Genomic DNA, 56,737 nt, shown 5'->3' with positions numbered 1-56,737 from the left:
GTTCACCAGGGTGATGGCCATGCTGTCTCCTCATCGTGGGAGTCCCGTGGATCCGGGACCCCGTAAACATAGCAGTGCAATGCTATGTAATCTCAGCACATGGTCAGGCCCAAGGATCCGGCGGTCCGCACCCGACTGCTCGAACGGGCCGCGCACATGCTCCGCACCCGCGAACCGATCACCCTGCGGTCGCTGGTCGCCGGGACGGGCGTGTCGACGATGGCCGTCTACACCCACTTCGACGGCATGGACGGCATGTGGAGGGCGCTGCGGCAGGAGGGCTTCACCCGGCTGGCGGCCAGGTTCGCGCTGGTGGAGCCGTCCTCGGACGCCGTGCTGGACCTGACCGCGCTGGTGGCCGCCTACCTCGCGAACGCGCTGGACCACCCCGACCTGTACCGGGTCATGTTCGACGCGGACTTCGACCTCGAAGACCTCGGCGCGGCGGACGCGACCCTGGAGCACATGGTCCAGGCCGTCGTCCGGGGCAGGGCGGCCGAGCGCTTCCGCGCCGACGTCGTCCCGCTCGACCTGGCCACCCAGAGCTGGGTCGTCGGCCACGGGCTGGTGTCGCTGGTCGCGACCGGTCCGCTGCCCAGGGAGGCGCTCGACCACGGTCCCGTCCTGCTGACCGCGCTGTTCACCGGCGCGGGCGACCGGCCGGACCGGTGCCGCGCCTCGGTGGAGCGGGGCTGGCGGGTCGGGTAGGGCGCGTCAGGCCCAGGAGCGCATCGTGCCGACCCGCACCGGCTGGTGGTCCAGCTCCCGGGTGGCGAACCACGCCGTGCCCAGCGCCGGGGGGCGAGCACACGACCACGTCCGGCCGCTGGGCGACGGGCACCGCGGCGAGCCACCGACCGACGGCGCGGGCCTGCTCCTCGCCGCGCGGCGGCAGCCGCACGTCCGCGTCCCGCTCGGGGACGTCGACGACGTCGAGCCCGGTGGCCTCGGCGCGGGCCCTCGCGTGGTCAGGCCCGGTGCTCTCACCGGGCCTGACCACGCGATCCGGCCCGGATCCGTCACACGGCAGTACCCACCCGGATCCGGTGCGCTAGAACCCACACCATGAACGACTACGTCGACACCTACTGCGAACGGCTGGCCCCCGGACTGTGGGGCGAGCCGCTCAACGCGTTCAGCAACCTCGCGTTCCTGCTCGCCGCGGCGGTCCTGTGGTTCCGCTACCGGCCCGTGGAGCGGAGCATGCGGGCGCTGGTGGTGCTGCTCGCGCTGATCGGGGTGGGCAGCCTGTCGTTCCACACGGCGGCCACCGAGCTGACGCGCGTGTTCGACGTGCTGTTCATCGCGCTGTTCGTGTTCTTCTACGTCGTCTGCTTCGGCCGCTGGTTCTGGGGCCTGTCGTGGCCGAAGGCGTGGCTGTTCGCGCCCGGCCTCGCCCTGCTGGGCGCGGTGCTGCTCCCGGTGTCGCTGCTCGTGCCCGCCGGGTCCGGCTCCTACCTGGCCGCCGGGGTCGCGCTGGCCGGGTTGGCCGTGGCGCTGCGCTTCTCCGGACCGGAGGGCGCGCGGCACCACTGGCGGGCGTTCGCGCTCGCCGCCGTGGTGTTCGCGGTGTCGCTGACGCTGCGGACCGTCGACCTCAGCGCGTGCCCCGGTCTGCCCTCGGGAACGCACTACCTGTGGCACCTGCTGAACGCCGTCGTCCTCTACCTGGTCGCGCGCGAGGCGCTGGTGCGGGTCAGTCCTCCTCGATGAGGGCGGGCAGGCGGCCCGCCCTCACCTCGGCCACCAGTTCGGCGTGGTCGGCCTCGGTCTGGTCGGCGTAGCCGAACGCGTACTTCGCGAACGCCTCGTCCAGTTCCTCGCCGTCGCGCTCGCAGTAGCCCGCGAGCAGCCGCGGGTCGACGGACCGGGTGTGCGCGCGGGCCAGCAGCGCGCCCGCGAAGCGCCCGTAGTCGTCCAGGTCGTCGCGCTTGAGCGTGGTCGCGTCGATCTCGCCCTTGCGGTTGCGGAACTGGCGGACGATGTAGTCGCGGCCGTCGATGGTGGTCCAGCCGAGCAGGATGTCCGTCTCCGCCTGCACCATCCTGGCGCCGTGGACGATCCGCTTGCCCTGGTGCTTGCTCGGCGGCACGTCCAGGAACGGCTCCAGCGCCGACGGCCTCGCCTCCTTCACCTGGAGGACGAGCGCCTCGTCGCCGTTGCCGTGCAGCAGGACCAGGTAGTTGCGCAGGCCGACGCTGCCCGTGCCGACGACGCGGAAGGCCACGTCCGACACGCCGTAGCGCATGATCAGGTTGCGGCGGGACTCGCGCAGCGTGTCCACGTAGGACGGCAGCGCGGCGACCACCTCGTCCGCGGTCTTCTCGGTGACCCTGGTCAGCACCGGCGGGTCGGCGATGAACCGCCAGTGCTCGCCCTCCTTGCGGGTCCACTTCGCGGCGACCCTCGCGCTGGTGTTCTTGCGCGCCTTGGACGCGGCCCTGCTGAACTCGTCGACCAGGTCCTTCGCCTTGGCCTTGGTCAGCACCGACTCGTCGCCGAGCGCGCTCCACGAGTCCAGGAACGGCAGCTCCGCCATGTGCCTCATCGCGCCCCGGTAGGCCCGCACGGCGTCCTCGACGGCGTCGCGGCAGCCCTTCTCCGACACCCCGCCCTCGCGGCCCGCCAGCACGAGGCTGGTCGTGAGCCTCTTCAGGTCCCACTCCCACGGCCCCGGCAGGGTCTCGTCGAAGTCGTTGACGTCCATGACGATCTGGCCCTCGGGCGTCCCGTACAGGCCGAAGTTCGCCGCGTGCGCGTCGCCGCACAGCTGGACGTCCACCCCGCTGCGCGGGCTCACCGCCAGGTCGCCCGCCATCAGGCCCGCGCTGCCGCGGAAGAACGAGAACGGCGACGCGATCATCCGCCCGATGCGCAGCGGGACCAGCGTCTCCAGCCTGCCCTCGTTGCTCGCGCGCACGTAGTCCGGGATGGACGGCCGGTCGACCGCGAGCAGCACCTCGCGGTGCGCCCGGTGCCCGACGGCCGCCCGCAGCGCGCGACCGGCCGCGTAGACCTCCTCCGGTTCGGTCCACCGGCCCAGCGCCGCCGCCGCCTCCGCACGAACCCGTTCACCCATGAACGGCATCATGCAACGCGAACGGGCACCTCACGAGGTGTATGACGCATCGTGAGGTGCCCGCGTGCCGATCGTGACTACCGCCCGACGACCTCGGCGATGGCGTCCACGCCCCGGTCGATCTCCTCCGCGGTGATCACCAGGGGAGGGGCGACGCGCAGCGTCGAGTCGTGCGTCTCCTTGCACAGCACGCCCCGCGCGGCCAGCGCCTCGGACGCCTCCCGGCCCTTCGGACCGCCCGGCGCGATCTCCACGCCCGCCCACAGGCCGCGACCGCGGACCTCGGCCACGCCGCGGCCGACGAGGTCGCCCAGCCGGGAGTGCAGGTAGCCGCCCAGCTCGCGGGAGCGCTCCTGGTACTCGCCGGTGGCCAGCAGCTTCACGACCGCGCGCCCGACGGCGCAGGCCAGCGGGTTGCCGCCGAAGGTCGAGCCGTGCTCGCCCGGCTTGAGCACGCCCAGCACCGACCGGTCGCCGACCACGGCCGACACCGGCACGATCCCGCCGCCGAGCGCCTTGCCCAGCGTGTACAGGTCGGCGCGCACGCCCGCGTGGTCCAGCGCCAGCAGCTCGCCGGTCCGGCCGAGACCGGACTGGATCTCGTCGGCGATCATCAGCACGGAGTTCTCGTCGCAGATCCGCCGCACGGCCGCCAGGTAGCCCTCGGGCGGCACGACGATCCCCGCCTCGCCCTGGACGGGTTCGATCAGCACGGCGGCGGTCCGCTCGGTGACGGCGTCGCGCAGCGCCCGCTCGTCGCCGTAGGGGACGACCGAGAAGCCGGGGGTGAACGGGCCGAAGTCGGCGCGCGCCACCTCGTCGGTCGAGAACGAGACGATGGTCGTCGTGCGGCCGTGGAAGTTCGCCCCCGCGACGACGATCTCCGCCGTGCCCGCCGGGACGCCCTTGACCTGGTAGGCCCACTTGCGGGCCACCTTGATCGCGGACTCGACGGCCTCGGCGCCGGAGTTCATCGCCAGCACCATCTCGGTGCCCGTCAGCTCGGCCAGCTCGCGGCAGAACAGGCCGAACTGGTCGTGGTGGAACGCGCGGCTGGTGAGCGTGACGCGGCCGAGCTGCTCCACGGCCGCGGCGATCAGCGCGGGGTGGCGGTGGCCGAAGTTGAGGGACGAGTAGCCGGAGAGGAAGTCCAGGTAGCGACGACCGTCCACGTCCGTCACCCACGCGCCCTCGCCGTGGGAGATCACGACCGGCAGCGGGTGGTAGTTGTGCGTGCTCCAGTGCTCGTCCAGCGCGATGAGGTCGGCCCCGCTGGTCGGGGCCTCTGTGGTGGGAGCGGCGATGGCGGTCATAGGACAAGGCTAAGGGTGCGATGGCGGCGATTTCATCCGTCAGGCGTTGCGCAGATGTCAGGTTTCTTGCGCAAATGGAATGATCGGCGGAGATCCGTTGCGTACCGAGCGAAGTGATCACGTCCTGGCTACCCTGCGACGATGGCGAAGAAGTCGGCGCACGTCCGCTCGATTCGCGACGTGCTCAGGATTCACCCGGAAGGGGTCGACCTCGCGAAGGTCGACCCGGCCGCCGCACCGGTCGGCCCCACCACCAAGGCCGAGGCCGCGAAGGACCTGGAGGCGATCGGGGTCGAGCTGGACCGGCTCCAGGAGAACCTCTACGCCGAGGGCGTCGGCGGCGGGCGTCGGCGGGTGCTGGTCGTGCTCCAGGGCATGGACACCTCCGGCAAGGGCGGCACGATCAGCCACGTCGCGGGGCTGATGAACCCGCAGGGCCTGCGCGTCGTGTCGTTCAAGAAGCCGACCCGCGCCGAGCTGTCGCACGACTTCCTGTGGCGGATCCGCCGCCAGGTCCCCGGTCCTGGGCTGATCGGCTTCTTCGACCGGTCGCACTACGAGGACGTGCTGGTGCCCAGGGTCGACAAGCTCGTGCCGCCGTCGACGTGGCGGGCCAGGTACAGGCAGATCAACGACTTCGAGGCCGAGCTGGCCGAGTCGGGCGTGACGATCCTGAAGTGCTTCCTGCACATCTCGCCGGAGCGGCAGAAGGAGCGGCTCGTCGCCCGGCTCCGGACGCCGGAGAAGCTCTGGAAGTACAACCCGTCCGACCTCGCGGTGCGGGCCAAGTGGTCGCTCTACCAGCAGGCGTACGCGGACCTCCTGGTCACGTGCTCCACCGACGTCGCCCCCTGGTTCGCCGTGCCGTCCGACCGCAAGTGGTACCGCAACTGGGCCGTGGCCCAACTGCTCCTGCGGACGATGCGCGACCTGGCGCCCACGTATCCTGAGCCGGCGTACGACCCGGCGGTCGAGCTGGCCCGTCTGACCGAGGCGGATCCGTTGCGGTAGGCGCAATCTTCGTTGCATCCCTTGTCGGGGCGCAGTGGTCTAGGCCACTGTGGTCCTGCCGCCAGGATCAACGGAGGTGTGCCAGTGGTGATCGACAGGCGACGGTTCCTCGGAGCCATGGGTGTGGGGGCAGGGATGCTGGTGACCGGCGAAGCCGCTGCGGCGCAACCACGTGCGGAGTCCCGCGTGTACCTCGGGACCTACACGACGTGGCCGGGCGGGGGCACCGGGATCGGGCTGGCCGCCTACGACCAGACCACCGGGCAGCTCCGCTCGACCGGCGTCTTCCCCGGCGTGGCCAACCCCTCGTTCGTCATCGAGTCCGGCCGCACCCTCTACGCGGTGAACGAGCAGGGCAACGGGTCCGTCACGGCCGTCGCCGTCGGCGCGGGCGGCGGGCTGCGGATCATCAACGCGCAGAGCACCGGCGGAGCCGACCCGTGCCACCTGGCGCTCGACCCCTCCGGCAGGTACCTGCTCTCCGCGAACTACTCGTCCGGCAGCGTCTCGGTGCACCCGGTGAAGGCCGACGGCGGGCTGGGCGCGCGCACGGACCTGGTGACCCACCAGGGGTCCGGACCGGACCGCGAGCGCCAGGAAGGCCCGCACGCCCACCAGGTGCTGCCCGACCCCGCGGGCGAGCACCTGCTCGCCGTGGACCTCGGCACCGACTCCGTCTACAGCTACCGCCTCGACACCGGCACCGGGAAGCTCCAGCTGGTCAGCACCGCGACGGTGCGGCCGGGCGCCGGGCCCCGGCACCTCGCGTTCCACCCGACCGGGACGTTCGCCTACATCGCGAACGAGCTGGACTCGACCGTCGTGGCCGCGGCCTACGACCCGGAGAGCGGCGTGCTGACGCCCGGCGAGGCGGTGCGGACCGTGCCCGAGGGGACGCCCGCGACGCCGCGCAACTACCCGGCCGAGGTCGTCGTGTCGCAGGACGGTCGGTTCGCGTACCTGTCCAACCGCGGCCACGACAGCGTGGCGCTGTTCGCCGTCGAGGACGGCGGCGCGCGGCTGCGGCTCGTCGAGACCGTGCCCACCGGCGGCGAGTACCCGCGGCACATCACGTTCGACCCGACCGGGCGATTCCTGTTCGCCGCCAACCAGAACTCCAGCACCGTGACCTCGTTCGCCGTCGACCAGGCCACCGGCCGGTTGACGGCGGCGGGCACACCGCTGTCGTCGCCGATCCCGGTGTGCGTGGTGCCCACCCGGCTGGGTTAACGGGCTTCCGGAGCGACTGTCCACAGTGGTACCGCTAGGGCATGGGTATCGCCGCGGCGTTGGTGTTGAGCTTGGTCATGGTCCCCGCTCCGGTGGCGCAGGAGTACGTCGCGCTGGGCGACTCCTACGCCGCCGGTGTCGGGACCGGGGGAACGGGGGAGTGCGGGCGCAGCGACGCCGCGTACCCCAGGCTGTGGGAGAAGGCGCACGCGCCCGCTGACTTCGTGTTCGCCGCGTGCTCCGGGGCCGTCGTGCAGGACGTGCTGGACGGTCAGATGGCGTCCCTGTCGTCGGAGACGACGCTGGTGACGGTGACCGTCGGGGGGAACGACGTCGGGTTCGTGGACGTGATGACCACGTGCACGCTGAGTTCGGACCGGGCGTGCGAGCAGGCCGCCGGACGGGCGGGCGAGGTGATCCGCGGCGAGATGCCGGGGCGGTTGGGGCGGTTGCTGGGGGCGGTCGTGGACCGGGCTCCCGCTGCCGATGTCGTGGTGCTGGGGTACCCGCGGTTGTTCGAGACCGGGGTGTGCGTGGGCGGGTTGTCCGAGGCGAAGCGGGCCGCGGTGAACTCCGGGGCGGATCTGCTGGCCGAGGTGACCGCCGAGGCCGCCGCCGCGGCAGGGGTGGAGTTCGTGGACGTGCGGGGGGTGTTCGCCGGGCACGGGGTGTGCGGGGTGGAGCCCTGGGTGCACGCGGTCACGTTGCCCGTCGGGGATTCCTACCACCCGAACCGGTTGGGGCAGGGTGGGTACTTCCGGGCCTTGGAGGGGGCGGTCTAGGGGCGCTGGTCCCCCTGGTGTTCTCGGTCCCGTCGGACCAGGTGGTCGACCGGTCTTGGTCCGCGGAAGCCCGTGGCCCGCCTTGAGCGTTTGGCCTGTGCGGTGCTTTGTTGTGATGATGGCGATGTGGAATCTGCGGGTGGGTTGCGGAAGGTGTCGGCCACTCGGTACGTGACGCCCTTCCGTGAAGGTGGGTCGCTGCCAGGGCTGGTCGAGGCTGATGACCTCGGGATGTACGTGCTCAAGTTTCGCGGGGCGGGCCAGGGGATCAAGGCGCTCGTTGCCGAGGTCGTCGTCGGCGAGTTGGCTCGGCGGCTCGGGTTTCGGGTTCCTGAGATCGTCCTGGTCGACCTCGACCCCGAGTTGGCGCGGTCCGAGCCCGATGAGGAGGTCCAGGACCTCCTCCGGGCCAGTGGTGGGGTGAACCTCGGGCTGGACTACCTGCCCGGTTCCTTCGACTACAACCCCGTTGTGCGGGAGCCCGACGTCGAGCTGGCCACGCGGCTGCTGTGGCTCGACGCGCTGGTGTTGAACGTCGACCGCAGTTGGCGGAATCCGAACACGTTGTTGTGGCACCGGCAGTTGTGGTTGATCGACCACGGTGCCGCGTTGTACTTCCACCACGGGTGGCGTGCGGATCGGTTCCCCGCCGAGGCGTACCGGTTCGACGCCGGCGACCACCTGATGCTGCCGTTCGCCGGGCCGTTGGCCGGCGTCGACGGTGAGTTGGCCGCCCTGGTGACGCCGGGGCTGCTGCGGGAGGTCCTGGCGCTGGTTCCCGACGAGTGGTTGGCGCGGGACCAGGTGTTCTCCGGTGCCGCCGCCGTTCGCGAGGCCTACCTGGCGTACTTCGCCGCTCGTCTCGCCGGGCCCCGTGCGTGGGTCGAGGCGTTGGAGGTGGCGCGTGCCGCACGTGTTTGAGTACGCCGTGCTGCGGGCCGTGCCCCGTGTCGAGCGCGGTGAGTTCGTGAACGTCGGGGTGCTGCTCTACTGCCCCGACTTGGACTTCCTGCGCGCGGAGACCTTTGTGGACGTCGACCGGGTGCGGGCGCTCGACCCGACCGCTGACGTCGAGGTGCTGGAGGCGGCCCTGCGGCACCTCGGGGAGTCGTGCGACGGGGCCGAGGTGGCCGGACCGGTGTCCGGGACTTCCCGCGGGCAGCGGTTCCGGTGGTTGACGGCCCCGCGGAGCACGGTGATCCAGACGTCGCCGACGCACACCGGGTTCACCACCGATCCCCTGGGCGAGGTGAACCGGTTGCTCACGGCGCTCGTACTGCCCCTGAGTGGCTAAGGTGGCAACCTCTCCGCCCGCCCCGCGTCTCTTAGGGGCAAGAGCGGTTGACCGGAGCATCCATCCAGATCGGGGTTGGCGAACATGAGCGCTGGATACCAGCAGGGGTACCAGCAACCGCCCGCGCGCAGGCCGATGCCGCAGCGGCGCAAGGTGAAGAAGGGCCGGGTGTTCCTGGCCGTGGTCTTCGTGTTGTTGCTGGTACTGGTCGGTCTGTACTTCTACGTCGACTCGTCGCTGCGGCGGTCGAACGCGCTGCCGGACTACGAGGGGCGCCCCGCCGACACACCCGGCACCAACTGGTTGCTGGTGGGGTCGGACGCGCGCGACGACCTGACCCAGGAGCAGAAGGACGAGCTGTCGACCGGTGACGCGGGCGGCAAGCGGACCGACACCATCATGCTCCTGCACATCCCTTCCGGTTCCGGGAAGTCGACGCTGGTGAGCCTGCCGCGCGACTCCTATGTGGACATTCCGGGCAACGGGAAGAACAAGATCAACGCCGCGTTCTCGCTCGGTGGCGCGCCGCTGCTGGCGCAGACCGTCGAGGGCGTGACCGGGATCCACCTCGACCACTACATGGAGATCGGCTTCGGCGGGTTCGCGGGCATCGTGGACGCCGTCGGCGGCGTCGACATGTGCATCGACGAGCCGATGCAGGACCCGCTGGCGGGTCTGGACCTCCAGCCCGGCTGCCAGGAGCTGAACGGCACGCAGGCGCTCGGGTTCGTGCGCACGCGGGCGTTCGCCACCGCCGACCTCCAGCGGGTGCAGAACCAGCGCGAGTTCCTGTCCGCGCTGTCGGACCGGGCGACGAGCCCCGGCACGCTGCTGAACCCGTTCCGCGCGTTCCCGCTGCTGTTCGCGAGCACCGACTCCATCTCGGTGGACGACGACGACAGCCTGTTCAACCTGGGCGGGCTCGCGTTCGGCATGGGCGGCGGCGTCGACACGGCGACCGTGCCCATCGGCGGCACGCCGACGCTCGACGGCGTCGGGTCGGTCGTGCAGTGGGACCGGGAGAACGCACTGCGCCTGTTCGGCGCGTTGGAGAAGGACGAGCCGGTCCCCGCGGACCTGCTCCAGCAGCCCGGCTAGTCGCTGATCAGCTGGCGATCGGGCCGTCGAGCTCCTGCTCGGCGGCCTTGTCGTCTTCCTCGGCCGCCCTCTTCGCCTTGCTGGCCGCCATGATGCCGTCCAGTTCGCGCATGAGGTCGTCGTAGATCGGTGTCAATGACATTGAGTTACCCCCAAGTACGTGGTCGTCCCCCGAACGGATCAATGAACTGTACTCATGGAAGCGGGCTGACATCACCACGTATTGACTAAGCCGATCGTCACACCGCTAACTGTTGGCTAAACACATGAAGCAATACGCCGTTATGTGCTGGTCACACATGTGCTGACCCGGCGGCCCCTCACTAGCGTCATTCGCATGAACAGTGGGCTCCGTCACACCAGCGACGACCTCGCGGGCCGCACGGCACTCGTCACGGGCGCGGGCGGCGGCATCGGCCGCGCCTGCGCCCTCGTGCTGAGCGAGGCGGGCGCGAAGGTCCACCTCGTCGACCGGGACGCCGACGCGGTGCGCGCGGTGGCCGTCGAGACGGGCGGCACGGAGCACGTGGTCGACCTGTCCGACGCCGACCCGGCCCGTGACCTGCCCCGCGAGGTCGACATCCTGGTCAACAACGCCGGGCTCCAGCACGTCGCGCCGATCCACGAGTTCCCGCCCGAGCGGTTCGAGCTGATCCAGCGGGTCATGCTCACCGCCCCGTTCCTGCTGATGCGGCACTGCCTGCCGCACATGCGGGCACGGGGCTGGGGCCGGATCGTCAACCTCACCAGCGTCCACGGCCTGCGCGCCAGCCCGTTCAAAGCCGCCTACGTGGCCGCGAAGCACGGCCTGGAGGGCCTGAGCAAGGTCGCCGCGCTGGAGGGCGCCGAGCACGGCGTGACCAGCAACTGCGTGAGCCCCGGCTACGTGCGCACCCCGCTGGTGGAGGGGCAGGTCGCCGACCAGGCCCGCGCGCACGGCATCGGGGAGGACCGGGTGCTCGCCGAGGTCATGCTCCAGCGCACGGCCGTCAAGCGGCTCATCGAACCCGAGGACGTCGCCGCGACCGTGCTGTGGTTGTGCGGCAGGCACTCCGGGCACGTCACCGGCTCCACGTTCACGATCGACGGCGGCTGGACCGCCCAGTAGACGCCCCGCAAGTCCGCCCCGACGAAGTGGTGACCCCATGACTACCGCAGCTCCCAGAAAACCCATCATCAAGGTGGTGGCGGCCAGCCTGATCGGAACCACGATCGAGTGGTACGACTTCTTCCTCTACGGCTCCGCCGCCGCGCTGGTGTTCAACAAGCTGTTCTTCCCCAGCGTGGACCCGCTGACCGGCACCCTGCTGGCGTTCACCACCTACGCCATCGGCTTCCTCGCGAGGCCGCTGGGCGGGGTGGTGTTCGGGCACTTCGGCGACAAGGTCGGTCGCAAGAAGCTGCTCGTGGTGGCCCTGGTCCTCATGGGCGGGGCCACGTTCGCGATGGGCCTGCTGCCGACCTACGCCACCATCGGCGTCGCCGCACCGCTGCTGCTGACGCTGCTCCGCCTGGTGCAGGGCTTCGCGCTCGGCGGCGAGTGGGGCGGCGCGGTGCTGATCGTGTCCGAGCACGGCGACGCCGGGCGGCGCGGCTTCTGGGCGTCCTGGCCGCAGGCCGGGGTGCCGCTGGGCAACCTGCTCGCCACGGCGGTGCTCGCCGTGCTGGCCGCCGTGCAGAGCGATGAGACGTTCCTGGCGTGGGGCTGGCGCGTGCCGTTCCTGCTGTCCGGTCTGCTGGTCGTGATCGGGCTGTGGATCCGGCTGACCGTCAGCGAGTCGCCGATCTTCCTGGAGGCGCAGCGCAAGGCGGAGCTGCGGAAGTCCCCGGTCGTGGAGAAGGCGCCGATCGTCACGCTGCTGCGGCTGCACTGGCGCGAGGTGCTGATCGCGATGGGCGCCCGGATGGGCGAGAACGTGTCGTACTACGTGATCACGGCGTTCATCCTCGTCTACCTCACCGGTCCGCTCGGCCTGTCGAAGTCCTACGGCCTCAACGCGGTGCTGATCGCCTCGGTTGTCCACTTCGTCTCGATCCCGCTGTGGGGAGCGCTGTCCGACCGCGTCGGCCGCCGCTCGGTGTACCTGTTCGGCGCGGTCGGCGTCGGCGTGTGGATCTTCCTGTTCTTCGCGCTGCTGGACACGAGGTCGTTCGGCGCGATCGTGCTGGCCACGTCCGTCGGCCTGCTGCTGCACGGCGCGATGTACGGCCCGCAGGCCGCGTTCTTCTCCGAGCTGTTCGGCACGAGGGTCCGCTACTCCGGCGCGTCGGTCGGCTACCAGCTCGCGTCCATCGTGGCGGGCGCGCTCGCGCCGCTCATCGCCACGGCGCTGCTCAAGTCGTACGGCAGCACCGTGCCGGTCGCGCTGTACGTCGGGTTCGCGTGCCTGCTCAGCGTCATCGCCGTCGTGGTCGCGAAGGAGACCAGGGGCGTGTCGCTGGAGAAGTCCGCCGACGAGGCCGCCGAAGTGTCAGCATGACGCCATGACCGACCCGGTGGAGCACCTGCTCGAACTGCTCGCCCAGGACGCGGGCAGCGAGCGGCTCGCGCAGGTGCTCCCCGCGGCGCGGGCCGCGGGGGCGAGCGACGAGGAACTGGACCGGGTCGAGCGCGCCGCGGAGTGGGCGTTGGAGATCCGCCGCACGCTCACCGAGCACCGGCGCCGCGAGGCCGAGCTGGAGGCGCTGTTCGACACCGCCAGCGACCTCGCGGGCGCGCGCGACCCGGACGCGGTGCTGCGGTCGATCGTCCGCCGGGCCCGGCTGCTGCTCGGCACGGACGTCGCGTACCTGAGCATGAACGAACCCGCCGCGCACGGCACGTACATGCGGGTCACCGACGGGTCGGTGTCCGCGCTGTTCCAGGAGGTCCGGCTGGGCATGGGCGAGGGGCTCGGCGGGCTCGTCGCGCAGACCGCCCGGCCCTACGCCACCGCCGACTACTTCGCCGACCTGCGCTTCAACCACACCTCGCCGATCGACACCGCCGTGCGGGACGAGGGGCTGGTCGCGATCCTCGGCGTGCCGCTGACGCTGGGCAGCCGGGTGATCGGCGTCCTGTACGCGGCCAACCGCACGCCGCGGCGGTTCCCGCCCGACGAGGTGGCGCTGCTGTCGTCGCTCGCCGACCACGCGGCCATCGCGCTCGACACCGCCCACCTGCTGGAGGAGACGCGGGTCGCGCTGCGGGAGCGCAACGAGGCCAACGAGGTGATCCGCGCGCAGAGCGAGGACATGCGCCGCGCCGAGGAGGCCCACGACCGGCTCGCGGACCTGGTGCTGCGCGGCGCCGACCTGCCCGAGGTGGCGGCGGCCGTGGCGAAGGTGCTCGGCGGCTCGATCGCGGTGCACGACGGCGAGATGGGCGAGCTGGCCAGGATCGGCGTCACGAAGAGGACCCCGCCCCGGTCGGCGGTGAACGCCTCCCGAGCGACCGGACGGGCGGTCGCCCAGGACGGCACGTGGGTGTGCGCGGTGCTGGCCGGGCGCGAGCTGCTGGGGAGCATCACGCTGACCGGCAGACCCGACCTGGAAGACGCCGACCGGAGGCTGTTCGAACGCGCCAGCGTCGTGACGGCGCTGCTGCTGCTGTTGCGCCGCAGCGTGGCCGAGGCGGAGAACAAGGTCCGCGGCGAGCTGATCACCGACCTGCTGACCGTGCCTGCCCGCGACCCGGCGGGGCTCGTCGCGCGGGCTCGGCGGGTCGGCGTCGAGCTGGGCGTGCCGCACGTGGTCCTGGTCGCCGACGGTGCTCCCCGCGACCGGCTCCTCGCCGCCGCCGCGCACCTCGCGTCGACCGGCCGCGGGCTCGCGGGCGTGCACGGCGACCACGTCGTGCTGCTGCTGCCCGGAACGACCGCGGGCGCCGCCGCCACCGAGACCGCACGGGTGCTCGGCAAGGCGACGGGCGTCCCCGTGACGGTCGGCGCGGGCGGCCCTGCCGCAGGCCCCGAGCAGGTCGTCGCCGCGCACGCGGAAGCCGCCCGCTGCCTGTCCGCGCTGCTGGTGCTCGACCGGCGCGGCCAGGGCGGCACACCCGCCGACCTCGGGTTCGTCGGCGTGCTGCTGGGCGAACGCGCGGACGTGGCCGGGTACGTGCGCACGACACTGGGTCCGCTGCTGGACTACGACGCCGTGCGCGGCACCGAACTCGTGCGGACCCTCGCCGCCTACTTCTCCTGCGGCGCGAACCTCAGCCGCGCCAAGGAGGAGCTGCACGTGCACGTCAACACGGTGGTGCAGCGGCTCGACCGCGTCGCGACGCTGCTCGGCGACGACTGGCAGTCACCCGAACGCGTGCTGGAGATCCAGCTCGCGCTGCGCCTGCTGCTGCTCACCCGGTCGCGGCACTAGCCCAACGCGCAGTCGACGGGGGAGACGGTCGCCGGGCGGGCGATCGTGGCCGACGCGGGTGGGCGGCCACCGCCGAGCCAGCGCTCCAGCGCGGTGAAAGCCGTGCGGTGGCACGGGGTCAGGGGGCGGAGCCGGTCGGGGAAGGCGTCGTAGAGCGAGTCGACGTGCGTGCCGCCCTCGATCCGGTAGTAGCGGAACAGCCTGCCGCGTCCCGCGTCCTCGACCATCCCGGCGTACACGTCGGAGTCCTGGTCGATCGGCAGCAGCCCGTCCAGCGTGCCGTGCAGCGTCAGCAGGGGCTTGCCGATCCGGCCGGTCAGCGCGATCTTCCGCACGGCGCGCTGCGCCCGCGGCCGGTCCGCGTAGGCGTAGTCCGCCTCCGCGCCCCCGTAGTCGGGGTCGAGCGCCTCGCGGTAGATCCGCTGCGTCAGCTCCCAGTAGTGCTGGCGGTAGAACGGCCACAGGAACTCCGACGCGGCCGGGAACACCGGTTCACCGCGCAGCGCGGGCGGCAGGAACGTCAGCAGGTTCGGCCCCTCCTCCCGCCACAGCACGCCCTCCCAGTCGACACCGCCGTCGTACAGCTCGGGGTGGTTCTCCAGCTGCCACCGCACCAGGTACCCGCCGTTGGACAGCCCGGTCGCGATCGTGCGGTTCGCCGCGCGGCAGTAGTGCTGCCGCACCAGCGCCTTCGTCGCGCGCGTCAGCTGCGCGACCCGGTGGTTCCACTCCACGATCGCGTCCCCGCCGCGGTAGAACTCCACGCCGGTGTTGCCCTTGTCGGTCGCCGCGAACGCGTACCCGCGCTCCAGCACCCAGTCGCTGATCGCCCGGTCGTTCGCGTACTGCTCCCGCACCCCCGGCGACCCGGAGACCACCAGTCCGCCGTTCCACCGCTTCGGCAGCCGGATCACGAACTGCGAGTCGTGGTTCCAGCCGTTGTTGGTGTTGGACGTGGAGCCGTCGGGGAAGTACCCGTCGACCTGCGTCCCCGGCACCGGTGCGGGCGCGGGCAGCCCGGCGGGCGTCAACCCGGCCCAGTCGGCCGGGTCCGTCAGCCCACCGGCCGTGGTCAGGTCGTCGGTCTTCCGGGTTTGCTGGTGCTCCGCGCCGGGCACGCGGAGCGGTCCGCACCGGCTCGCCTGGTCGGCGGTGGCGGGAGCGGCGGTGGTGAGGAGCAGGGCTGCGGCGAGCGGAACGACGATGTTCACGTCGCCGACCGTAGAGCCGGGACCGTTGGCGGGTAATGGTTCCGGCCACCACATCGACGGCGCGGGATGTGGCGGCCAGTTCCATCGCGCCCGTCGACGGCGCTTCCCTACCGTGAGGTGCGGACAAGGAGGTCCGCATGCGCATCATCGCTCTGGTCCTGATCCTGCTCACGACCACGACGCCGTCCGCACACGCCGCGACCGTCACCGAGGTGACCGGGTTCGGCACCAACCCCGGCAACCTCAGGATGTTCCGCTACGTCCCCGACGGCCTGCCCGCGGGCCGTCCGCTGGTGGTCGCCCTGCACGGCTGCACCCAGGACGCCGCGGGCTACGGCACCGCGTCCGGCTGGGTGTCGCTGGCCGACCGCTACCGGTTCTCCGTGCTGCTGCCGCAGCAGCAGACCGCCAACAACCTCAACAGGTGCTTCACCTGGTTCCAGGCGGCGGACACCACCCGCGGTCAGGGTGAGGTGGCGTCCATCGCCCAGATGGTCACGAAGATGGCCGCCGGTCCCGCCTACGTCAGCGGCCTGTCGGCGGGCGGCGCCATGACGTCGGTCCTGCTCGCCGCCTACCCGGAGACCTTCCGCGGCGGCGGTGTCGTCGCCGGTGTCCCGTTCGGCTGCGCCACGTCCGTCCTCGACGCCTACACCTGCATGAACCCCGGCAAGAACCTCACCCCGGCGCAGTGGGGCGACAGGGTCCGCGCCGCGACCCCGTTCTCCGGCACCCGCCCGCCCGTGACCATCTGGCACGGCACGGCCGACTACACCGTCGCCGTCGCCAACCAGCGGGAACTCGTCGAGCAGTGGACCAACGCCCTCGGCACCGACGCCGTCGCCGACACGACCGACACCGTCGCAGGCCACCCCCACGCCGTGTACCGCGACGCCTCCGGGGCCGCCGTCGTGGAGACGCACACCGTCACCGGGATGGGCCACGGCCAGCCGGTCGACCCCGGCACCGGCACCCAGCAGTGCGGAACCGCGGGCGCCTACGTGCTGGACGTCAACGCCTGCGCCGCCTGGCACCTGGCGCACGGGTGGGGTCTGGCCGGCTAGCCCGGTCGGTGCGGGGCCCCTGTGCCGGGGCTCCGCACCGCTGAGGGCGGGTGCTCACCGCGTCCGCGGACTGCCGAGCCGCGTTCGGCGGCGGCAGAGATCACGCTGCACGAGGTTGTGCGTGGCGTCGGGTGGTGCGAGGACGGCTCAGACCGGTTTGGCGGCCGACCAGAGCGCGGTGAAGGCGGACCGCGCCGGCACGACCGCGTCCTCGACTGACGGCCGCGTGGAGCTCCCCCGGCGCGGGGAGGCTCCACCGGTGGATCAGTCGCCGCGGATCAGGTCCGCCGCTCGTTCGCCGATCATCAGCACCGTCACCATCGGGTTCACGGTCGGCATCGTCGGGAACACCGAAGCGTCCACCACCCTCAACCCCTCCAACCCGATCACCTTCAACGACGGGTCCACCACGGAACCGATCGCGCACGTCCCCGCCGGGTGGTACACGGTGTGCGCGGCACGACGGCCGTACTCCGACAGGTCCTCGTCGGACGTCACCGACGGACCGGGTGCGACCTCGCGCTTGAGCCACGACCTCAACGGCTCCTGGGCGGCGATCTCGCGGGCGATGCGGAACCCGTCGACCAGCGTCTGCTCGTCGTACCCGTCCGGGTGGGTGAAGTAGCCGAAGTCCAGCGCCGGCTTCACGGTGGGGTCCGCGCTGGTGAGCCACATCCGGCCTGCGCTGTGCGGTCGGGGGATGTTCGGGGTCATGCACACGCCGTGCTCGACGACCGGGTAGCCGAGGCGTTCGGTGTTGGCGGTGAACGGGATTTGGTAGAAGTGGAACATGAGGTCCGGGCGGGGGTCGGACTCGTCGCGGCGGACGAACAGGCCCGCGTCGGAGTCCATCACCGAGTTGAGCGGGATCGGGCCGTCGGTCTCCCAGACGATCACCGACTCCGGGTGGTCCAGCAGGTTCTCGCCGACACCCGGCAGGTCGTGCACGACGTCGATGCCCAGGGCGGACAGGTCCGCGGCGGGGCCGACGCCGGACAGCATCAGCAGCCGGGGCGTGTCGATCGCGCCCGCGCACAGCAGCACCTCGCGGCGGGCGGAGACGGCACCCGCCGACGTGTCGACGCCGACGGCCCGTCCGTCCACGAAGGACACCCGCGAGACCCACGTCTCCAGCATCAGGGTCAGGTTGGGCCGGGTGAGGATCGGGTGCAGGTACGCCGTGGACGCGGAGGAGCGGTGGCCGGTATCCGGGTGGTAGGCGACCGAGAAGAACCCGGTGCCGTCGGCGAACGGCTTGGCGTTGAAGTCCTCGACCTCCGGAACGCCCAGCGCCGCCTTGGCCGCCGCGATGAAGTCCAGCGCGATCGGGTTCCGGTCGGCCTCGGCCACCGGGATGATGTTGTTGAGCAGCCTGTCGTAGTACGGGCCGAACGTGTCCCAGTCCCAGCCGGGCCCCCAGGAGGCCACGTCCTGCGGGAACGGCACGAAGCTGATCAGCGTGTTGTGCGAGGAGCAGCCGCCGAGCACGCGGGCGCGCGAGTGGCGGATGTGGGAGTTGCCGCGCGGCTGCTCGACGGTGGGGTAGTCGTAGTCCAGTTCCGAGCCGAGCAGGTTGATCCAGTTGCGCAGTTCGAGCACCCGCGGGTCGTCCACGTCGCTCGGGCCGCCCTCGACGACGCACACCGTCACCGACGGGTCCTCCGACAGCCTGGCCGCGAGGACCGAGCCCGCCGTGCCACCGCCGACGATGACGTAGTCGTACTCAGGCATCGGAGCTCCTCGCGAACCAGTTCTGGGCCGTGGGCTTGAGGTTCTGGTAGACGTGCTTCGGTTCGCAGTACTCGTGCAGGCCGCTGGGCCCGAGTTCGCGGCCGATGCCGGACCGCTTGAAGCCGCCCCACTCCGCCTGCGGCAGGTACGGGCCGAAGTCGTTGATCCACACGGTGCCGTGGCGCAGCTTGCGCGCGACCCACTGGGCCTTCTCCAGGTCCTGCGTCCAGACACCGCCAGCGAGGCCGTACTCGGTGTCGTTGCCCAGGAACACCGCCTCCTCCCGCGTGCTGAAGCGCTCGGCGGTGATGATGGGGCCGAAGGTCTCCTCCCGCACCACCCTCATCTCACGGGTGCAGTCCGCGAACACGGTGGGGCGGAAGAAGAAGCCGTCCCGCAACTCCGGTTCGGAGGGCCGCTCGCCACCCGCGAGGAGCCGCGCGCCCTCGGCGAGGCCGACCGCCACGTACCCCTCGACCTTGGCCCGGTGCTCGGCCGACACCAGCGGGCCGCTCTCCGAGGCCTCGTCGAACCCGTTGCCCAGCCGGACCAGGTCGGCGCGGCGCGCGACCTCGGCGACGAAGTCGTCGTACACCGGGTCCTGCACGATGAGCCTCGTGCCCGACGAGCACACCTGGCCCGCGTGGAAGAACGCGGCCGTGAGGGCGTGGTCGACGGCGGTGTCCAGGTCGGCGTCGGCGAACACGATGTTCGGGTTCTTGCCGCCCAGCTCCAGCGCGACCTTCTTCAACGACGTCGCCGCCGCCCGCGCGATGTACTGCCCGACGGCGAGGCTGCCGGTGAACGAGACCAGGTCGACGTCGTCGCTCTCCACGAGCACCGAGCCGACCTCGGGACCGGTGCCCAGCACGAGGTTCGCGACGCCCGCGGGCACCCCGGCCTCGGCCAGGAGCTCGAACAGCTTGATGGTCGACAGCGGCGTGATCTCACTCGGCTTGGCGACGAACGTGTTGCCCGCCAACAACGCGGGCGCGATCTTCCACGACACCTGGAGCAGCGGGTAGTTCCACGGCGCGATCATCGCGCACACGCCGACGGGGTCGTGGTCGACGCGGCTGATCACGTCCGGGCCCGCGCCGGTCACGACGCGCGGGTGGATCGCGCCCGCCAGGTTGCCGTAGTAGCGGAACACCGCCGCCACGTCGTCGACGTCGATCCTGCTCTCCACCAGCGTCTTGCCGGTGTCGAGGGTCTCGGTGCGGGCGATGTCCTCCTTAGCCCGGTCGAGCAGGTCCGCCACGTGGTTCAGCACGGCGGCGCGGTGCTCGGGACTGGTCGACGACCAGCCGCCGTCGTCGAACGCGCGCCGGGCCGCGGCGACGGCGGCCCTGGCGTCCGCCGCCGTGCCCTCCGCCACGGTGGCGACCACGCTCCGGTCGAAGGGGTTGATCACCTCGCGTTCGGCGCCGCTGCTCGACCCGACCCACCGGCCGTCGATGTACAGCTTCGACACGAGCGTCGCCTCCTCGGGAGATGGACTGATCGTTTCACCGTTCCCGCAGGCGGAGGGTCCTGTCAAGCCGGCCTCAGGGGGCCGGTGTGGACAGTGGGGCCGTCCCGAGCCGCCTGCGCAGCCGCGTGAAGTGCCGGGCGTCGTTCATCGCCACCACCCCGACGACCACGTCGTCGCGCACGTACACGGCGGCGAACTTGCGGTCAGCCGGAGTGCCGTCGACGTAGCGGACCTCGTCGTAGAGGTGCGTCTCGCCGATGAACTGGATGCGCACGCCGTACTGGTCGGACCAGAAGTAGCCCGGCCGGTCGTGCAGTTCCACGGTCGTGCCCGCGAGCAGGTTCCGCACGGCCACCGACGCCTGCTCGGCGGCGCTGGTCCAGTGCTCGTGCCGCTGGCCGCTCCACCGGGCCACGTCGCCGACCGCGACCACGCCGGGCACGCTCGTGACACCGCCCTGGTCGCACAGGACGCCGTTGCCGATCGCCACGCCCGAGCCCGCGAGCCACCCGGTCGCGGGGTGCGCGCCGACGCCCGCGACGACCAGGTCGGCGGGCAGCACCTCCCCGTCGGTCAGCACGACACCGGACGGGGACACGTGGTCCACGCCGACGCCGCAGCGCAGCCGCACGCCGTGGTCGAGGTGCAGTTCGCCGCACACCGCGCCGATCTCCGGCCCGAGCACCCGCCCCAGCGGGATCGGCAGCACCTCCACCACGGTCACGTCGAGGCCGAGCCTGCGGGCCGTGGACGCCACCTCGGCGCCGATGAAGCCCGCGCCGATCACCACGAGCCGGCGCGCGCCGCCGGTCAGCGCGGCCCGCAGCCGCTCGGCGTCGTCGAGCGTCCGCAGCGCGAGGGTGCCGGGCAGCGTCCTGGGCTCGCCGCCGGTCGCGACCACCACGCCGTCGGCGGTGAGGGTCGAGCCGTCGGACAGGTGGACCTCGCGGGTGGCGGCGTCGAGCCGGTCCGCGCGCACGCCCAGCCGCCAGTCGGCGTCGAGGGCGGCCAGCGCGTCGGGGGCGGCGAGCGCCAGCGACGCGCGGTCAGCCGTGCCGAGCAGGAAGTCCTTCGACAGCGGAGGCCGGTCGTACGGCTCGTGCGGCTCGTCGCCGATGACGACCAGTCGGCCGTCGAAACCCTGTGCGCGCAACGCTTCCGCGGACCGGAGTCCGGCGAGCGAGGCACCGATGACCGCGATGGTCCTCACGCCACGTCCTGCTGGGCCTCGGTGTTGACGTACACGACGCCGTCGAGCACGACGACCGGGTAGGTGCGGACCGGCCTCTTCGCGGGCGGCCCGCTGGGCAGACCGGTGCGCAGGTCGAACGAGGAGGCGTGCAGCGGGCACTCCACCCGGCAGTCCTCCAGCCAGCCGTCCGCGAGGGAGGCGTCCTGGTGGGTGCAGGTGTCGTCGACGGCGTACAGCTCGCCCTCGGCGTTGAACACCGCGATGGGCACGTGCGCCACGACGCGGACCGCCTCGCCGGGAGGGAGGTCGATGACGGTGCAGACGCGGATCATGGGGCGCCTCCGTTGCGCGATGCAGAACACGACCTGGATAACGCAACAAATGTGAGGCTGGCGGGGTCCGCCGTCAAGAGGTTCGCCTGGTTGGCCCAGGCCCGGTTTACCCAGTGGTTACTGTTGCGCCATGAGCAACTCGGACGCAGATCGGGGAACGGTGGCTCAGGTCCAGTCCGTGGACCGTGCCATCAGCGTGCTGGAGATGCTGGCGCACGGCGAAGCGGGCATCACCGAAATCGCTGGTGAGCTGGGTGTGCACAAGTCCACGGCGTCCAGACTCGTGAGCGTGCTGGAGTCCCGCGGTCTCGTCGAGCAGCTCGGCGAACGGGGCAAGTACGCGATCGGCTTCGGGATCGTCCGGCTCGCGGGCGCGGCGACCGGACGCATGGACCTCACCAAGTTGGGGCAGCCGACGTGCCAAACGCTCGCGGACGAGTTCGGCGAGACGGTGAACATCGCCGTGGCGGACCAGGGCGTCGCCATCAACATCACCCAGGCGCGGGGGTCGGCCGCGATCAGCGCGCAGAACTGGATCGGCCAGCGCACGCCGCTGCACGCCACGTCCAGCGGCAAGGTGCTGCTCGCGTTCATGCCGCCCGAGGAGCGCAACCGCCTCCTCGGCCTGCCGCTGGACCGGTACACGCCGCGCACGGTCGTGGAGCCGGAGGAGCTGGCCGGGGAGCTGGACCGGATCGCGGTCGACGGCTTCGCGGCCTGCTACGAGGAGCTGGAACTCGGCCTGCACGCGGTGGCCGTGCCGATCAGGGGGCAGCGTGGCGAGGTGATCGCCGCGATGAGCGCCTCCGGCCCGTCCTACCGGCTGTCGCGGCAGCGGGTGAGGCAGATCGTGGCCCCCATGGCGGACTGCGCCTCGGAGCTGTCCGCGCAGCTCGGGTACTTCGCCGACTAGTCCCGCGACGATCTTGAACCCCGTTTCACGTGGTGAGACGGGGTTCTTGTCGTTTTGTCCCATTACTTGCGAGTAGCGGCCGAACGCCACGGTCCGGGCCTGGAACTACTCGGATGGAGGGATTGACATCGGGGAGCGCTGGGCGCAGCTTGTTGCAGAAGGCGGAACACCCAGCGCCTTACGCAACTCCGGTGGGAGGGCACAGATGGCGGGTCGTCCACGGGTGGTCATCGTCGGCGCGGGCATCGTGGGGTGCGCGCTGGCCGACGAGCTGACCGAGCGGGGCTGGACCGACGTCACGGTCCTGGAGCAGGGGCCGCTGTTCGCCACGGGCGGGTCCAGCTCGCACGCGCCGGGGCTGGTCTTCCAGACCACGGGCAACAAGACCATGACCGAGTTCGCGAGCTACACCGCGCGCAAGTACGGCGAACTCGGCTGCTTCGACGCCGTGGGCGGTCTGGAGGTCGCGACCACGCCGGAGCGGCTGACCGAGCTGAAGCGGCGGCACGGCTGGGCCACCTCGTGGGGCGTTCGGACGTCGCTGGTCTCGCCGGAGGAGTGCGTCGCGCTGCACCCGCTGCTCGACGCGACCAAGGTGCTCGGCGGGTTCCACATCCCCACCGACGGGCTCGCGAAACCCGTTGCGGCGGCCCGGGCCCAGGCGGAACGGGCCATCGCGCGCGGAGCGCGGTTCGTGCCGCACCAGAGGGTCACCGCCGTCGAGCGCGCCGCGGGGCGGGTCACCGGCGTGACCACCGAGACCGGCACGGTCAAGGCCGACGTCGTGGTGTCGTGCGCCGGGATGTGGGGGCCGCTGCTCGGGGACATGGTCGACCTGGTCGTCCCGCTCGTGCCGATGGCGCACCAGTACGCGAGGACCACGGCGCTGCCGACCGGCGAGGTCGGCGGCCCGATCCTGCGCCACCAGGACGCCGACCTGTACTTCCGCGGCCACGGCGACCGGCTCGGCATCGGCGCCTACGGGCACCGGCCGATGCCGATCGACCCGCGCGAGATCGGCGACCCGCGGTTCACCAGGTCGATGGCGTCCGAGCGGCTGTTCACGCCGGAGGACTTCGAGGACTCGTGGGCCGCCGCGGTCGACCTGCTGCCCGTGCTGGCGGAGTCCAAGGTGGACGACGGCATCAACGGCCTGTTCTCGTTCACCACCGACGGGATGCCGCTGCTCGGCGAACACCCCGACCTGGACGGGTTCTGGGTCGCCGAAGCCGTGTGGATCACGCACTCCGCGGGCGTCGCGCGGGCCGTCGCGGAGTGGCTGGTCGACGGCCAGCCGAAGCAGGACCTGCACTCCGCCGACCTCAACCGGTTCGAGGACGTGCAGCTCGCGCCCGACTACGTGCGCAAGCGCAGCTGCCAGAACTTCGTGGAGGTCTACGACGTCCTGCACCCGTTGCAGCCCCTGGAGGACCCGCGTCCGCTGCGCACCACCCCGTTCCACGAACGGCAGCAGGCGCTCGGCGCGGTGTTCCTCGAGGGCGCGGGCTGGGAGCGGGCGCACTGGTACGAGGCCAACGCAGACCTGCCCGAGGTCGCGGACGTCCCCGCGCGCAACGAGTGGGCGTCCCGCTTCTGGTCGCCGATCGCGGGCGCCGAGGCGCTGGTCACCCGCAGCCGCGTGGCGATGTTCGACATGACCCCGTTGAAGCGCCTGGAGGTCACGGGACCGGGTGCGCTCGACTTCCTCCAGACCATGACCACCAACAACCTCGCCCGCAAACCCGGTGCGGTCACCTACACGCTGCTGCTCGGCGAGGACGGCGGTGTCCGCAGCGACCTCACCGTGGCGCGGTTGGGGGAGAACCGGTTCCAGGTCGGCGCGAACGGCAACCTCGACCTGGACTGGCTGACCCGGCACCTGCCGGGCAGCGGCAGCGTCCAGGTCCGCGACACCACCGCGGGCACCTGCTGCGTCGGCCTCTGGGGCCCGCTGGCCCGCGACCTGGTCGAGCCGGTCTCCACACTGGACACCCGGCTCGGCTACTTCAAGGCGCAGCGGGCGTTCGTCGGCAACGTGCCGGTGACCGCGCTGCGGCTGTCCTACGTGGGCGAGCTGGGCTGGGAGCTGTACACGACGGCCGACCTGGGCCGGGAGCTGTGGGACACGCTGTGGGAGGCGGGGCGGGCCCACGGCGTGATCGCGGCGGGGCGCGGCGCGTTCGCCAGCCTGCGGCTGGAGAAGGGCTACCGGGCCTGGGGCACGGACATGACCACAGAGCACGACCCCTACGAGGCGGGCGTCGGGTTCGCGGTGCGGATGGACAAGGGCTACTTCGTCGGCCGCGACGCCCTCGCCGCCAGGACCCAGACCCGCAAGCTGACCTGCCTGACCATCGCCGACCCGCACGCCGTGGTGCTCGGCAACGAGCCGGTGCACGTCGACGGCGCTCCCGCCGGGTACGTGACCAGCGCAGCCTACGGCTACACGACCGGCGTGAACATCGCCTACGCGTGGCTGCCCGCCGAGCACGCGGAGCCCGGCCGGGCGGTGGAGGTCGAGTACTTCGGCGAGCGCGTGCCCGCCGTCGTCGCCGAGGAACCCCTGTTCGACCCGAAGATGACCCGGTTGAGGAGCTGACGCCGTGCCGGACACCCATGACGTCATCGTGATCGGCCTCGGCGGGATGGGCAGCGCCGCGGCGTACCGCCTCGCCGAACGCGGCCTGCGCGTGCTCGGCCTGGAGAGGTTCGCGCCCGTGCACACGCGGGGCTCCAGCCACGGCGGGTCGCGCATCACCCGCCAGGCCTACTTCGAGGACCCCGCGTACGTGCCGCTGCTGCTGCGCGCGCACGAGATGTGGGACCAGGTCGAGGCCGACTCCGGGCGGGAGGTCTTCCACCGGGTCGGCGGGATCATGGTCGGACGGCCGGAGTCGCGCACGGTCTCCGGCAGCCTGCGGTCCGCGCGCGAGTGGGACCTGCCGCACGAGCTGCTCGACGCGGCCGAGATCCGCCGCCGCTTCCCGACCATGCGACCCACCGACGAGGACGTCGCCCTCTACGAGGCGGGCGCCGGGCTCGTGGTCCCGGAGACCAGCGTCGGCGCGCACCTCGACCTCGCGACCAGGGCGGGTGCCGACCTGCGCTTCGAGGAGGAGGTGCTGTCCTGGACCGCTGACGGCGGGGTCGAGGTGGTGACGTCGAAGGGCACCCACCGCGCCGGGCAGCTGGTGATCTGCCCCGGCGCGTGGGCACCCGTCCTGCTCGCCGACCTCGGCGTCCCGTTCGTGATCGAGCGCCAGGTCCAGTACTGGTTCGAACCGGCGGGCGGTGCCGAGCCGTTCCTGCCCGACCGGCACCCCGTCTACATCTGGGAGAACCACGGGGGCCGCCAGTTCTACGGCTTCCCCGCGCACAACGGGGTCGACGGCGGCGTGAAGGTCGCGTTCTTCCGCGGCGGCGACCCGTGCGGCCCGGACACCGTCGACCGCGTCGTGCACGACCACGAGGTCGCCGCGATGGCCGACTTCGTGGGCCGGGCGATGCCCACCCTGCCCGGCACCTTCCTGCGCGCCGCGACCTGCATGTACACCAACACCGCCGACGAGCACTTCGTCATCGCCCGCCACCCGGCCCACGAGGCGGTCGTCGTCGCGTGCGGCTTCTCGGGCCACGGCTTCAAGTTCGTGCCCGTCGTCGGCGAGATCGTCGCCGACCTCGTCGTGGACGGCACGACCGACCACCCCATCGCCCTGTTCGACCCCGCCCGGCTGACCGGCCCGGCCGAGAAGGTGGCCACGAGATGACCGCGACCGAGCAGCCGAGCAGCCTGATCTCCACCCTGGCCGGCCACTACTACACCGACCCGGCCGTCTTCGCCGCCGAGCAGGCCCGCATCTTCGAGCGGATGTGGTTCTGCGCCGTCCGCGGCTCGGACGTGCCGAACCCCGGCGACTTCCGCACGGTCGTGGTCGGCCGCGAGAGCGTCATCGTGTCCCGCGCGCGCGACGGCTCGCTCAAGGCGTTCCTCAACGTCTGCCGCCACCGCGGCGCCCGGCTGTGCACCACCGAGTCCGGCTCCGTGAAGCGCGCCTTCCAGTGCTCGTACCACGCCTGGACCTACGGGCTGGACGGCAAGCTGATCGCCGCGCCCAACCTCACGTCCATGCCGGACGTCGACCGCGTCGAGTACGGTCTCACCGCGGTGCACCTGCGAGAATGGCTCGGCTACGCCTGGATCACCCTCGCGGAGGACCCGCCCTCCTTCGCCGACACCGTGCAGCACGCCGTCACCGAGCGCCTTGGCGAGCTCAGCGCCATCGACGGCTACGAGATCGACGAACTAGAGGTCGGCCGCCGCATCAGATACGAGGTGAAGGCGAATTGGAAGCTCATCATCGAGAACTTCATGGAGTGCTACCACTGCGCCACGATCCATCCCGAACTGACCGAGGTGCTGCCCGAATTCGCGGATGGGTACGCCGCTCAGTACTACGTGGGACATGGCGCCGAGTTCGGGTCGGAGATCAGCGGCTTCACCGTGGACGGCAGTGAGGGGTTCGACAAGCTGGCGGGCGTCAGCGACGACCAGGACCGGCGCTACTACGCCATCACCATCCGCCCGCAGGTCTTCATCAACCTCGTGCCCGATCACGTGATCATCCACCGGATGTACCCGATGGCGCCGGATCTCACGATCGTGGAGTGCGATTGGCTGTATGCCACACAGGTGGTGGCGGAAGGCCGCGACGTCTCCCGCTCGGTCGAGTTGTTCCACCGGGTGAACGAACAGGACTTCGACGCCTGTGAGCGATGCCAGCCCGCCATGTCGTCACGCGCCTATGCCAACGGCGGTGTACTTGTGCCCTCGGAACACCACATCGGGCAGTTTCACGATTGGGTCGAACGGGTACTCGGGTGACGGTCCGAGGTTCGCTCGGCTAGGGGATGGACCGTCCCCCTGGTGGGGGTGAACGCTGCTCTGGTGATGGAGCAACGGCGCTCGCAGGTCTCGGACGAAGACCTGGTACTCATTCGACGGATTCAGCACCTCGTGCGACGTGCTGAGCGAACAGCCCACGACCACTCGAACTTCGTCGGGCCCCCACCCTCCCAGGAACACCTGGACCTGCTGGCGGAGATCCGCGCGCTCACCGAGTCCCACCTGTCGGTGACGTCGAGGTCGATGATGCCCGTGCAGGCCGAGCCTGCCGGGGAGAAGCGGATCGGCTCGTCGGTGGTTCGGTTCCCCTGAGATCCGGTCGCCCCGGCGGTGATACCGCCGGGGGATCGGAACGGGTGACGTGGGGTGGCGTTCGGGTGAGGGGGGTTGTGGGGGTCGTGTTCGGGTGCCGCTCGGGGTCGGTGTCGTTCGGGTGCCGGTCCCAGCGTGGTGTGGACGGTGTCAGGGCGGTGCCTGCCGGTGTCGTGGAAACGAGAAGCCTGCCGTCCCCGGTGGTGGGAGGCAGGCTTCTCGTCGGGCTTCTCAGCGGCGTTTGACCATCTTGACCAGGCCCTTGAAGGTTTCTTCCAGGCCTGAGGAGAACGGGTTGTCGTGGACCAGGTAGGTCCAGGTCGTGTTCGGGCGCTTGACCCCCGCTGCGGCTAGTTCGGCTCCTTCTGGGCCGATCTTGGCTTCCGTGAACGTTTCCGCGGCCGCTTCCCAGGAGTCCGGGACGATGCGGTTGAACGTCGGGATGGCCTCGCGGTGGAACTCGTCCAGCGGGTTCTGGCGGGCCAGTGCTCGGAGGTGGATGCCTTCGCGCAGGTCGGTCAGGAACGTCAGGTGCTCGCTCCAGCGCTGGTCCAGGTGGTACAGCGTGATGAGCCTCGCCGCCGAGACGAGGACGTCCTCCTCGACGGTGTCCTTCAGCTCCGCCGCGCGCTCCGGTGCGCGCTTCGCGAGTTCCTCCCAGGCCGCGTCGGTCGTGAGGACCTTGTTCCGGTGGGCCATCAGGAGTTCGCGCTGGTGCTCCACGAGCTTGTTGTAGCGCCAGGTGTTGCGGTGGATCTCCAGGTGCACGCCCTCGGCCACGCGCTGGGCGTGCTCGACCGTGTGCAGCGTCCCCGAGTCGGTGATCCGGCCGTCGTCGTCGACCTCGGACGGTTCGTCGTGGTCCGGGGTGAACTGGGTGATCAGCTCGTCCTGCAACGAGCTGAAGAAGACCGAGCCGCCGGGGTCGCCCTGGCGGCCCGCGCGACCGCGCAGCTGGTCGTCCAGCCTGCTGGAGGTGTGGCGGCCGGAACCCACCACGTACAGCCCGCCGAGGCCCACGATGCGCTCGTGGTCCTCGCCGTCGTGGCCGCCCAACCGGATGTCCGTGCCCCGGCCGGCCATCTGGGTGGACACCGTGATGCGGTCGAACGAGCCCGCGTCCGCGATGATCGTCGCCTCCTCGGCGTCGTTCTTCGCGTTCAGCACCACCGGCTCCAGGCCCGCCGCGCGCAGCTTGGTCGACAGGCGCTCGGACTCGGCCACGTCGAGCGTGCCGACCAGGATCGGGCGGCCGGTCTCGTGGACCGACGCGATCTCCTTGACCAGCGCCGCTTCCTTCAGCTCCAGCGTCGTGTAGAGGCGGGGGGCCTCGTCCTCGCGGACGCACTCCTGGTTCGACGGGATGACCAGGACCTCGAGGTCGTAGAACGTGCGGAGCTGCTCGGCGACGGCCACGGCCGTGCCGGTCATGCCGCACACCGTCGGGTAGCGGTTCAGCAGCGCCTGGACGGTGATCGAGTCCAGCACCTCGCCCGAGTCGGTCGCCGCGACGGACTCCTTGGCCTCGACGGCGGCCTGGAGGCCGTCCGGCCAGCGCTGGAGCCGCGCGATGCGACCGCGGGTGTCGTTGATCAGGTGGACCTTGCCGTCGCGCACGATGTAGTCGATGTCGCGGTGCAGCAGGACGTGCGCGTGCAGGGCCACGTTGACCTTGCTCAGCGTCGTCTGGACGTGCTCGTCGGAGTACAGGTCGATGCCGCCGAGCGTCCGCTCGACCGCCTCGGAGCCCGCACCGGTCAGGTAGACGTTGCGCTCCTCGTCGTCGACCTCGAAGTGCAGGTCCTTGCGGAGCCTGCGGACCAGGTCGGCGATGACGGGGTCGGCGGCCTCGTTCGCGGTCGACCCGGCCAGCACCAGCGGCACGCGGGCCTCGTCCACGAGCACGGAGTCGGCCTCGTCGACCAGCACGACCCTCGGCTGCGGCACGATCCGGTCGGCCTCGTCGACGGCGAGCCGGTCGCGCAGCACGTCGAAGCCGATCTCGCTGACCGCGGCGTAGGTGACCTCGGCCTCGTACGCGGCCCGGCGCTCCTCCGGCTTCGAGCTCTGGCTCAGCCAGCCGACGGACACGCCGAGCAGCCGGTAGAGCGGACCCATCCACTCGGCGTCGCGCTGGGCGAGGTAGTCGTTGACCGACGCCACGTGCACCTGGTCGCCGCGAAGGGCGAACCCGGCCGCCGCGATGGCGCCCGACAGCGTCTTGCCCTCACCGGTGGCCATCTCGACGACGTGACCCTCCAGGAGCCCGAGGGCGCCGAGGATCTGCACGTCGAACGGGCGCAGGCCGAGTGCGCGGTCGGCGGCCTCCCTGGCCAGCGCGCACACCTCCACCAGTTCGTCCTTGCCGAACTCCTCGCGTTCGCGCAGCTCCTGGGCCGCTGCGGTGAGCTCCTCGTCGGAGAGCGCGCCGACGCGCTCCTCGTGGGTGTTCACGGCGGTCAGCAGGGTCCGGTAGGGCGTGAGGTCGGCCGAGCCGGGGCGTTGTGCGAACCGACGCATCCGCTGCTTCAGCCGTGCCATGAGTGTGGTCACGGTGCCGAAACGTACGGCACGGCGGTTGCGTTCCCGGTGTGGTGGGTGCGTCCTCCACGGTTGACGCAGGTCGCTGGGCTGTTCGGCGCAGCCGTCACCCGTTCGGGCCGCGGCCGACGGGAACTGCCCGACCCCGGCCGCGGCGTCGGGAGGTCCTCACCACCGGGGGACGCCCGGTTCCGGCCGCTACCAGGTGTCGACGTACGGGCGCTTCTTGCCCGCCGCGCGCCGTCCGTCCCAGCCCGCGAAGCCCGTGGCGATCCAGCGGCGGGTGTCCGCCGGGTCGATGACGTCGTCGACCTCGAACGCGGCGGCCAGGTTGAGGGCCTTGCCGTGCTCGTAGGAGGCGGCGACCATCCCGTCGAACGCGGCCTGCCGCTCCACCGGGTCGGCGATGGCCTCCAGTTCCCGGCGGAAGCCCAGCCGCACGGCGCCCTCCAGGCCCATCGGGCCGAACTCGCCGCTCGGCCACGACACGGTGAACCCCGGCACCGCGAGGCTGCCGCCCGCCATGGCCTGCGCGCCCAGCCCGTAGGCCTTGCGCAGCACCACCAGCCCGAAGGGCACGTCGAGGTTCGCCGCCACGACCAGCATCCGGCTCAGGTGCCGCACGGTCGCCGTGCGCTCCGCGTCCGGGCCGACCATGAAGCCCGGCGTGTCGCACAGCGACAGGACCGGCAGGTCGAACGCGTCGCACAGCTGGAGGAACCGGGCCGCCTTGTCGGCCGTGTCGGAGTCGATCGCGCCGCCGAGGTGGGCGGGGTCGTTGGCGATCAGCCCGATCGGCCTGCCCTCGACCCGGACCAGCGCGGTGACGATCCCCCGGCCGAACGCCCGGCGCAGCTCCAGCACCGAGCCGGTGTCGGCGAGGGTGTCGACGACCGCGCGCACGTCGTAGGCGCGCAGCCGGTTCTCCGGGACGGCGTGCCGCAGCGCGCGCTGGTCCGGGGCCGTCCAGTCCGCCACCGGCCCGGTGAAGTACGAGAGGTACCTCTTCGCCACCGCCACGGCTTCCGCCTCGTCGGCCACGGCGACGTCGACGACCCCGTTGGGGACCTGGACGTCCACCGGGCCGATCTCCTCGGGGCGGAACACGCCGAGGCCGCCGCCCTCGACCATGGCCGGACCACCCATGCCGATGGTCGCGTCGGCGGTCGCGATGATCACGTCGCACGTGCCCAGCAGCACGGCGTTGCCCGCGAAGCAGCGGCCCGAGACGACGCCCACCAGCGGCACGGCGCCGCTGAGCTTCGCCATCGCGTGGAACGAGCCGGTGTCCAGACCGCTGACCAGACCGTGGTCGGTGTCGCCCGGCCGTCCGCCGCCGCCCTCGGCGAACAGGACGACGGGCAGGCGGCGCTGGTCGGCGAGCGCCAGCATCCGGTCGAGCTTGGCGTGGTTGCGGACGCCCTGCGTGCCCGCCATGACCGTGTAGTCGTAGGCCAGGACGACGGACCGGCTGCCGCCGACGGTGCCGATCCCGGCCACCAGGCCGTCCGCCGGGGTGCGGTCGACCAGGTCGTCCAGCGACCGGCGCTGCCGCTGCGCGGCGATGGCCAGGCCGCCGTACTCCACGAAGCTGCCGTCGTCGCAGAGGTCCGCGACGTTCTCCCTGGCCGTGCGGTGGCCGCTCCGGTGCCGTCGCGCTTCGGCGTCGGGACGGCGGAAGTCGTGTCGTGCCAGTACTTCCGCGAGGTCCGGGCGGATGGCGCCCAGGTCGACCGCCGCGGCTTCCTCGGCCTCGGCGAGGTCGCCGGACTCGGCCACCGGCGCGCCCTCGGCGACCGCGTCGCCGACCGCCACCAGCACGCGGCCGGAACCGGTGGGGATGACGTGCTGCATCTTCATCGCCTCCACGACGACGGTGCCGGGCTCGACCGCGACCACCGTGCCCGCCACGGGGGAGCGGGGGCCGTCCTGGGCCGCGGGCGCGGGGAGGTCGTCGAGGAAACCGGTGTGCGCGTCGGACAGGTCGCGCTCCAGCAGGTCGCGCAGGAACGCGAGGTTCGTCGGCACACCGTCCACCCGGAACTCGGCCAGCGCGCGGCGGGCCTTGCGCAGCGCGGTGTCCAGGTCGTCGGCGTGCACGACCAGCTTGGCGAGCAGGGCGTCGAACCGGTCGCTCGCCCGGTGGCCGGGGTGGGCGTGGGTGTCCACGCGGACGCCGGGCCCGGTCGCGGGCTGGAACGCGGTGACCGTGCCCGCGGAGGCCAGCGTGATCCGGAGCTGGACGGCGCAGCCGCGTTCCCGGTGCGCGAGGTCCGGCTCGTCGCCCGCGGCGATCAGGAGCTGGGCGCGCACGAGGTCGACGCCGGTGACCTCCTCGGTCACGGTGTGCTCGACCTGGAGCCGCGGATTCGCCTCCAGGAACACGAAACCGCCGTCGGGCGCCACCAGGAACTCGACCGTGCCGACCCCCCGGTGCGCCACGGCCTCCGCGATCCGGGTCGCGGCGTCGTGCAGCGCCTTGCGCAGGGCCGGGTCCAGGCGCGGTGCGGGCGCGATCTCGACGACCTTCTGGTGGTCCCGCTGGAGGCTGCAGTCGCGGTCGCCGAGCACGGTCGTGCCGACGAGCTGCACCTCGACGTGCCGGGCCCGCGGCAGGAGGCGTTCGAGGTAGACGGCTCCGTCGCCGAACGCGGCCAGCGCCTCGGCGCGGCAGCGGTCGAGCGCGGCGGGCAGGTCCGCGAGGTCGTGGACCTGCCGCATCCCCTTCCCGCCGCCGCCCGCGACGGCCTTGACCATCACCGGGCCGTGCTCGGCGAAGAACTCGCGCGCGGCCTCGACGTCGACCGGACCCGTGCCCGCGAGCACCGGGACGCCGAGGTCGACGGCCAGCGCGCGGGCCCGGCTCTTGTCGCCCAGCAGCGCGAGGACGTCCGGGCTCGGCCCGACGAACACCAGGCCGGCGTCGGCGCACGCCCGCGCGAACCCGGCGTTCTCCGACAGGAAGCCGTAGCCGGGGTGGACGGTGTCGCAGCCGTGCTCCAGCGCCGCGCGCACGAGCCGGTCGACGTCGAGGTAGGGCGCCGGTCCGACGCCGTCCAGCGCGACCGCCGTGTCGGCGAGCCGGACGTGCAGCGCGTCCGCGTCGTCGGCGGAGTGCACCGCCACGGTGCGACGCCCCAGGTCAGCGGCGGTGCGGAGGACGCGGACCGCGATCTCACCCCGGTTGGCGACGAGCAGTCCTGACACGGGGGACCTCCTGAGCGACCGCTTAGTATGTTGTCGGGCTCTCATCGTGGCAGCGCGACACGTCCCCGTCCAGGTGGAACCGGACGCCCTCGCCGGGCGTCCATGGGACACACTTCACCGCAACTGTGAAGCCGCCAGCCGCCCCAGGAGGTCCCCCGTGGTGTTCAAGAGGATGTTGCGCGCGTTCGGAGTGGGCGGTCCCACGGTCGACACCGTGCTCACCAACCCCAACACGCGTCCCGGCGAACTGCTGACGGGGGAGGTGCGCATCGCCGGGGGCGACCACCCCGCCGACATCGACCACGTGGCGCTCTCCCTGGTCACCAGGGTCGAGTTCGAGGGCAGCGACAGCGAGACGGTCCGCAACGTCGACTACGGCAAGGTGTTCGTCGCCCAGCGCATCACCGTCGCACCCGGCCAGAACATGGTCATCCCGTTCCAGTACCAGGTGCCGCTGGAGTCGCCGATCAACGTCGTGGGCGGCCAGCAGCTCCACGGCATGACCCTCGGCCTGCGCACGGAACTCGCCGTCCGCGGCGCCGTCGACCCCGGCGACCTCGACCCGGTCGCGGTCCACCCGCTCCAGTCGCAGGAGCGCGTGCTCAACGCCTTCGTGCAGCTCGGCTTCCGCTTCACCCGCGCGGACAACGAGGCGGGGCGCCTGCACGGCGTGCCGCAGCAGCTCCAGTTCTACCAGGAGATCGAGTTCGTGCCGCCGCAGCAGTTCCTGGCCAAGATCAGCCAGGTCGAGCTGACGTTCGTGGCCGACCCCCACAGCCTGTGGGTGATCCTCGAAGCCGACCGCCGCGGTGGCGTGTTCCGCTCGGGCGGCGACAGCTTCGGCCACTTCCACCTCAGCCACCAGGAGGCCGTGGGCGCCGACTGGGCGGGCATCATCCACAACTGGATGGACCAGATCGCCGGTCGCCGTGGTTCGTTCGGGGGCTTCGGTCACTGAGGTGGGCGAACGAACCTGATGTTCACCCTGCGAGACCCGCGTTCGGTGGGATGCTGATCGCGAAGACCCCGGACTCGGGCCGGGTGCTTCATCGAGGGTTGTCCAACCCGCAGGAGGCATCGTGAGCATCGGCAGTTTCATCGGCGCTCTGGTCATCGGATTGATCATCGGCCTGCTCGGCAAGCTGGTGGCGCCGGGCAAGCAGGGCATCCCGCTCTGGCTGACCCTCGTGGTCGGCGTGGTGGCGGCGTTCCTCGGCACGTTCGTGGCGCGGATCTTCGGTGTGGTGGACACGCCGGGGATCGACTGGATCGAGTTGATCGTGCAGATCGCCATCGCGGCGGTCGGGGTTACGCTGGCCGCCGGTCTGTACGGGAAGCGCAGCGTCCACTAGTCGTGGTGTGGCGGAACGCCTGCCGGTCCTCTGTGGGGCGGTGGGCGTTTCTGCTGTTCGGGGGGCCTGTGGATCGGGGAGGTTGCCGGCCCCTGGGGATTGCGTGGCTGTCGGTCGCGTCGGATCGGGTGGCTGTCGGTTCCGGCCGGGGTGGCCGATGTGACTCGGGGACCCCTCGATTTGCCCCTTTGATCGGGCCAAGGGGCAGGTGGTGTCAACCTGCCCGATCTGCCATTGCAAGGGGCAAATTCCCCGGGTAAAATCGGCCACTGGTCCAGGGAAGGTGGTGGCTTGCGTTTGTTGTTGTGTTGCTATGGTTTTGTCAGCATTCTTAGTACTAGGTCTGCGTAGAGGTTGCCGATTTCTTCTGGGGTTCTCTTGCCGTCTGGGCGGTACCACCTGGCCACGTCTATGCAGAGTGAGAGTACGGCCAGGGCTGCGCCCTTGTGGTCCGGGGCTTCGAAGACTTCTGTTCTTACGCCTTCTTCTACTATGTGGCGCATGTGGGTTTCTATTTTGCGCCTGAGTTCCACTACTACCGCGTGGTGTTCTGGTGAGAGTGATCCCAGTTCGTACTGGACCACTCTTGCCGTGGTGCGGAATTCCGCGTGCCAGCGGGCGAAGGCCGCCACTGTTCTTGCCATGCGGTCTTTGGGATTTGGGTCTTGTACCGCTGTCAGGACTTTGAGCGATCGTTCGTGGCCGACCTTGCTGATCTGGAACAGCAGGTCTTCCTTCGAGCGGTAGTGGATGTAGACCGCTGCCGGGCTCATGCCCGCTCTGGCGGCGATGTCCCTGGTGGTGGTGGCGTGGTAGCCCTTGTCCGCGAAGGCCTGGGCGGCGGCGATGAGCATGCGTCTTGCTGCGTCCGGGGTGATGGCGTCGTGCCAGGACTGGTCGAGCAGGGCGAACTCGCCTTCACCCAGGCTGGTCATGTGTCCTCCGGACGTGTTGACAGGGGTGTGGATCGTACTGCAATCTAAGCGCGCGCTTAGAACCTAAGCAACCGCTTAGTATGCCCGTTTGAGGAGGCTTCCAGTGCAGCGGACGCTGTTCGACGCTGACCACCACGCGTTCCGGGAATCGGCACGGGAGTTCGTCGACCGCACGTTGCGGCCGAACTACGAGAAGTACGTGGAGCAGCGGTTCATCGACCGCGAGGCGTGGCTGGAAGCCGGGCGCCAGGGGCTGCTCGGGCTTGAGGTGCCGGAGGAGTACGGCGGCAGCGCGGCCGGTGACTACCGGTTCAACGCGGTGTTCGGCGAGGAGCTGTGCAAGCTCAGCGCGGGTGTCGCGTCGTGCATCGGGATCCACGGCGACGTGGTCGCGCCCTACCTGGTCGACCTCTGCACGGAGGAGCAGAAGCAGCGGTGGTTGCCGCGGTTCTGCTCCGGTGAGATGACCACGGGCATCGGCATGACCGAGCCGTCGGGCGGGTCCGACCTGGCCGCGTTGCGCAGCGTCGCCGTGCGCGACGGGTCGGACTGGATCCTCAACGGGTCCAAGACGTTCATCACCAACGGGTACTCGGCCGACATGATCATCGTGGCCGCGCGCACCTCGCCCGACAAGGGGGCGAAGGGCATCACGCTGTTCGCCGTCGAGACCGGGATGAAGGGGTTCGAGCGCGGGCGGAAGCTGGACAAGGTCGGGCAGCCCGAGTCGGACACGGCGGAGCTGTTCTTCAGCGACGTGCGGCTGTCCGCCGAGCAGGTCATCGGCGAGGTCGACCGCGGGTTCATCTACATGATGGAGCGCCTGCCGCAGGAGCGGATCGGTGGCGCCATCTCGAACCTCGCGCACGCCGCGCAGATCCTGATCGAGACGGTCGAGTACGTGAAGGAGCGCAAGGCGTTCGGGCAGTCGATCGGCTCGTTCCAGCACAACAAGTTCCTGCTCGCCGAGCTGGCCACGAAGGTCGACGTCACGCAGGCGTTCCTGGACCAGTGCACGCTGGCGCACACCCGCGGCGAGCTGACGGCCGTGGACGCGGCGAAGGCGAAGTACTGGAGCGCGGACGTGCAGAACGAGGTGCTCGACGCGTGCGTGCAGCTGCACGGCGGCTACGGGTACATGACCGAGTACCGCGTCGCCCGCGCGTGGATGGACGCTCGGGTCACGAAGATCTGGGCCGGGTCGAACGAGATCATGAAGGAACTCATCGGCCGCGACCTGGGCCTGTGACCACCTACCCGGAAAGGCTCTGCTGACATGGGAATCCTCGACAAGTTCCGGCTCGACGGCCAGGTCGCCATCGTCACGGGCGCCTCCTCCGGGCTCGGCGTGGCGTTCGCCAAGGCGCTCGCGGAAGCGGGCGCGGACGTGGTGCTCGCGGCTCGGCGCGCGGAGAAGCTGAAGGACACCGCGCGGCTGGTCGAGTCCGCGGGTCGCCGGGCGCTCATCGTGCAGGCCGACGTGTCGCTGCCCGAGGACTGCCGTCGGATCGCGCAGGAGGCGGCGGGGTTCGGGCCGGTGTCGGTGCTGGTGAACAACGCGGGTGTGGGCACGGCCGTGCCCGCGTCGCGGGAGACGCCGGAGCAGTTCCGCGGGGTCATCGACGTGAACCTCAACGGGGCGTTCTGGATGGCGCAGGCCGCCGCCGCGGCGATGAAGCAGGGCGGTTCGATCATCAACATCTCCAGCGTGCTGGGGTTGATGTCCGGTGGGCTGCCGCAGGCGGCGTACTCGGCGTCCAAGGCCGGGCTCATGGGGTTGACCAGGGACCTGGCGGCGCAGTGGAGTTCCCGCAAGGGGATCCGGGTCAACGCCATCGCGCCCGGCTACTTCGCCAGCGAGATGACCGACACCTACCCGGACGGGTACTTGGAGGGGAACCTGGCGCGGACGCCGATGTCGCGGATGGGTGACCCCGAGGAGTTGGCGGCGGCGGTGGTCTTCCTGGCTTCCGCGGCCGGTGGGTACGTCACCGGCACCACCCTGGTGGTCGACGGCGGGATCTCGATCGGCGGCTGATCCCCTTCCCCCGGACCCCGCGCACGGTCGTCCGCCGTGCGCGGGGTTCGTCGTTCCGGTCCGATGAGGACCCGTGCCACGATGGGCCGGTGAAACTGGACCGGGTGCTGGTCGTCGACGTCGAGGCCACCTGCTGGGACGGCGACCCGCCCGCCGGCGAGACGTCGGAGATCATCGAGATCGGCGTGTGCGAGCTGGACGTCGAGTCCGGTGAGCGGCTGGGCAAGCACAGCATCCTGGTGCGGCCCGAACGGTCGACGGTCAGCGCGTTCTGCACGTCGCTGACGACCCTCACCACCGAGCAGGTGTCGACGGGGGTCACCTACGCCGAGGCGTGCGCGGTGCTGCGCGGGCAGTTCCGGTCCCGCGACAGGGTGTGGGCCAGTTACGGCGACTACGACCGGAAGCAGTTCGAGCGGCAGGGGAACTACCCGTTCGGGCCCCGGCACGTGAACGTGAAGACGCTGTTCGCGTTGAGCCGGGTGCTGCCGCGGGAGGTCGGTCTCGCCGAGGCGTTGGCGGTGGCGGGTCTTCCGCTGGAGGGCACCCACCACCGGGGTGATGACGACGCCTGGAACATCGCCGCCCTGTTCGGGGGAATTCTGCGGGCCACCAGGAGGTAGGTAGGCTTCGGCGGTGACCGTCCCCGAGCGTCTGATCAGCGCCGCGACCGAACTGTTCGCCGCCAAGGGTTTCGACCGGGTGGCCGTACAGGAGGTCGTGGACCGTGCCGGGGTCACCAAAGGGGCGATGTACCACTACTTCGGGTCCAAGGACGACCTGCTGCACGAGATCTACGGCAGCGTGCTGCGGATGCAGACGGAGCGGTTGGAGAAGATCGCGGCGGGCGACGGGTCCGTGGTGGAGCGGCTGCACGCCGCGGCCGCCGACGTGATCGTGACCAGCATCGACAACTTCGACCAGGCGAAGGTGTACTTCCGGTCCGCCGACCACCTGGCCGAGGACAAGCGGTTGGCGATGCGGCTGGACCGGCGGCGGTACCACGAGCGGTTCCGGGCGCTGGTGGAGGAGGGGCAGGCCGCCGGGGTGTTCCGCGCCGACGTCCCCGCGGACGTGACGGTGCACTACTACTTCGGCGCCGTGCACCACCTGGCCACCTGGTACAGCCCGGAGGGAGCGCTGTCGGCGCAGGACGTCGGGCGGCACTACGCGGACCTGCTGGTCGGTTCGCTGCGCCCCTAGTCGGGCGGGAGTTCGTCGGGGTCGCCGAGCAGCGCCAGCACGCCGTCGTGCGTCCGCTTGGTCGCCAGGGCCGCGTCGCGGAACGCGGACGGTTCGTCCCGCGCCAACCTGAGGTAGATCGCGTGCGCCTGCTCCATCGCGTCCGAGGCGGACTCCAGTTCCAGCGAGGCCTTCAGCCGCACCCAGGCGTAGGCCCGCAACGCGCAGGCGGTCATGGCCGTCGCCGATTCGGGGTCGATGCCGGACGGCCAGCCCAGGAGCCGGACGGCGTACTCGGTGGCCTTCAGCGCGTGGTCCCGGTGGCCGGACTCCGCGAGCCGCAGACCGTGGTTGGCCAGGCACGAGATGAGGTCCGGGCGGTAGAGGACCGGGTCGACGGCCACGAGGCGGCGGCAGGTGGACACCGCCTGCTCCGAGGTCTTCAGCGCCTCGCTGCCCTTGCCGACGTCGACCAGCCGCGAGCTGAGGCTGCTGAGCGTCCTGGCGAGCTGGCACTCCACCCGCGCGAGTTCGCGCTGGCCCAGGGCGAGGTGGCCCGCCACCGCCGGACTGGCGCTCGCGACGACCGCGGTCAACCTGGCCGCTCGGGCCAGCCTGGTCTCCAGGTTCCTCGTCGACTGCACGTTGCCGGGGTCCATCGACCTGACGATGGCGTTCACGGACTCCTGGAGGCTGTTCACGGCCGGGGAAGGCTCCTCGTCCAACGGCGCGGGCCCCGGTAATCGGACCCCGAGGCGCCGCATCGCCTTCGCCAGCAGTTCCTCGTAGCGGGACAGGGCGGTCCCGGCGACGTCCGCCCGGATCTCCACCGCTCTCCGGGAGGCCGCCGCGGCGTCGGCGAGCTTGCCCGCGCGGGCCAGGTGGGCGCCCTGGTTGTGCAGGCAGACCGCCAGTTCCGGCGCGTAGATCTCCGGTGCGGCGAAGTGCAGCCGCTCGTAGTGGTCGACGGCGTTCTGGACGTGCGCCAGCGCGAGGTCCCCGAACCCCAGCTCGGCGCACGTCGTCGCGAGGTTGTGCAGGGAAGCGGCCAGCCCCGCCTCGAACACGACCCGGCGGCTGACGGCCAACCGCGTGCGGATCAGCACCGCCTCCTCCGTCGCGTCGAAGGCCGCGGTGAGGTGGCCGAGTTCCGCCCGGTGCGTGCCGAGGTTGTGCAGTGCGCTCGCGAGGTCGGGGGAGAACACGTGGGGGTCGCGGGCGGCGAGGTTCCGGTACAGCCGGACCGCCTCCTCCGCGACGCCGAGCGCCTTCGCGGTCCGCTGCACGCCCGCCAGGTGCATGCCGAGGTTGTTCAGCGTCGCCGCGAGGGTGGGTTCGTGCGCGGTCGGGTCGTTGGCCGCGAGCCGCCGGTGGATGTCCACGGCCTCCTCGACCGTGGCCAGCGCCAGCTCCCGCAGGTTGACCTCGGCCAGGTCCGCGGCCAGGTTGTTGAGCGACGACGCGAGATCGGCCTCGTGCGGGCACCGGTCGACCTCGACGAGCCGCCTGCGGATCGCCACGGCCTCCTGCGACGCCTCCAGCGCCTCCTCCTTGCGGCCGATCCCCGCGAGGTGGGTGCCGAGGTGGTGCAGGGAGAGGGCGAGCCCCGGCTCGTGGGCACTGGGGTGGTCGGCCGCGAGGCCGCGGTAGATCCGCACCGCGGGCTCCGTCGTGCGCAGCGCCTGGTCGAACGCGCCCGCGTTGCCGAGCCTCCAGCCGAGGCCCGTCAGGAGCCGGGCGCGCACCTCGGGTGAGCTGGTGCGCGCGAGCCGGTGGTCGGTCAGCCTCCGCACGAGGGCCGCCGCGGCCGGGTCGAGGTCGGCGTGGTGGTCGGGCAGGAAGGGTTCGATGGCGGCGAGCACCGGGATGTCGGCGGCGTTCGCGACCGCCATCAGCGCGGCGCCCCCCGCCGTGACCGCTCGGCCGGGATCCACGAGCAGCAGGTCCCGCAGGTGCGCGCCCACGTGCGGCCACCGCTTGCCGGACTCGGTCAGCACCGTGATCATCTGGCCGTGCGGTACGCCCTCGTCGATCAACCGCGAGGCGACGTCCACCGTCCACGGGTCGAGCATCCGCGTGGCGTCGTCCCTGCCCGTCGTCCCGGTGGGCAGGCAGTAGGCCAGGAAGTCCTCGCCCAGCCTGTCCGGGTAAACGGGTTCGAGCACCGTCCGGTCGTCGGCGGGCGGGTAGCACGCGCTGTGGTCCGCCAGGATCCGCCCGGCCTCGCAGTCCGACGCCGCGACCCCGAGGCCCCGCAGCACCGTGACGCCCTCGCGGTGGGACACGGGACCGGCCAGGGTGGCGATGAACGCCGCGCGCGCGAGTTCCTCGTGCCGGGACGTGATCGCCCTGGTCTCGCGCATCGCCGCCCAGTGGTCGACCTCCCGGTGCAGGAGGTACTCCGACAGCGCTCCGGGTTCGGTCGGGGGCGACGTCCGCCGGGCGGACGCGTCCACGGCGACGAGCGCGGCCATGTGGATGGTGAGCACCGACCCGTAGGCGCTGTGGTCGAGCGAACCGAGTGGGCGCACGCCGGCGGCGTCCACGCCGAACACCTCGGCGAACCGGTTGCGCGCCGCGGTGAAGACCTCGCGCCTCGACGCGAGGTCCCTCGCGAGTTCCGGGAGCCGTCGGGCGTCGGCGCTGATGCCCAGCTTGCGCAGCGGGTACTGGAGGAGGTCCCAGCACCGGCGGGGCGACCTGGCCAGCAGCAGGATCCGCCTCGCCCCGTTGTGCCGCAGCCTGACGTCCTCGATGAGCGCCAGCAGGTCGCTCCGCGGCCACCGGTCCGCGTAGTCCACGACGACCAGCAGCCCCTCCGCTCCGGCCGGGCCGAGCCCGTCGCAGGCCGCGAACCCCGGATCGCTGCCGTGCTGGGCGAAGACGACCGTCCACCCCGCGGCCACCGACCGGGCCGCGAACTTCACCGCGAGCCTGGTCTTGCCGAACCCGCCCGGCGCGTGCAGCAGCAGGGCGTCGATCCTGGGCGCGCTCCGCCGCCACCGGTCGAGTTCCCGCAGATCGGGTTCCCGGCCGATGAAGTCGACGACCTCGTTGCGCGCCAGCAGCAACTGGCTCGGTTGGCGCCGGGAGGGTTCCGGCAGCGCGGAGTGCTCGGGGCCGGGGAACGACCGCAGGGCGAACCCCCGCTTGGCCGCGTTCACGTGGACGTCGCCGTGGATGGCACCGGTCTGCACGACCGGGCCGATCATGTCGCCGTTGGCGCTGTTGTGGACGGTGCCACCGACAGCTTCTTGAGGGGCGTTGTTCCGCCACCACATGCCGCCACCTCCGAGGAAGTGGACAGGCTAGCCCGGGAACACCGCGGACGAGTTCTCCCGGACGGGCGTGTCGTTCATCCGGGGCCGAGGTGCCGCAATAGTGCGGTTCTGTTGCCGCGCAAGGGTTTCCCGATTTGTGCGGGCCGGATCGCGGGTGACGGGAGCGCGCTCGTCGAGCGGTTCGGCGCGCCCCCGTCACCGGGCGGGCACGCGTTCAGGCCACGAAGAGCACCACGGTTTCCGCCACGCAGCCCGGTTTCGGGTTGCCGTCGATCTCCACCGTCACCTTCACCACGGCCTGCTTGCCCGGCGGGAGGTCGACCACGTCCAGGATCTCCGCCCCCGCCCTCACCCGTGAGCCCACGACGACCGGACTGGGGAAGCGGACCTTGTTCAGGCCGTAGTTCACCCCCATCTTCAGGCCCTCGATGGTGTAGATGTCCTTCACCAGCATGGGGATCAGGGACAGGGTCAGGTAGCCGTGCGCGACCGGCGCGCCGAACGGGCCCGCCTTCGCCTTCTCGATGTCGATGTGGATCCACTGGTGGTCGCCGGTGGCGTCGGCGAACAGGTTGATCTCGTCCTGGGTGATCTCGTGCCACTCGCCGTGGCCGAGGTGCTCGCCCTTCGCCGCGGTGTACTCGTCCAGGGAAGCGAAAACGCGCATGGTCTGTCCCCTCAGTCCTTCGGTCCGCCTGCGACGTAGATGACCTGGCCCGACACGAAACCGGCGCCTTCGCTGGCCAGGAACGAGACCGTGTGCGCGATGTCGTCCGGGGTGCCCACGCGCGCGACCGGGATCTGGCTGGCGGCGGCCTTCTTGAAGTCCTCGAAGTCCACCTTCATCCGCGCGGCGGTGGCGGCGGTCATCTCCGTGGCGATGAAGCCGGGTGCGATGGCGTTGACGGTGACGCCGAACTTGCCGAGTTCGATGGCCAGGGTCTTGGTGAAGCCCTGGAGGCCCGCCTTGGCCGTGGCGTAGTTGGCCTGGCCCCGGTTGCCCAGCGCGGAGGTGCTGGAGAGGTTCACGATGCGGCCCCAGCCCTGCTCGGTCTGGAACCTCTGCACCGCGCGGCTCATCAGGAACGAGCCGCGCAGGTGGACGTTCATGACCGCGTCCCAGTCGTCGTCGGTCATCTTGAACAGCAGGTTGTCGCGGAGGATGCCCGCGTTGTTCACCAGGACGGTCGGCGCGCCGAGCTGGTCGGCGACCTTCTGCACGACCTCGGTCACCTGCGCGGAGTCGCTGACGTCCAGCGCCAGCGCGAGGGCGCGGCCACCGGAGGCGTTGATCTTCTCGGCGGCGTCGGCGCAGCTCTCCGCGTCGATGTCGAGCAGCGCCACGGCGAAGCCGTCCTGCGCCAGTCGCCACGCGGTCGCGGCGCCGATGCCCCGTGCCGCGCCGGTGACGATCGCTACCCTCGATGCGGTTTCTGCGGCCACTGGTTCCTCCTTGAACGAGAGCTAAGCAAGCGCTTAGAAACTACTCCGCGCGGGCTGGCTCGCGCCAGCTAAACGGCATAGCATGTTGCCGGAACCATACCGACTGGTCGGAATGTAGTCACGAGGGAGTTGTGCCGGTGGAGGACCGCAGGTTCGAGGGCAAGGTCGCGCTGATCACCGGTGCGGCGAACGGAATCGGCGCGGGCGTGTCCCGCCGCCTCGCCGGGTCGGGCGCGCACGTCGTCGTCGCCGACATCGACGGCGACCGGGGCAAGGTGATCGCCGACGAGGTCGACGGCCTGTACGTGCACTGCGACGTGCGCGACCCCGAGCACAGCAAGGCGGCCGTCGCGGCGGCCGTGGAGCGGTTCGGCTCGCTGGACCTCGTCGCCCTGAACGCGGGCATCTCCACCGGGTTCGGCCTCGGTGACGACTTCGACCCCGAGCGCTACCGCAGCGTCATGGGCATCAACCTCGACGGCGTGGTCTACGGCGTGCACGCCGCCCTGCCCGCGCTGCGCGCCAGCCACGGCCAGATCATCGCGACCGCGAGCATGGCCGGCATCACGCCGACACCCATGGACCCCGTCTACGGGGCCAACAAGACCGCCGTCGTCGGACTCGTGCGCTCGCTGGCGCCGTCCCTGGTCCGCGACCGGGTCCGGGTCAACGCCCTGTGCCCGTCGTTCGCCGACACCGCCATCATCGCGCCCTTCCGCGAAACGCTCGAGTCGACGAACATGCCGATCATGGAGGTCGCCGACGTCGTCACGGCGTTCATGGCGATCGCCGAGTCGAACGGCACCGGCGAGTGCTGGTTCGTCGTGCCCGGCCGCGAGTCGCAGCCGTTCACCTTCCGCAACGCCCCCGGTCCGCGGTCCGCGACCGGCGAGCGCATGTCCGTCGACCCCGGCGCCTTCGCGACCGGACAGGAGGCCTGACACCCGTGCGTGCCATCCAGATCACCGAGTTCGGCGGACCCGAGGTCCTCACCGAGACCGAGCTGCCCGACCCCGTCGCGGGCCCCGGCGAGGTGCTGATCGAGGTCAGCCGCGCGGGCCTCAACTACGCCGACACCCACCAGGCGGAGAACTCCTACCTGTCGAAGACCGAACTCCCGATCGTGCCCGGCGGCGAGATCACCGGTCTCACCTCCGACGGCCGCCGCGTCGTCGCGCTCACCAGCGGCGGTGGCGGCTACGCGCAGAAGGCCGTCGCGCCCGCCGCGACCACGTTCGACGTGCCCGAGGGCGTGGACGACCTGACCGCGCTGAGCCTCGTCGTCCAGGGCGCGACGGCGTGGCTGCTGCTGCGCCGCAGCGCTCACCTGCTGGAGGGCGAGAGCGTCGTCGTGCACGCCGCCGCGGGCGGGGTCGGCTCGATCGCCGTGCAGCTGGCGAAGCTGTGGGGCGCGGGCCGCGTCATCGCGACCGCCAGCACCGACGACAAGCGCAAGCTCGCGCTCGACCTCGGCGCCGACGTGGCGATCTCCTCGACCGAGGAGAACATGGCGGACGCCTTGAAGGAGGCCAACAACGGCCGCCGCGTCGACATCGTGCTCGACATGACCGGCGGTTCCGTGACGGACCAGAGCATCGCCGCGCTGGCCCCGTTCGGCAGGCTCGTGTTCTACGGCATGGCCAGCCGCGAGAAGCCGACCGCGGTCGACCCGGTCAAGCTGCTCGGCCGCTCCACGGCCGTCATCGGCATGTGGCTGCCGCACGCGTTCCGCCTGCCCGGCCGCGTCGTCCACCAGGCCATGGACGAGCTGTTCACCCTCGTGCGGGAGGGCAAGCTCCGCGCCGTCCCCGGCGGCGAGTACGGCATGTCCGAGGTCCGCCGCGCCCACGAGGACCTGCGTGCCCGCCGCACCAGCGGCAAACTCCTGCTGGACCCCAACCGCTGACGACGAAAGGCCCCTTCCGACATCGCCGGAAGGGGCCTTTCGCGGTCAGGACGTCAGTCGCTCAGCTCGGCCAGGGCCTGCTTCACCTTCGCCAGCTCGGCTTCGAGCTCCTCCATGCGGGTGCGGTGCTGCTCGCGCGCCGCTTCGAGAACCGTCTCGATCCCGCTGAAGATGTCCTCGTGCAGCTCCTTGGCGGCCTTGGACACCGCGATGGCCGGGATGGTGAGGCCCTGCACGACACGCTGGGTGCCGTGCAGCAGGTCTGCCTGCCAGTCCCCGTCCATGGTCCCGGTCACCGTCAGCGTCAGCTCGACGGTCCGCGTCTTCTTCGCCGTGCTCTTGGCCCGCTTGACCGGCTTGGCGGGAGCCTCGTCCGCCACCGGCTCGGCGGGGGCCTCGGCCACCGGCTTCACCGCGGCGGCGTCCGCCACCGGCTTCACCGCGGGCACCGACTCCGCAACGGCCTGGGGGGCCGCCGGGATCGTGGCTTCCACCGCGTCTACCTGGTCACTCTGCTCCGTGAGCGTGTTAGACACGTTCTGGTTTCCTCTCTGGCAATACCGGCTCGACCCGGCAATAGCATAGAACACTTGTTCGATCCGAGAAGCTGAAGGTTCGACAAGCGCCCAGCGCGCCGCAATCGTCCGGCCATCTTCCCACCCCACCAGAACGTCCAAAACACACGACCACGGCTCGGCGGTCCGCGGGAGGTGTGCACCGATCCGGCCGACGGCTCACCCCAGCGGGAACTCCCGCACGGCCCGCTGCCCCTCCACCGGCGACCTCCCGGCGCGAACCTCAGGGAGCTTGCACCAATCCCGCACCCACGTCGGTCGAGGGCGAGGGGAGCCTGCGCGCGGTCTGGGCCAGCCGCGCCCACAGCTCGAACCCCCTGGCCCCGTGCTTCTCGGCCATCAGCGCCGCGACGCCCGCGACGTGCGGGGTGGCCATGCTGGTGCCCTGCAACCTCTTCGTGCCCCCGGCCTTCCAGCTGGAGTGCACGTCGACGCCGGGGCCGACCACGTCCACCGCGCCGACGGTGTCGACGGTCCCGCAGGAGAAGAACGCCGTCGCGCGGTTCACGTCGACGGCCCCGACCGCCATGATCGACGGGCAGTTCGCCGGGTGCCCCACGGGCGAGACGGTGCCGGGCCGCCTGCTGTCGTTGCCCGAGGCGGCCACGATCAGCGTCCCCTTGGCCAGCGCCCGCGACGCCGCCTGCTCGAAGATCGCCGAGTGCGGCGTGCCGGGGCGGACGGTGGCGCCCAGCGACATCGAGATCACGGCGCACCCGTTGGCGATGGCCCACTCGATGCCCGCCAGGATCCCGCCGTCGGAGCCGGAACCGGAGTTGCCCAGCACCTTGCCCGCGTAGATCTCCGCCTCGTGCGCGACCCCGTAACCGGGGCCCGAGGCGGGCGTGCGCGGACCGCACGAGGTGCCGACGCAGTGCGTGCCGTGGCCGTGCTCGTCGTCCACCGCCTCGCCGGTGACGAACGAGCTGGTGGTCACGGTGCGCCCGGCGAAGTCGGGGTGCGCGACCGTGAAACCGGTGTCCAGCACCGCGACCCGGATCCCCTTGCCGGTGGCGGTGCTGAGGCCGGCGCCCACGGCCTGCAAGCCCCAGGTGAAGACGCTCTCGTCCACGGCCGCGGCCGAAGCGGTCTCGTCCGCGTCCGTCGTGGTGATGGCGTGCACGACCCGCTCGGCCTCCACGGCGAGCACCGGGCCGGGCTCGTCGATCGCGCGGTTCAGGCCGGGGAGCTGGTCGGGGGTGGCGTCCACGAGCGCGATGCCCAGCTCGTGGAAGATCACCCCGTCCGTGCTGGCGATCTGCTCGGCCACGGTGTCGGCCGTGGTCGCGACCTGGATGCCCGCGACGCGGTTCAGCTCGCGGACGCCCGCTGCGGTCGAGTTGTTCTCCAGGAGCACCAGGAAGCGACCCGTGGTCTCGGCACTCGTCGGCTGTGACATGAGGACCCCCTTCGGGGAGGTGGCGGCGGTCAACCTCTGCCGGTAGTGAGACGCCGACGACCTCGCAGATACCGGGGTTCACCCGGATGCCGCAACCGGTTCAGGCGGTTGCCGCCTCCCGCGCACCGCGGCGCTTGCGCACCAGACCGACCACCGGCTCGACGATGCGCGCCGCCACCGGCCCCAGCACCGCCATCAGCAGCACGTACGCCGTCGCCAGCGCCGCGAGCTTCTCGTCCACCGCGCCGGACGCGACCGTGAGGCCCGCGATGACGATGGAGAACTCGCCGCGCGCCACCAGCGCCGCACCCGCGCGGGCCCGGCCCAGCTTCGCGATGCCCTGCCGCTTCGCCGCCCACCAGCCGGTCGCGACCTTCGTCAGCGTCGTCACGACGGCCAGCGCCACGGCCGCGCCGAGCACCGGCGGGATGGACGCGGGGTTGGTGTTGAGGCCGAACACGACGAAGAACATCGCGGCGAACAGGTCGCGCAGCGGCTCCAGCATCCGGGTCGCGTTCTCCGCCGTGGAACCGGAGATCGCGATGCCCAGCAGGAACGCGCCGACCGCGGCCGACACCTGGAGCTGCGAGGCGATGCCCGCCACCAGCAGCGCGGAGCCCAGGACCTTGAGCAGGAACACCTCGTGGTCCGGGGAGTCCACGATGGCCGACACGAACCGGCCGTACTTCAGCGCGACCACCAGCACGACCGTGATCGCGGCCAGCGAGATGCCCACCGCGCTCAGGCCGCCGAAGAAGCTCACGCCCGCCAGCACGGCCGTCAGGATCGGCAGGTAGACCGCCATCGCCAGGTCCTCGAACACCAGCACCGACAGCACGACCGGCGTCTCCCGGTTGCCGAGCCTGCCGAGGTCGCCGAGGACCTTCGCGATGATGCCGGAGGAGGAGATGTAGGTGACGCCCGCCATCGCGAGCGCGCCGACCGGGCCCCAGCCCAGCAGCAGACCGGCGACGGCGCCCGGCGTCGCGTTGAGGACGATGTCGAGCAGACCGGCCATCCACGACCGCTTGAGGCCGGTGACCAGTTCGCTCGCCGAGTACTCCAGACCGAGCAGCAGCAGGAGGAGCACCACGCCGATCTCGCTGGCGAGGTGGGTGAACTCCTCGATGCCGTCCAACGGGATCAACCCGCCGTGCCCGAAGGCCAGGCCGCCGATCAGGTACAGCGGGATCGGGGAGATGCCGATCTTCCACGCGACTCGGCCGAGCAGGCCCAGCCCGAAGAAGACCGCCCCGAGTTGGATCAGTGCGATCGCGGTGGTGTGCACGGGTGCTCAGCCACCGCCCAGGATCTCGGCGGACGCCGCGAGGCCGTCCGACGTGCCGACGACCACGACCAGGTCACCACCCGTGAACACGAAGTCCGGGCGCGGCGAGGGGTGCACGGTGCCCGCGCGCACGACGGCGACGATGGACGCGCCGGTCCTGGTGCGCAGCTGGGTGTCGCCGAGCTCCCCGCCGTCGAACCGCGAGCCGGGCACGATCGGGAACTGCTTGGTGTCGATCCCGGTGACCTCGCTGTGCTGGTCCTCCAGGTGCGCCACGAGCTGCGGCGCGCCGAGCAGGCCTGCCAGCGTGCCCGCTTCCTGCGGTGTCAGCGGTATGGAGGCCGAACACGCGTCGGGGTCGTCGGTCTTCGACAGGATGAACTCGAACTTGCCGTCGCGGTAGGTGATCACCCCGATCCGGCGACCCGATCGGATCATGAAGTCCTGGCGGGTGCCGATCCCCGGCAGTGGCGTCACCTCGACGTTCATGCCCGCAGCCTACCTTCACGTCCGATGACCGGATTGCCGACCGCAGTACCGTGCCGGCATGACGGGATGGCTCCAGCCGGTGCGGCGCGGGTGGGTCGTGCGCGACCGCGTGCCCGGCCCGGACGTGGACGAGTTCGCCGAACCCGACCGCGTGGTCCAGGCCCTCGCCGGGCCCGGCGGCGGCCGGGGCACGCTGCTCGCCGTGCAGCACCCGCACCGCACGCCCACCGCGCTCGCCGCGGGGACGGGTCTGGTGGAGTCGCTGCCGGTCGCGCGGGCTGCGCTCGCGGAACTGCTGCGCCGGTCCTACCGGCCGGTCGCCGACGTGGTCGCGCCGTACTGGGTGGACGGCCCGGACGGGACGGCGTGCGGGCTGCTGTGCCTGGTCGACCCCGCCGCGGTCGACGCCGACGGGATCAGCCGGGTCCGGCACAGCGAGCAGGTCTACCCCGAGGTGGTGGCCGAACGCGCCCGCGTGCTCGCCGGGCTCGGCGTCGCCACCAGCGCCGCGATGCTCGTGCCGGTCGCCCCGCGCGACGACCTGACCACCCTGCTGCACGCCGCGTTCGACCGCGAACCCGCCGTGTCGCTGGTCGACTCCGGCGGACGGCGGCACCGCGTGTGGCTCGTCGGGCCCGGCGACGCCCAGGACACCCTCCTCGACGCGGCGGGCGCCCACCCCCTGCTCGTCGCCGACGGCAACCACCGGGTCGCCGCCGCGGCCGCCGCGGGCCTGAGCGGACTGCTCGCCCTGGTCACGGCGGGGCCCGCCCTGCGGATCGGCCCGATCCACCGCGCCCTCGTCGACACCGGCCTGTCCGCCGACGACCTGGCCGCGGCCTGGCGCGGCGTCGGGCTGCGCGTCGACGACCTGCCCGCCGTGCGACCGCCGGAACCCGGCGCCGTCGTGGTGGCGTGCCGGGACCGCGTGCTGCGCGTCGAGCTGCCGGCGCCGGGGATCGACCACGCCACCGTGGAGTCCCTGCTGCTGGAGAAGGCCCTCGGCCTCGACCCCGAGTCCCCGCGGGTGCGACCGGTGACCGACGAGCGGTGGCGGTCGATCGCGGCCGACGCCGTGCTGCTCGTGGCCCCGTGCCGCTGGCCGACGTGCTCGCCGTGCACGCGGCGGGGGAGCGGATGCCGCGCAAGAGCACCTACTTCACCCCGAAACCCCGCAGCGGTCTGCTGCTCGCGGACCTGTCCTGACTAGAGTCCACCGAATGGCGGTACGAGCGATTCGCGGCGCGACCCAGATCGACGCCGACGACCGCGACCAGGTGCTGGGGGCGACGGCCGAACTGGTCCGGGAAGTGCTGACGCGCAACGGCCTCACCAGCGACGAGGTCATCAGCGTCATCCTGACCGCGACACCGGACGTCGTGTCCGAGTTCCCGGCCTACGCGGCGCGGCGGGCGGGGCTGGACGACGTGCCCCTGCTGTCCGCGACCGAGATCGCGGTGCCCGGCGCGATGCCGAGGGTGATCCGGCTCATGGCGCACGTCGAGACGGACCTGCCGCGCTCGGCGGTCAAGCACGTCTACCTGCGGGGTGCCGCGGCCCTGCGCACGGACCTGAAGCAGCGGTAACCACGCCTGGTGCGTGCGTGGCGCTCCGCACCAGGCACAATGGGGGGCTGCGGGCGCCGGTACATCGCGACCCGCGTCATCGACATCAGGAGGAAGTCGCGGTGGGACAAGGTGAGCTGCGTGGCGTGGTGGCCCTCGACGGGCCTTCCGGCACCGGCAAGTCCACCGTGGCCCGCAGGCTGGCGGCCATCCTGGGCGCCCGGTACCTCGACACCGGCGCGATGTACCGCGCCGTGACCCTCGCGGTGCTGCGCGCCGGGGTCGACCCGCTCGACACCGAACGGGTGATTTCCATCGCACGGTCGTCGCGCCTGGTGCTCGGCACCGACCCGGCCCACGCGACCACCACGCTCGACGGCCAGGACGTCGGCACCGAGATCCGCGGCGCCGACGTGACCCTCGCCGTCTCGCCCGTGTCGGCCGTGCGCGAGGTCCGCGAACTGCTCGTCGCCGAGCAGCGCCGGATCATCGCCGAGGCCGACGGCATCGTCGTGGAAGGCCGCGACATCGGCACCGTCGTCGCCCCCGACGCCGAGCTGAAGGTGTACCTGACGGCGTCCGCCGAGGCGCGCGCGCAGCGCCGCACCAGGCAGGACACCGCCGCCGGGCGCTCCTCCACCGTGGACGCGACGCTGGCGGACGTGCAGCGGCGCGACAACTACGACTCGACGCGCGCGGTGTCGCCCCTGCGGCCCGCGGACGACGCGGTCGAGGTCGACACGACGTTCCTGGACCTCGCGGGCACCGTCGACGCGCTCCTCGACCTGGTCGACCGGCGCGGTCTCCGGGTGGCGGACCGGGTGACCAGGTGACCGACCTGAACGATTTTCGCTACAGAAGTGTGAGTGGAGAAGCAAAGTGACGGACTTGGACGGCACGTGGACGGACGAGTCCGACTGGTCGGCCTTCGACGGTGACGGCTCGGGGGACGGCGAGGACGGCGTCGCCGTGCCGCAGCCGACGCTGGCCGTGGTCGGACGGCCGAACGTGGGCAAGTCGACCCTGGTGAACCGCCTCATCGGCCGCCGCGAGGCGGTCGTGCAGGACGTGCCCGGCGTGACGCGCGACCGCATCGCCTACGACGCGCTGTGGAGCGGCCGCAAGTTCACCGTGGTGGACACCGGCGGCTGGGAGCCGGACGCGACCGGCCTCCAGGGCGCCGTCGCCGCGCAGGCCGAGCTGGCGATGGCCGCGGCGGACGTGATCCTGCTGGTCGTGGACGCGACCGTCGGCGCGACCTCCACCGAGGAGGCCGTGGCCAAGATCCTGCGCCGCTCCAAGCGGCCGGTGCTGCTGGTCGCGAACAAGGTCGACGACGAGCGGCTGCTCGCCGAGACCGCGTCCCTCTGGTCGCTGGGCCTCGGCGAGCCGTGGCCGGTCTCCGGTCTGCACGGCCGCGGCTCCGGCGACCTGCTCGACGCCATCCTCGCCGCCCTGCCGGAGAGCCCGCGCGACGACTTCAAGCCCGTCACGGGCCCCCGCCGCGTGGCGCTGGTCGGCAAGCCGAACGTCGGCAAGTCCAGCCTCCTCAACCGCCTGACCGGCGAGAACCGCTCGGTCGTCGACGCGGTCGCGGGCACCACCGTCGACCCGGTCGACTCCATGGTCGAGCTGGACGGCGAGGTGTGGCGCTTCGTCGACACCGCGGGCCTGCGCAAGCGCGTGAACTTCGCCAGCGGCGCCGAGTACTACGCGTCGCTGCGCACCAAGGCCGCGATCGACTCGGCCGAGGTCGCCATCGTGCTCCTCGACGCGAGCGAGCCGATCAGCGAGCAGGACCTGCGCGTGCTCACCATGGCCGTCGAGTCCGGCAAGGGCATCGTGCTGGCCATGAACAAGTGGGACCTCGTCGACGAGGACCGCCGCAAGGAGATGGTCCGCGAGCTGGAACGCGGCCTCGTGCGCGTGCCGTGGGCGGAGACGGTCAACATCTCCGCGCTGACCGGTCGCGCCGTCCGCAAGCTGGCCCCGGCCCTGCGCACCGCGCTGGCGTCGTGGGACACCCGCGTCCCGACCGGCAAGCTCAACTCGTGGCTGACGGCCCTCATCGCCGCCACCCCGCCGCCGGTCCGCAGCGGCAAGCAGCCCAAGGTCCTGTTCGCGACCCAGGCCGCGACCAGGCCGCCGACGTTCGTGCTGTTCACCTCCGGCTTCCTGGAGGCGGGCTACCGCAGGTTCATCGAGCGCAAGCTCCGCGAGGAGTTCGGCTTCGTCGGCAGCCCCGTCCGCGTCTCCGTGCGCGTTCGCGAGAAGCGCGGCTTCAGCGGCAAGCCCGGCGACAAGCGCGGCAAGAAGTAGCGCACCCCTGTTGCCCGCGGCGGCCGGATGAGGTCTCCTGGGCGACGTGGCGGTGCGACTGGTGCTGGCGGACGACGAGCCCCTGCTCAGGCGGGGGCTCAAGGTCCTGCTGGAGACCGACGACCGCATCCGGGTGATCGCCGAGGCCTCGGACGGCGCCGACCTGCTCGACGTGGTCTCCCGCGTCCAGCCGGACGTGGTCCTGGTCGACGTCCAGATGCCGGGCGTCGACGGCCTGGAGGCGCTGCGCCGCCTCCGCGACCTCCCCGACCCGCCCGTGGTCGCGATCCTGACCACGTTCGACCTGGACGACTACGTGGCCACGGCCCTCGACCTGGGCGCCCAGGGCTTCCTGCTGAAGGACGCCGAACCGGACGCCCTGGTCAGGGCCGTGCTGGACCTGGCAGCCGGCGGCGCGGTCCTGGACCCCAGGATCACCGCCCGCCTCCTGCCGAGGCTGCGCGGCTCCGGCCTGCGCGAGAACCACCAGCTCGAAGGCCTCACCGGCCGCGAGCGCCAGGTCCTCGACCTGCTCGCCGACGGCCAGCCCAACGCCGCCATCGCCCTCAACCTCGGCCTCACCGAGGCCACCGTGAAGAGCTACGTCTCAGCGCTCCTCACCAAGCTGGGCGTCGAGAACCGCGTCCAGGCCGCGCTGGTGGCCCAACGCGCGAACGGCGTCACGTGGTGACCCTCCGCCGCGCCGCACTGGAACTCCTCGCCGTCGGCGTTCCCGCGGCCATGGTCGTCATGGCGGGCACGTACCCGTTCACCTGGTCGGTCCCGACCGCCCTGGCCGCGTGCCTCGCGCTCCCGCTGCGCCACCGCTGGCCCTGGCTGACCACCGTCCTCTGCCTGCCCGCCATCTGCGGCGGCCTGGGCTGGCCACCCGCCGTGGTCGCCTTCTACCGCACCGGCCGCCGAACAAGGGACCACAGGATCCCGACGGCCTGCGTCCTGCTGGCCACCGCCGTCCCCACGACGTTCGTCGTGCTCAACGAACGCCTGCCCCCGAACCAGGCCCTCCTCACCCTGGCCTACACGTTCTTCATGTCCGCCGCCCCGGCCGCCATAGGCGCCCTCATCACCGCCAGGCAGGACCTGACCACCAGCCTCGCCGAGACCGGCCGAGCCCGTGAGGCCGAACTGGAAGCGCTCGAAGCCACGGCCAGGGCGTCGGAACGGGCCAGGATAGCCAGGGAGATCCACGACGCCGTGGGCCACCACGCCACCCTCATAGCCGTGGAATCGGCCGCCCTGGCCGCCACCACCGCCGAGGAACGCACCAGGGACGCGGCGCTGCGCGTGCGCGAACTCGCCAAGGAGACGCTGGCCGAGATGCGAGCCGCCCTGGGTCTGCTCAACGCCCCCCGCGAACCGGCCGAGGGCTACACCGACCTGCCCCACCTGGTGGACCGAGCCCGAGCCGCGGGCCTGCCCGTCGACTTCGACGCCACCAACGCCACCACCCCCGGCCCAGCCGCGGGCCGAGCCGTCTACCGCGTCATCCAGGAAGCGCTCACCAACGTCACCAAGCACGCCCCCAACGCCCCCGTGCGAATCCGCCTGACCACCCACAACCACCACCTGCACGTGACGGTGACCAACGCGCCCCCACTCCACCGCCCACCCCAGCAAGACCCCGGCGGCACAGGCCTGCACGGCCTCTCCGAACGGGTGACCCTCCTGGGAGGCACCTTCACCGCGGCCCCGACCTCCGACGGCGGCTTCACCGTGGAAGCCACGCTACCGACCGGTAGGACGAAAGTTGACCGAGAACACTCGACTTATGGCGGTGGTGAACGAAACCCGACGAACGCATAGTTGCGCTGGTCGATCGACTATCGGGGGGCCGATCGGGACCGAGGGGAGCAGGAGCCCGCCGCACTGGCGGGCTCCTGCTATATAGGCTGGTCAGGGGGTATGTGGGGGGCCGTGCGGGAGGGGATTGGGCGGTGCGCTAAGCTTTCCGAGCACCCCGCAAGGGAGTGTGGCCGGGACGTGGCGCAGCTTGGTAGCGCACTTGACTGGGGGTCAAGGGGTCGCAGGTTCGAATCCTGTCGTCCCGACGGTCGAAAAGCCCGTCTGATCAAGGCATAGTGCCAGATCAGACGGGCTTTTTCATGTTCGCGTATTGATCTTGTGATGATCCACTTTCGGGGCTGGCTGTGGACCACTTGTGGACCGTCGTGTTACCTGGTCGCACCAGACAGCGGCGCTCCAGGATGCGAAGCAGGGTGCTCGATCTGGTCGGAGTCGTCCTTAGCTACCTGGCAAAGAGCTATTGCCCATCAGGTCTGGGGACCGTGTAGCGGTAGGAGACGGGTGCCAGATCAATATCGTCGATCTTCCACGGATGCGTCACGTGAAGGTCGCCACCGGAGGCGGTCAGTTCGCCGTCGGGACGGTCCAGCCGGATTGACTGCACAACCATTAGGGCTGTGTTGGGGTGCTGCTCCTTCATCAATCTCACCTCGCCATGAGTGAGTACCACCTCGGTGCCGAGCGAAGTCGTCCCCTTCACCTCGACAAACAGATGTTTGCCGTCCTCCCTGCTCGCATCGATGTCGTAGGGTTCCGTGGCTCCCACGTCCTTGATCGTGTAGCCCTGGGCGATGAGGTGAGCACTGGCCACGTCCATTGCGCGCCGCTCGATCGCCGACCTCTCCTCGGCACTCAACCGTCTTCCCTGTCCTCGGCTGCCGCGTCGAAGTGCGGCACGTTCACTCGCATCGATCACTTCGGCGATCTCTGGGGCGGGTTCTCCAGGAATGTCGAGCGCTTGGTCCAGTGCGCCGTACAAGTCCGACAAGGCCGACAGCAGGAACCGCAGGTCTTCCGAGAGCACGTCATCTGATGGGAGTGCGTCTACCGGATACGCGAATGCGGCAACCGTCCCAGCCTCGTACCCCGGTGCGAGCTTCTTACCGCGAGCGTTCAACTTGATGGTGCGGGTCAGATCCGGGCGAACTTTCAAGCGATCGTCCAACACCTTGCGCGCCCACTCCACTCGTTGGCGAAGTTCAGGCAGCGGGCGCGTCTTGTACTGGTTGTTTTGCCAGCGGCTTGTGCCCTGCATCAGACAGAGGTAGACGTTGTCACCAGGGGCGTCGAACAGGTAGACCACGTACCAACCGATCGTCGCCGAAGGTGATCGACCAAGCGAGTGAATACGCGCCCAAGGGATCTCGCTGTAAAGCCCAGTCGCGTCACGTGCTTCAACCCGTAGATCGCCAATGTCCACATCAGGATCACTGGACAACGCGTCCAGTTGCCCCCTCAATTGTCCCGCGAGATCCTTCCGGATGAGCTGTCCGCGGCGAACCATGGCATCGGAGTCCTTGGGCGCGTAACTCCGCTGATGCAGAAGAACTTCCCGCAGTGAATCGCGCATCACCCGAGCCTATAGATGATCACGACGCGCGGGGACTGAACGCACCATCGATGAGTGTGGGCTGCGCAGTCGTCGACCCCTCCGTAGACCGTTGCAGGTGCTGTGAGAGCAGCGCTCCCGCGTCGGTGACCGATTTGCGGTTGGGGTGCAGGTACCGCTGCGTAGTGGTGAGCGAGCCGTGGCCGGCGACCTTCTGGAGATGGTGCACCGGAACACCGGCATCGGCCATCCAGGTCAGGCCGGTGTGCCGCAGGTCGTGACGCCGCAGGTGCTCGTAGCCGAACTGGTTCACCACCTCGTCCCAGTGGGTCGCGTCGCGAAAAACGGCGGTGGAGATTCGGCCACCTCGCGGCCCGGTGAACAGCCGGGCGTCGCCAGTTCCGTCCGTCCCGGCGATCCGGCGCGCCACCAACTCGCGGATCTCCTCAATGATCGGCACCTTTCGCGCCCGTTTCCCTTGGTGCCCTTATCGATCAGGCCTCCCGGACCGTTCATGGTCTGGCGCCGGACGTTCCATGTCCACTCGGTGGT

51 protein-coding genes, 1 tRNA gene and 1 pseudogene (1 of these 53 cut by a window edge) are annotated in these 56,737 nt (G+C 71.2%); 32 read left to right on the top strand and 21 right to left on the bottom strand.

Features of this window, described 5'->3' with window-relative positions; all coding sequences use genetic code 11:
* Positions 1-21: the 5' portion of a RidA family protein gene (locus tag AC156L_RS07640; RefSeq protein ID WP_330875446.1), read on the bottom strand. It extends 387 nt beyond the left edge of the window; the window shows 21 of its 408 coding nt (coding positions 1-21); the start codon lies at positions 19-21; its stop codon lies off the left edge, out of view.
* Positions 22-99: 78 nt separating this feature from the next.
* Here AC156L_RS07640 and AC156L_RS07635 point away from each other — a divergent pair, with 78 nt between their 5' ends.
* Both AC156L_RS07635 and AC156L_RS07630 read left to right on the top strand, forming a co-directional pair.
* Entirely contained in the window at positions 100-708 is a 609-nt protein-coding gene (locus tag AC156L_RS07635) for a TetR/AcrR family transcriptional regulator (RefSeq protein WP_330875447.1), read from the top strand.
* 357 nt (positions 709-1,065) lie between these two features.
* Entirely contained in the window at positions 1,066-1,713 is a 648-nt protein-coding gene (locus AC156L_RS07630) for a ceramidase domain-containing protein (protein WP_330875448.1), read from the top strand.
* Here the strand turns inward: AC156L_RS07630 and AC156L_RS07625 are convergent.
* A complete protein-coding gene (locus AC156L_RS07625) occupies positions 1,697-3,079 on the bottom strand; it encodes a DUF2252 domain-containing protein (RefSeq protein WP_330875449.1) in 1,383 nt (460 codons plus the stop codon). The genes AC156L_RS07630 and AC156L_RS07625 overlap by 17 nt on opposite strands.
* 77 nt (positions 3,080-3,156) lie before the next feature.
* Positions 3,157-4,392, bottom strand: coding sequence for an ornithine--oxo-acid transaminase (rocD, locus tag AC156L_RS07620; RefSeq protein ID WP_330875450.1), 1,236 nt, complete (start codon positions 4,390-4,392; stop codon positions 3,157-3,159).
* 141 nt (positions 4,393-4,533) lie between these two features.
* Between rocD and AC156L_RS07615 the strand changes: the two genes are divergently transcribed.
* The 6 genes from AC156L_RS07615 to AC156L_RS07590 all read left to right on the top strand — a co-directional run bounded on the left by AC156L_RS07615 (position 4,534) and on the right by AC156L_RS07590 (position 9,807).
* Positions 4,534-5,403, top strand: coding sequence for a PPK2 family polyphosphate kinase (locus AC156L_RS07615; protein WP_330875451.1), 870 nt, complete (start codon positions 4,534-4,536; stop codon positions 5,401-5,403).
* Positions 5,404-5,589: 186 nt separating this feature from the next.
* Positions 5,590-6,633, top strand: a complete 1,044-nt coding sequence (locus AC156L_RS07610) for a lactonase family protein (RefSeq protein ID WP_330875452.1) — start codon at positions 5,590-5,592, stop codon at positions 6,631-6,633.
* Positions 6,634-6,674: 41 nt separating this feature from the next.
* Positions 6,675-7,415 (top strand): SGNH/GDSL hydrolase family protein, encoded by a 741-nt coding sequence (locus AC156L_RS07605; RefSeq protein ID WP_330875453.1) that lies wholly within the window; start codon positions 6,675-6,677, stop codon positions 7,413-7,415.
* 171 nt (positions 7,416-7,586) lie between these two features.
* Complete coding sequence (locus AC156L_RS07600; RefSeq protein WP_330875454.1) at positions 7,587-8,336, top strand: HipA family kinase; 750 nt, start codon at positions 7,587-7,589, stop codon at positions 8,334-8,336.
* Positions 8,320-8,709, top strand: a complete 390-nt coding sequence (locus tag AC156L_RS07595; RefSeq protein ID WP_330875455.1) for a DUF3037 domain-containing protein — start codon at positions 8,320-8,322, stop codon at positions 8,707-8,709. The genes AC156L_RS07600 and AC156L_RS07595 overlap by 17 nt, the downstream gene beginning before the upstream one ends.
* A gap of 84 nt (positions 8,710-8,793) precedes the next feature.
* Entirely contained in the window at positions 8,794-9,807 is a 1,014-nt protein-coding gene (locus tag AC156L_RS07590) for an LCP family protein (protein ID WP_330875456.1), read from the top strand.
* Between the two features lie 7 nt (positions 9,808-9,814).
* On the opposite strand, the gene AC156L_RS07585 is transcribed toward AC156L_RS07590, so the two are convergent.
* Positions 9,815-9,949 (bottom strand): hypothetical protein, encoded by a 135-nt coding sequence (locus AC156L_RS07585; protein ID WP_330875457.1) that lies wholly within the window; start codon positions 9,947-9,949, stop codon positions 9,815-9,817.
* Between the two features lie 195 nt (positions 9,950-10,144).
* On the opposite strand from AC156L_RS07585, the gene AC156L_RS07580 reads away from it, so the two are divergent.
* From AC156L_RS07580 to AC156L_RS07570, 3 genes are read left to right on the top strand one after another with little or no spacing between them, the layout of a single operon-like run.
* On the top strand, positions 10,145-10,915 hold the full coding sequence (locus AC156L_RS07580; protein WP_330875458.1) for a 3-hydroxybutyrate dehydrogenase: 771 nt from the start codon (positions 10,145-10,147) through the stop codon (positions 10,913-10,915).
* Between the two features lie 37 nt (positions 10,916-10,952).
* On the top strand, positions 10,953-12,287 hold the full coding sequence (locus AC156L_RS07575; protein WP_330875459.1) for an MFS transporter: 1,335 nt from the start codon (positions 10,953-10,955) through the stop codon (positions 12,285-12,287).
* Positions 12,288-12,291: 4 nt separating this feature from the next.
* Entirely contained in the window at positions 12,292-14,160 is a 1,869-nt protein-coding gene (locus tag AC156L_RS07570; protein ID WP_330875460.1) for a helix-turn-helix domain-containing protein, read from the top strand.
* On the opposite strand, the gene AC156L_RS07565 is transcribed toward AC156L_RS07570, so the two are convergent.
* A complete protein-coding gene (locus AC156L_RS07565; protein WP_414719849.1) occupies positions 14,157-15,371 on the bottom strand; it encodes an alpha/beta hydrolase family protein in 1,215 nt (404 codons plus the stop codon). The genes AC156L_RS07570 and AC156L_RS07565 overlap by 4 nt on opposite strands.
* Before the next feature lie 137 nt (positions 15,372-15,508).
* Here AC156L_RS07565 and AC156L_RS07560 point away from each other — a divergent pair, with 137 nt between their 5' ends.
* The gene (locus AC156L_RS07560; protein ID WP_330875461.1) at positions 15,509-16,435 is read left to right on the top strand and encodes an extracellular catalytic domain type 1 short-chain-length polyhydroxyalkanoate depolymerase; all 927 of its coding nucleotides are present in this window, start codon (positions 15,509-15,511) and stop codon (positions 16,433-16,435) included.
* A 264-nt stretch (positions 16,436-16,699) separates the two neighbouring features.
* Here AC156L_RS07560 and AC156L_RS07555 read toward each other — a convergent pair whose 3' ends face one another.
* From AC156L_RS07555 to AC156L_RS07540, 4 genes are all read right to left on the bottom strand, one after another.
* Positions 16,700-18,166, bottom strand: a complete 1,467-nt coding sequence (locus AC156L_RS07555; RefSeq protein WP_330875462.1) for a GMC family oxidoreductase — start codon at positions 18,164-18,166, stop codon at positions 16,700-16,702.
* Positions 18,159-19,640 carry an aldehyde dehydrogenase family protein gene (locus AC156L_RS07550; RefSeq protein ID WP_330875463.1) on the bottom strand — a complete coding sequence of 494 codons (1,482 nt, stop codon included), beginning with the start codon at positions 19,638-19,640 and terminating at the stop codon, positions 18,159-18,161. Before AC156L_RS07550 ends, AC156L_RS07555 begins: the two co-directional genes overlap by 8 nt.
* Before the next feature lie 73 nt (positions 19,641-19,713).
* Entirely contained in the window at positions 19,714-20,850 is a 1,137-nt protein-coding gene (locus AC156L_RS07545; protein WP_330875464.1) for an NAD(P)/FAD-dependent oxidoreductase, read from the bottom strand.
* Positions 20,847-21,164: a bifunctional 3-phenylpropionate/cinnamic acid dioxygenase ferredoxin subunit gene (locus AC156L_RS07540; RefSeq protein WP_330875465.1), complete on the bottom strand. Its 318-nt coding sequence runs from the start codon at positions 21,162-21,164 to the stop codon at positions 20,847-20,849. The genes AC156L_RS07545 and AC156L_RS07540 overlap by 4 nt, the downstream gene beginning before the upstream one ends.
* Before the next feature lie 130 nt (positions 21,165-21,294).
* On the opposite strand from AC156L_RS07540, the gene AC156L_RS07535 reads away from it, so the two are divergent.
* From AC156L_RS07535 to AC156L_RS07515, 5 genes are all read left to right on the top strand, one after another.
* Positions 21,295-22,077, top strand: coding sequence for an IclR family transcriptional regulator (locus AC156L_RS07535; RefSeq protein WP_330875466.1), 783 nt, complete (start codon positions 21,295-21,297; stop codon positions 22,075-22,077).
* A gap of 205 nt (positions 22,078-22,282) precedes the next feature.
* Positions 22,283-24,676: a GcvT family protein gene (locus AC156L_RS07530; RefSeq protein WP_330875467.1), complete on the top strand. Its 2,394-nt coding sequence runs from the start codon at positions 22,283-22,285 to the stop codon at positions 24,674-24,676.
* Positions 24,677-24,680: 4 nt separating this feature from the next.
* Complete coding sequence (solA, locus tag AC156L_RS07525; RefSeq protein WP_330875468.1) at positions 24,681-25,844, top strand: N-methyl-L-tryptophan oxidase; 1,164 nt, start codon at positions 24,681-24,683, stop codon at positions 25,842-25,844.
* Positions 25,841-26,959, top strand: coding sequence for an aromatic ring-hydroxylating oxygenase subunit alpha (locus tag AC156L_RS07520; protein WP_330875469.1), 1,119 nt, complete (start codon positions 25,841-25,843; stop codon positions 26,957-26,959). The genes solA and AC156L_RS07520 overlap by 4 nt, the downstream gene beginning before the upstream one ends.
* 132 nt (positions 26,960-27,091) lie before the next feature.
* Entirely contained in the window at positions 27,092-27,292 is a 201-nt protein-coding gene (locus tag AC156L_RS07515; protein WP_330875470.1) for a hypothetical protein, read from the top strand.
* A gap of 231 nt (positions 27,293-27,523) precedes the next feature.
* Here AC156L_RS07515 and secA2 read toward each other — a convergent pair whose 3' ends face one another.
* Together secA2 and AC156L_RS07505 are read right to left on the bottom strand one after the other, a co-directional pair.
* Positions 27,524-29,845, bottom strand: coding sequence for an accessory Sec system translocase SecA2 (gene secA2, locus AC156L_RS07510; RefSeq protein WP_330875471.1), 2,322 nt, complete (start codon positions 29,843-29,845; stop codon positions 27,524-27,526).
* Positions 29,846-30,031: 186 nt separating this feature from the next.
* Positions 30,032-33,040 (bottom strand): carboxyl transferase domain-containing protein, encoded by a 3,009-nt coding sequence (locus AC156L_RS07505; protein ID WP_330875472.1) that lies wholly within the window; start codon positions 33,038-33,040, stop codon positions 30,032-30,034.
* 157 nt (positions 33,041-33,197) lie between these two features.
* Between AC156L_RS07505 and AC156L_RS07500 the strand changes: the two genes are divergently transcribed.
* Positions 33,198-33,998: a sporulation protein gene (locus AC156L_RS07500; protein WP_330875473.1), complete on the top strand. Its 801-nt coding sequence runs from the start codon at positions 33,198-33,200 to the stop codon at positions 33,996-33,998.
* Between the two features lie 121 nt (positions 33,999-34,119).
* Positions 34,120-34,392, top strand: a complete 273-nt coding sequence (locus tag AC156L_RS07495) for a GlsB/YeaQ/YmgE family stress response membrane protein (protein WP_330875474.1) — start codon at positions 34,120-34,122, stop codon at positions 34,390-34,392.
* A gap of 311 nt (positions 34,393-34,703) precedes the next feature.
* Here the strand turns inward: AC156L_RS07495 and AC156L_RS07490 are convergent, their stop codons facing one another.
* Positions 34,704-35,327, bottom strand: a complete 624-nt coding sequence (locus AC156L_RS07490; protein WP_330875475.1) for a TetR/AcrR family transcriptional regulator — start codon at positions 35,325-35,327, stop codon at positions 34,704-34,706.
* 103 nt (positions 35,328-35,430) lie between these two features.
* On the opposite strand from AC156L_RS07490, the gene AC156L_RS07485 reads away from it, so the two are divergent.
* The 4 genes from AC156L_RS07485 to AC156L_RS07470 all read left to right on the top strand — a co-directional run bounded on the left by AC156L_RS07485 (position 35,431) and on the right by AC156L_RS07470 (position 38,568).
* Entirely contained in the window at positions 35,431-36,576 is a 1,146-nt protein-coding gene (locus AC156L_RS07485) for an acyl-CoA dehydrogenase family protein (protein ID WP_330875496.1), read from the top strand.
* Positions 36,577-36,603: 27 nt separating this feature from the next.
* Positions 36,604-37,365, top strand: a complete 762-nt coding sequence (locus tag AC156L_RS07480; protein ID WP_330875476.1) for an SDR family NAD(P)-dependent oxidoreductase — start codon at positions 36,604-36,606, stop codon at positions 37,363-37,365.
* Positions 37,366-37,454: 89 nt separating this feature from the next.
* Entirely contained in the window at positions 37,455-37,988 is a 534-nt protein-coding gene (locus tag AC156L_RS07475; protein ID WP_330875477.1) for a 3'-5' exonuclease, read from the top strand.
* A gap of 13 nt (positions 37,989-38,001) precedes the next feature.
* The gene (locus tag AC156L_RS07470; RefSeq protein WP_330875478.1) at positions 38,002-38,568 is read left to right on the top strand and encodes a TetR/AcrR family transcriptional regulator; all 567 of its coding nucleotides are present in this window, start codon (positions 38,002-38,004) and stop codon (positions 38,566-38,568) included.
* On the opposite strand, the gene AC156L_RS07465 is transcribed toward AC156L_RS07470, so the two are convergent.
* The 3 genes from AC156L_RS07465 to fabG all read right to left on the bottom strand — a co-directional run bounded on the left by AC156L_RS07465 (position 38,565) and on the right by fabG (position 43,271).
* Complete coding sequence (locus AC156L_RS07465) at positions 38,565-41,828, bottom strand: tetratricopeptide repeat protein (RefSeq protein ID WP_330875479.1); 3,264 nt, start codon at positions 41,826-41,828, stop codon at positions 38,565-38,567. The genes AC156L_RS07470 and AC156L_RS07465 overlap by 4 nt on opposite strands.
* Positions 41,829-42,042: 214 nt before the next feature.
* Complete coding sequence (locus AC156L_RS07460; protein WP_330875480.1) at positions 42,043-42,495, bottom strand: MaoC family dehydratase; 453 nt, start codon at positions 42,493-42,495, stop codon at positions 42,043-42,045.
* Positions 42,496-42,506: 11 nt separating this feature from the next.
* Positions 42,507-43,271 carry a 3-oxoacyl-ACP reductase FabG gene (gene fabG, locus AC156L_RS07455; protein ID WP_330875481.1) on the bottom strand — a complete coding sequence of 255 codons (765 nt, stop codon included), beginning with the start codon at positions 43,269-43,271 and terminating at the stop codon, positions 42,507-42,509.
* 137 nt (positions 43,272-43,408) lie between these two features.
* Between fabG and AC156L_RS07450 the strand changes: the two genes are divergently transcribed.
* Positions 43,409-44,212 (top strand): SDR family NAD(P)-dependent oxidoreductase, encoded by an 804-nt coding sequence (locus tag AC156L_RS07450; RefSeq protein WP_330875482.1) that lies wholly within the window; start codon positions 43,409-43,411, stop codon positions 44,210-44,212.
* A gap of 5 nt (positions 44,213-44,217) precedes the next feature.
* Complete coding sequence (locus AC156L_RS07445) at positions 44,218-45,177, top strand: quinone oxidoreductase family protein (protein ID WP_330875483.1); 960 nt, start codon at positions 44,218-44,220, stop codon at positions 45,175-45,177.
* A gap of 53 nt (positions 45,178-45,230) precedes the next feature.
* Here AC156L_RS07445 and AC156L_RS07440 read toward each other — a convergent pair whose 3' ends face one another.
* The 4 genes from AC156L_RS07440 to AC156L_RS07425 all read right to left on the bottom strand — a co-directional run bounded on the left by AC156L_RS07440 (position 45,231) and on the right by AC156L_RS07425 (position 48,928).
* The gene (locus tag AC156L_RS07440) at positions 45,231-45,671 is read right to left on the bottom strand and encodes a DUF6319 family protein (RefSeq protein ID WP_330875484.1); all 441 of its coding nucleotides are present in this window, start codon (positions 45,669-45,671) and stop codon (positions 45,231-45,233) included.
* A gap of 304 nt (positions 45,672-45,975) precedes the next feature.
* On the bottom strand, positions 45,976-47,151 hold the full coding sequence (locus AC156L_RS07435) for a S8 family serine peptidase (protein WP_330875485.1): 1,176 nt from the start codon (positions 47,149-47,151) through the stop codon (positions 45,976-45,978).
* Positions 47,152-47,251: 100 nt separating this feature from the next.
* Entirely contained in the window at positions 47,252-48,439 is a 1,188-nt protein-coding gene (locus AC156L_RS07430; protein ID WP_330875486.1) for a cation:proton antiporter, read from the bottom strand.
* 6 nt (positions 48,440-48,445) lie between these two features.
* A complete protein-coding gene (locus AC156L_RS07425) occupies positions 48,446-48,928 on the bottom strand; it encodes a cation:proton antiporter regulatory subunit (protein WP_330875487.1) in 483 nt (160 codons plus the stop codon).
* 58 nt (positions 48,929-48,986) lie between these two features.
* On the opposite strand from AC156L_RS07425, the pseudogene AC156L_RS07420 reads away from it, so the two are divergent.
* From AC156L_RS07420 to AC156L_RS07390, 7 genes and pseudogenes are all read left to right on the top strand, one after another.
* A pseudogene (locus tag AC156L_RS07420) lies at positions 48,987-50,134 on the top strand (DUF1015 family protein).
* Between the two features lie 14 nt (positions 50,135-50,148).
* Positions 50,149-50,514, top strand: a complete 366-nt coding sequence (aroH, locus tag AC156L_RS07415) for a chorismate mutase (RefSeq protein ID WP_330875488.1) — start codon at positions 50,149-50,151, stop codon at positions 50,512-50,514.
* A gap of 101 nt (positions 50,515-50,615) precedes the next feature.
* Complete coding sequence (gene cmk / locus AC156L_RS07410; RefSeq protein WP_330875489.1) at positions 50,616-51,326, top strand: (d)CMP kinase; 711 nt, start codon at positions 50,616-50,618, stop codon at positions 51,324-51,326.
* A 46-nt stretch (positions 51,327-51,372) separates the two neighbouring features.
* Positions 51,373-52,812, top strand: a complete 1,440-nt coding sequence (der, locus tag AC156L_RS07405) for a ribosome biogenesis GTPase Der (RefSeq protein WP_330875490.1) — start codon at positions 51,373-51,375, stop codon at positions 52,810-52,812.
* A 46-nt stretch (positions 52,813-52,858) separates the two neighbouring features.
* The gene (locus AC156L_RS07400) at positions 52,859-53,503 is read left to right on the top strand and encodes a response regulator transcription factor (RefSeq protein ID WP_330875491.1); all 645 of its coding nucleotides are present in this window, start codon (positions 52,859-52,861) and stop codon (positions 53,501-53,503) included.
* On the top strand, positions 53,500-54,636 hold the full coding sequence (locus AC156L_RS07395) for a sensor histidine kinase (RefSeq protein WP_484406709.1): 1,137 nt from the start codon (positions 53,500-53,502) through the stop codon (positions 54,634-54,636). Before AC156L_RS07400 ends, AC156L_RS07395 begins: the two co-directional genes overlap by 4 nt.
* 171 nt (positions 54,637-54,807) lie before the next feature.
* A tRNA-Pro gene (locus tag AC156L_RS07390) sits at positions 54,808-54,881 on the top strand.
* A 212-nt stretch (positions 54,882-55,093) separates the two neighbouring features.
* On the opposite strand, the gene AC156L_RS07385 is transcribed toward AC156L_RS07390, so the two are convergent.
* Both AC156L_RS07385 and AC156L_RS07380 read right to left on the bottom strand, forming a co-directional pair.
* On the bottom strand, positions 55,094-56,206 hold the full coding sequence (locus AC156L_RS07385; RefSeq protein ID WP_484406707.1) for an MrcB family domain-containing protein: 1,113 nt from the start codon (positions 56,204-56,206) through the stop codon (positions 55,094-55,096).
* A 19-nt stretch (positions 56,207-56,225) separates the two neighbouring features.
* Positions 56,226-56,645, bottom strand: coding sequence for a tyrosine-type recombinase/integrase (locus AC156L_RS07380; RefSeq protein WP_484406706.1), 420 nt, complete (start codon positions 56,643-56,645; stop codon positions 56,226-56,228).
* Between the last annotated feature and the right edge of the window lie 92 nt (positions 56,646-56,737).

Source organism: Umezawaea sp., assembly GCF_057122925.1.
The sequence above is the reverse complement of the archived record's forward strand: the minus strand, read 5'-3'. Positions and strand labels throughout refer to the sequence as shown.

Bases quoted from the DNA above. Each gene is read 5' to 3' on its own strand.
- AC156L_RS07635 (WP_330875447.1), top strand. From the start codon at position 100: ATGGTCAGGCCCAAGGATCCGGCGGTCCGCACCCGACTGCTCGAACGG.
- AC156L_RS07630 (WP_330875448.1), top strand. From the start codon at position 1,066: ATGAACGACTACGTCGACACCTACTGCGAACGGCTGGCCCCCGGACTG.
- AC156L_RS07625 (WP_330875449.1), bottom strand. From the start codon at position 3,079: ATGGGTGAACGGGTTCGTGCGGAGGCGGCGGCGGCGCTGGGCCGGTGG.
- rocD (WP_330875450.1), bottom strand. From the start codon at position 4,392: ATGACCGCCATCGCCGCTCCCACCACAGAGGCCCCGACCAGCGGGGCC.
- AC156L_RS07615 (WP_330875451.1), top strand. From the start codon at position 4,534: ATGGCGAAGAAGTCGGCGCACGTCCGCTCGATTCGCGACGTGCTCAGG.
- AC156L_RS07605 (WP_330875453.1), top strand. From the start codon at position 6,675: ATGGGTATCGCCGCGGCGTTGGTGTTGAGCTTGGTCATGGTCCCCGCT.
- AC156L_RS07590 (WP_330875456.1), top strand. From the start codon at position 8,794: ATGAGCGCTGGATACCAGCAGGGGTACCAGCAACCGCCCGCGCGCAGG.
- AC156L_RS07585 (WP_330875457.1), bottom strand. From the start codon at position 9,949: ATGTCATTGACACCGATCTACGACGACCTCATGCGCGAACTGGACGGC.
- AC156L_RS07580 (WP_330875458.1), top strand. From the start codon at position 10,145: ATGAACAGTGGGCTCCGTCACACCAGCGACGACCTCGCGGGCCGCACG.
- AC156L_RS07575 (WP_330875459.1), top strand. From the start codon at position 10,953: ATGACTACCGCAGCTCCCAGAAAACCCATCATCAAGGTGGTGGCGGCC.
- AC156L_RS07570 (WP_330875460.1), top strand. From the start codon at position 12,292: ATGACCGACCCGGTGGAGCACCTGCTCGAACTGCTCGCCCAGGACGCG.
- AC156L_RS07560 (WP_330875461.1), top strand. From the start codon at position 15,509: ATGCGCATCATCGCTCTGGTCCTGATCCTGCTCACGACCACGACGCCG.
- AC156L_RS07555 (WP_330875462.1), bottom strand. From the start codon at position 18,166: ATGCCTGAGTACGACTACGTCATCGTCGGCGGTGGCACGGCGGGCTCG.
- AC156L_RS07540 (WP_330875465.1), bottom strand. From the start codon at position 21,164: ATGATCCGCGTCTGCACCGTCATCGACCTCCCTCCCGGCGAGGCGGTC.
- AC156L_RS07535 (WP_330875466.1), top strand. From the start codon at position 21,295: ATGAGCAACTCGGACGCAGATCGGGGAACGGTGGCTCAGGTCCAGTCC.
- AC156L_RS07530 (WP_330875467.1), top strand. From the start codon at position 22,283: ATGGCGGGTCGTCCACGGGTGGTCATCGTCGGCGCGGGCATCGTGGGG.
- AC156L_RS07520 (WP_330875469.1), top strand. From the start codon at position 25,841: ATGACCGCGACCGAGCAGCCGAGCAGCCTGATCTCCACCCTGGCCGGC.
- AC156L_RS07490 (WP_330875475.1), bottom strand. From the start codon at position 35,327: ATGACCAGCCTGGGTGAAGGCGAGTTCGCCCTGCTCGACCAGTCCTGG.
- AC156L_RS07480 (WP_330875476.1), top strand. From the start codon at position 36,604: ATGGGAATCCTCGACAAGTTCCGGCTCGACGGCCAGGTCGCCATCGTC.
- AC156L_RS07465 (WP_330875479.1), bottom strand. From the start codon at position 41,828: ATGTGGTGGCGGAACAACGCCCCTCAAGAAGCTGTCGGTGGCACCGTC.
- AC156L_RS07460 (WP_330875480.1), bottom strand. From the start codon at position 42,495: ATGCGCGTTTTCGCTTCCCTGGACGAGTACACCGCGGCGAAGGGCGAG.
- AC156L_RS07435 (WP_330875485.1), bottom strand. From the start codon at position 47,151: ATGTCACAGCCGACGAGTGCCGAGACCACGGGTCGCTTCCTGGTGCTC.
- AC156L_RS07425 (WP_330875487.1), bottom strand. From the start codon at position 48,928: ATGAACGTCGAGGTGACGCCACTGCCGGGGATCGGCACCCGCCAGGAC.
- aroH (WP_330875488.1), top strand. From the start codon at position 50,149: ATGGCGGTACGAGCGATTCGCGGCGCGACCCAGATCGACGCCGACGAC.
- AC156L_RS07385 (WP_484406707.1), bottom strand. From the start codon at position 56,206: ATGCGCGATTCACTGCGGGAAGTTCTTCTGCATCAGCGGAGTTACGCG.